The following is a 57671-nucleotide window of genomic DNA, read 5'->3' on the forward strand; positions in this document are numbered from 1 at the left end:
GGTAAATGCTGACGAGCTAAAAGATGGCGTACAGACCGAAGTGACTGTACCGGGAGGTAGTGCAGCAGGTGACACACTGACACTCACTATTACCAAACCAGATGGATCAACCGACACTGTTGAACACACACTGACTGCAGATGAAGTGACGGCAGGTAAAGCCGATGTGACAATCCCCGCAGATAAAGTGACAGCAGATGGTAACTATTCTGTTACCGCAGAAATTACTGATCCGGCGGGTAATACCAGTGGTCAGGGTAAACCTACGGACTTTATGGTTGATACGCAAATCCCAGGCGATACAGACGGTGATGGTGTGGTGGATACAACACCGGTAGTGACTATTCCAGAAGCTACGGACGGGGTAAATGCTGACGAGCTAAAAGATGGCGTACAGACCGAAGTGACTGTACCGGGAGGTAGTGCGGCAGGTGACACACTGACACTCACTATTACTAAACCAGACGGCTCAACCGACACCGTTGAACACACACTGACTGCAGATGAAGTGACGGCAGGTAAAGCCGATGTGACTATCCCTGCAGATAAAGCAACTCCGGATGGTAATTATTCTGTTAAAGCAGAAATTACAGATCCCGCAGGTAACACGAGTGGTGAAGGTAAAGCAACGGACTTCACTGTAGATACCGTTGCCCCATCTACCCCTGTATTAAATGCTGAGGATAATGGCTCTGTTTCTGTTGAACTGCCAGGGGATGCCAACAAAGGCGATACGGTAGAAATTACCTTTGAAGATGAAAAAGGGGATAAACAGACTGTAACAATGGAGAAAGGGGATAATGGTTGGACATCTAGTGATCCTAATTTGATCCCAGACAGTCAGGGCAATAACACCGCTATTCCATCTGATAATGTAAAAGATAACAGTGAAGTAACCGCAATAGCTAAAGATCCAAGCGGTAATGAAAGTGCTCCAGCAACAGCAACGTCCAAAACAGATGTGCTACCGACAGTGAGTATTAGTGTTGATACAACATCAGTAAATGACAATGGAGATAAGATTAGTGCTGATGCTTCTGTTTCGGGTGAAATAACAGAAGTTCCTGCAACAATAGAGGACAAGGATGATACTACCGGATTAGTATATACCGTTGCTCTAGATTATGTTGCAGCACAGGATGTGACCGTAACCATAACCTTAACAAATGATGCAGGTCATGCAAGTGCGCCGGATTATTCAACGCTTGCAGGCTCTCAGCATGATGGGAAAATCGCCCTACATGGGGACACTGGTAAAGTAACCTATGATGGAGCTTCAACTGTAACGGTTGTTATTCCTGCTGGATCTAAGAGTGTTTCATTTATAGTTGATCCAACAATGGAAGCTAACCAAAATGCATTTAATGCTGAAGGTATGGAGAAAGTTGTTGCAACCATTACGGGAACATCTAATAACGCTACCGCTGTAACTGATACAGTAAATAATGCAGGTGCTTCTGCTACGGGGGTTATTTATGATGGCAACCCTATTTCATTACGTAATCTGGACGGCGATTTTACACTGAAGTATTCATTATCCTCATCGGTGGCTGAAAATGGGGACTTTGGATATACCATCGGAGTTGATAGCGGTAAAAAAGATCCTAAGCTAACGACAGATTACAATGATACGATTTATGTTGGTTATTATCAGGATGGTAGCGAAACTTCATCATACAGCAATCTTGCTAACTCGCAGGATAATGGACCTGATGGCACAAAAACAGATGGTAATCAAAGTATTACAACTGTTGATTTAGGTGCTGGTGATGACCTGATGGTGATCCGCGGTAATATGTTAACCAATACACGAGTCTATGCTGGTGAAGGTAATGATACCTTTACTATGGACGGCATGAATACAGCGTTACGTTCTATGTATGCTGGTAGTTATCTCTTTATGGAATCTGGTAATGATACCGTTACGATTAAACGTACAGGGGTAACCAATGCTGGTCAAATCTATCTTGGCTCAGGTAGTGATACCTTTACTCAAGGTGATGCCAATGATCAAAATAATACCGAATTGTCCGGTTTATTAGATCTGGGTAGTGGTACTCAAGATAAGTCAAATATGCCAAATGAGTATCTTTCTGTTTATCAGGATGGCAGTAATTTAAGCTTAGGTAATGACAATAACATTGATGCGGTCACAGATGTTAATACTGTCACTATTTATGGTTCTGTCTCCGGTGAAATTTTAGGTGGATATGGTAGTGATAATATCACTATCACTAAAAATCTGACTGGTAATGTTTCTGTTGGTGATAATACAGACACTCTAACTGCTGGGTGGATTTATGGTGGTGCCACTGTTTCTATGGGGGATGGCAATGATACGGTTACTGTCACTGAAGGTGCGTATAACACAACTATTTCACTAGGGGCAGGAGATGATGTGTTTGATGCTACTGCTGGTGTTATGGGGGATTCTGTTAGCGCGACATTAGTGAATGGTGAAGATGGCAATGACACCATAAAATTAGGCACAATTGGTAAAAATCTGACAGTTGATGCGGGTGCTGGCGATGATACTGTGATTTTGACAAAAGATTATGATCCTTCACCTATAGGTAATCAGGGATATATTAATGGGGGAGAGGGAACTGATACTTTAGTCTTATCAGGTACGATTACGGTAAATATGGCCACTAAGACTGATGAAGGTATTGCTAATTTCGAAAAAGTCGATATGACGGTTAACAGTGAGTTGAAAGTGGACAATAGCTCTCAGACTATTAAGTTAACCGCATCTGATGTGTTGGGAATGAATGCAAATTCAACGATTTATATTTCCGGTGATGCTAATGATAAGGTGGATTTAGGTGCCGATGGTGCTGGAGGTTTAGGTACATTTACAGCTACTGCCACTACAACAAAAGCAACCGCATTAGATGGTACTGAACATACTTACACTCTTTATAGCAGTGCAAGTGGTGCTAATGTCTATATTGATAATAATATTATCGATAATGGAGGTGTTATTTAATTATCTGTTGTAATTAAATCTAAGGCTGCTCTTTCGGGCAGCCTTATTATCTAATCATAAAACTTTTATATTTAGATTATATTTTCTTATTAGAGGTAATATCTGTGTTTTCTATAAATAAACTCAAAATAATAACGTTTGTTATTTTAGGAGGTGTATTATTTAATTCACATGCAAACTCTTTAAAGTATATATTAAATAATTCATTAAATAATGCACCGGAGTTATTAGAAGCTAAAGCTGATATAGATATAGCCGTTGCAAAAGTTAATCAGACTAGAGCTCAACATTTTCCCGTAATAAGCGTAACTGGAAATAAATTATTAGGACAATATCATAGAGATAAAAGCGACTATGACAATAATAGTTTTATTCCAGGGTTACGAGGTGAATTAAATATCTATTCTTTCGGTGGAATAGAAAATGATGTTGAACGTAATGAAAAAGAACAACTCTATTATCAATTTAAATATAGCGAAACGAAAGAAAATGTCGCTTACACCATATCAGATCTCTATTTAAAAGCATTGTTAGCTAAAGAATCTATTGCGGTAAAGAAAAAAAGTTTAGATAGACATAATAAGATTATATCTGAATTAAATGTGATAGCCCGTAATGATGAAGGGCGTGTTTCTGAATATGTTCAGGCAGAAGCAAGAAAAATATTAGTAGAACAAGATATTAACTATTATGAAAAAGAATTAATGACAACGTTAAGTACGTTATCAAAATATACGGGTTTCCCCGTTGGTGAAAGCGATCTTGTCAATCCTTTTGATGGAATGACGGTCAGTGATATGTATAGCGAATTCACTGCGGAAAATAATAATCAAAATCCAGCTTATCTCGTGAGTCAGGCTGATATCGATGCTAAAAAAATGGGCGTTAAAGTAGAAAATAAAAAACAATTACCAAGAATTAATTTAACTGGAAATATAACTAAAGATGATCGTCAGATAGGCATTGATGTGACATGGGACATTATTAATTTTTCATCATTATATTCTATTGATGAAAAAGTAAGTCAATTAAACGCGGCACAACAGAGAATGGAGAGAGTGATTAGAGATATTGAAGAAGCAAGACGTTTATCAGTAATTAATATCCAAAAAAGTACTCAAAAATTGAAGATATTAGATGCACAAATTTTATCATCGACAAAAGTAGTCGATTTTTATCAATTGCAATTTAATGTTGCACGCCGTTCTTTGTTAGATGTTTTGAATGCAGAAAAAGAGTTATCTGATGTTGAATTATCTTATGCCACGACATTGAGTGATCTTAGGTACGGGATGCTTGATTATTTGTATGCACAAGGAAAACTTTCGCACTGGGCACTTAATTCACACACTCACTAATAAATTAAGGTAAATATTGTAGTTATGAAATTGATCATAGAAGGTCTTTCTCTTACAACCCAGTTATTAGGCACACATTTATCTGTGGCTACACTGACTGCACATACAATCCGTACTACAAAGATGGGAATTGATTTTTCATCACTGGTTGAATATCTGAAAAGTGAAGGATTTGAAAATACATTATCACAACGATTATTAGATGATATTCCCTCTCTAGCTATGCCAGTATTATTATTATTAAAAAATGAAGAGAGTGCTGTTTTAACCGAAGTTTCATTTGATGAAACTGGACAACGTAAATATAAAATTCAGCAAGTAGATGGTTTATCTATATGGTTAACACAATCTGAATTAAGTGAAAAATATTTAGGTTATTGCTGGTTCATTAAGCCACGTATTACAGAAGATGTTCGTTCAGAATTGCCTGAATATACGATGCCTAAAGCATGGTTTTTTAAAGTTATATGGCGCTTTAAAAAATATTACTATCAAATCATTCTCGCTACTTTTGTTATTAATTTTTTGGCACTTGTTAGTTCATTATATGTCATGAATGTTTATGACAGAGTAATACCTAATAAGTCATATCAAACACTCTGGGTTTTAAGTATCGGGGTAATTATTGCAATATTATTTGAATTTACAGCTAAAATGCTCCGAGGCCGGTTAACTGATATTGCTGGTAAGAAAGCTGATTTAATTATCAGTTCTGCTTTATTTAGAAAGGTCACAAATCTTAAGTTACAAGAAAAACCTATATCATCTGGCTCCTATGTTAATAATTTACGAGATTTTGAATCTGTCCGTGATTTTATGACGAGCGCGAGTTTATTAACATTAGTTGATATGCCTTTTTTAATTTTATTTGTATCTGTAATTGCGCTTGTTGGAGGCTATTTAGCTTTTGTGCCACTTACTATAATTCCATTGGTTATTATTGTCGGACTTTTAGCTCAGATCCCTTTATCCAAATATATTAATGAATCGATGAAGGAATCATCTCAAAGGCAAGGATTAGCTGTAGAAGCGATTGAAGGCATAGAAACATTAAAAACGAATAATGCCATGAATTGGGCGCAAAAGCGTTGGGATTATTACACAGCAAAAACAGCATCTTCATCAATGAAAGTTAAAAACATCAGTAATTTTGTTATTTATTTTGCAGTAATGATGCAACAGTTAAATACGATATTTTTAGTTATTATTGGTACTTATTTGATTCATAGCGATGATCCTGCAAGTAAAATTACAATGGGGGCGTTAATCGCAACGGTTATTTTATCTGGTAGAGCGTTATCACCATTAGGACAGATTGCGGGTTTAGCTGTGCGCTTTCAACAGGCTTGGGTCGCATTAAAAGGTGTTAATGGCATTGTTGAGCGACCATCAGAACGTGAATCAGCTAGGAAATATATTACGTTAAAACAAATAAATGGAAATATAAAATTCCAAAATGTTTCATTTGCTTATAACCAAGATAGTAGCAGTGTAGTGAAAAATTTATCATTTGAAATAAAGTCAGGTGAAAAAGTTGGAATACTTGGGCGTATTGGCAGTGGTAAATCAACGACTTTAAAATTAGCAGCTGGATTATATCCTGCAGAGCAAGGGAGTATCACACTAGATGATGTCGATATTCGCCAAATAGATCCTCATTATTTGCGTAATCAGGTTTTGTTATTAGAACAAGAGCCAAGGTTATTTTTAGGTAGTTTAAGAGAAAATCTTGATTTAGCCCGTATGGATGGCTTCTCTAGTGATCAAGATTTGATTGTGGCACTGAAGCGGTTTGGTTTGGATAAAGTTATTAAAAAGCATCCTAGGGGATTAGATATGTCCTTGGGAGAAAATGGGTTAGGTCTTTCTGGTGGACAAAAACAAATTGTTGCTTTGGCTAGAATGACGTTGAGAAATCCCAAAATTGTTTTACTTGATGAACCAACAACGGGGCTTGATCAATATTCAGAAATTCAGGCATTAAATGCCATTTCAGCATGGTGTCGCTCAAAGACATTATTGGTTGTTACTCATCGACCTCAGGTACTGAGTATTGTCAATCGAATAATTGTTGTTGATAACGGCAAAGTTGTGATGGATGGTCCCAGAGATGCGGTTTTACAGCAGTTAGCTAAAAATGAAACAGAAAAACAAATAACTGCTCACTCAAAAAACCAAAATAGATAAGTAAGATTGGGAATGTGAAATGAATGAACTAAATAAAAAACACCTGATGCCTTCAAGTCATACTAAAGAGGTTCTTTCTAATAAGGACTTAGCACTTCTAAATGACTTGCATGCAGCACTTCAGAATGAAAAACATCATAAAAGTTTTATGATGATCACAATATTGCTGATCTTTATGGTTATTTTCGTTATTTGGGCATGGAATAGTAATCTTGAAGAGGTAACTCGTGGTCAAGGCAGTATTATTCCTAGCAGTCGCGAGCAGATAATCCAAACATTGGATGCTGGCATATTAAAAAGTATGCAAGTTAAAGAAGGGGATATAGTTGAAAAAGGTCAAGTATTATTAACGCTAGATGATACTCGAACATCGGCTATCTTAAGAGAAAGTGAAGCAAAAGTTGCTAATCTAGAAGCAATACGAGCACGACTTAAAGCGGAGGCTTATTCTACTGAGCTTAGCTTTCCAGAAGGTTTATCAACAGAATTAGTAACTCGTGAAACAACAGTATACAAGATACGTAAAGACGCATTGAAATCAGGAATAGACAATTTACAACAAAGTAAAGCATTGTTAGACCGAGAAATTTCTATCACTAAGCCAATAGTTGCACAAGGTGCAATGTCTGCTGTGGAATTATTAAGAATGGAGAGGCAATCAGCCGATATTCAATTACAAATAGATGAAAAGAAAAATAAATATTTAACTGAAGCTGGGGCTGAATTAGTTAAAACAGAAGCGGAATTAGCTCAAGCAAGGGAAAATATGGCTGGGCGAGCTGATCCTGTTGAACGTGCTTTAATACGTGCACCATTAAGAGGTATTGTGAAAAATATCCGTATTAATACAGTTGGTGGAGTAATTTCAGCAGGGCAGGATATAATGGAAATTGTTCCTTTAGAAGATCAGTTATTAGTTGAAGCTTATATTAGTCCTCGAGATGTGGCCTATGTACGTGCTGGTATGCCTGCATTAGTAAAATTGACTGCTTATGATTATGCGATTTATGGTGGGTTAGAAGGCGTCGTGACTTTGGTAAGCCCAGATACATTGCATGATCAAAAAAGACCTAGTGATTTAAAACTTAATCAAGATGAAGCTTTTTATCGCGTATTGGTCACAACTCAAAGTAGTCATCTTACGGATAAAAATGGAAAAGAGCTTCCTGTTATTCCGGGTATGATCGCCAGTGTTGATATTAAAACAGGTGAGAAAACGGTTTTCCAATATTTGATCAAACCTATAACAAGAATGAAGCAGGCATTACAAGAGCGGTAATAATTTTGAGGTCATAACTATCATAGAAGCAGTTATGACCTGTTATCAAGCTATTACCTATATACTATTTATTAAATAAGAAGATTTTTACATGGATGTTTAAAGTTGAGTTTTAGTATATATTTTCTCTCACGAAACAGTTTTTAATTCAATATATTATTTAGATGATGATATATTTATCATTTGAATATATTAATCTAATTTTCTGTTATAAATAATAGTTAACTATTAGTTAATTATAAACTCAGTATATTAAGTATAGAGATATTAAATTATTCTATTTTTAGTAATTTCTAGTTCATGTTGAGGAATACCAAACACCTGCGCCATAAAAATAGAGATAAATATATCTAGTGGCTGATTAGAGCAGGTTAGTTTTGCTTGCATTATTGCTCCTTGCCAACCCATCCAGAAAAAAATAGCCATTTGTCTACAATCAATGTTTTTAGATATAAACTTATATTTTTGTGCTTCTAGAAGATAATTTTCTACCTTTTTCTGCCATCCAGAAATCACATTATTCAGTATTTTATAATAGCTAATGGGTAAATTAACAATGTCTTGTATGAGATTACCTACTAAGCATCCTCGTTGCCAATGATACTTTTCCATTTCTGATTTTATCATGTGACAAAATGCTAATAGTCTTTTGGGGAAAGGTAATGCAGTATAAGACAAATAGTTATCTAGTTGCTTAGAAATAAAGTTGTCATAATGTTGGATGACGACTAAACCAAATTTTTCTTTACTACCAAAGTAATAATAAAATGATCCTTTCGGGATACCAACTTTTTCTAATATCTTACAAATGTCTGAACTGATATAGCCTTTTTCAGAAAACATTTCTATACCACTTTGAATAACTATATTTTTTACATCTGTATTAGGACTATGATTTTTGGGGGGACGTCCTCGTTTCGGTTTGGTGATTTCTGATATCATCATTTTGCTATCTCCACGACAGGGGAGCATACAGGTAGCTTATTAAGTACCTGTCAATGCTGATTATTTTGTTGTGAGAAAAGTTCCTCCCGCTGGAATTTTATGCGGGAGGAATATAACGAATAGCGTGTGTTATTTTGTCATTAGGTCTTGGTTTTGTTTCATTTCAAATCGTGGGGAGACAAAACCATATAGTGTCCATCCCAAGAATGTGGCTAATGCCCCCCACATTACAGCGTCTTCACCAGATGAATACAGAGCATAGAAACTATAAATCGCCCCAATGAATGCGATGATATTACTGGTTCTCGCTTTATGAGGTTCCACTTTGGCGACTTTTTGTAAAATAATCATTGCCGCCATAGAAAGGATGTAAGGAATAATATTAGTCACAACTGCTAGATTGACGAGTACATTAAACTGTTTATTTAATGATGGGCTGATGGTCATCAGTGACAGTGCAGATTGAATAACAACAATAACTAACATTCCTTTTACCGGGGCATCTGCTTTGCTAACTGCAGAAAATATTTTTGGAAAATAACCAGAATCTGATGACGCCTTAAATACTTGTGCGATGGTGAACTGCCAGCCAAGTAAAGATCCACAACAAGACATAATCATTAGCGCCATAATGATTTTCCCAACACCTGGGGTAAACATTTGGGAGAAGGCTAAGCCAAATGGCGCGGTAGAGTTTGCCAGATCCATATTTGGCACAATACCTGCGATAACATTTGTTGATACGATATAAATAACGGCTGCACCTAATGTGCCACCTAATACAGCAATAGGAACATTCTTTTCAGGATTTTCAACTGCTTCACTATTGGCACAAGCTGATTCCATACCTAAAAATGCCCATAAGGTCATGGCAATAGAAGAGCCTACGGCTTCAAAGAATGGAAAATTATGTGGATTCCAAGAGTTAATGTATTGTGCAGGATTGAACCACCACCAGCCAATAATTGAAATACCCACAACAGGGATGATCACCCCCCAGACAGTGATGCTGCTTATTTGTCCGGTGATCCGCGCACCACCAAAATTTGCTATTGTGCAGATCCACAATACAACAATCGTTGCAATACAAATACCTAACGGAGTCATTGTCGCATCCATCAGTTCGGCACCATAACCCACAGCAGAAATTGCGATAGCGACATTGGCAATTAACAGGGAAATACCATAGGTATAATTGGCCATAAAATTCCCCGATTTGCCAAAGGCATACTCGGCATACCCTCCCATTCCTCCGCTACGACGGCTAAACATACCGCATTTAGCAAATGCATAGGCCAGAGCCATAGAGCCGACTGCAGTGACAATCCAAGATAAAATAGAAATGGTTCCTACTTCGGCTAGCTTGGTCGGTAGCATAATAATACCGGAACCCATCATATTCACCGCAGTTAATATAGTGAGTTGCAATACACTCATTTTATTTTTTGAAGTACTCATCGTTTTACTCTCCGGTTGACGGAGCATGCTTATTCACACTCCGTCACGCATAAATTAATTAACTCAGTGCTTAATTACATAGCCATATGCCCGCAGACGACCGTCCTCATCATTGCGGATATATACACCTTGTAATTCCGGTGAGAATCCCGGGAATAGATTAATTCCTTCTTCTAGCGCTAGAAAATATTGCTGTACAGAGCCACCCCAAATTTCCCCTGGCACTACACACAGTACTCCTGGTGGATAAGGTAGAGCACCTTCGGCGGCGATACGGCCTTCAATTTTTTCCACGGCAACTAACTCCACCTCGCCACGCACAAAAGCGATATTGGCTTCTTGAGGTAACATACTGACTTGTGGGAAATGTGATTTACGGAACATCTCTTTTTGCAGTTGTTTTACATTAAATTTCACATACATATCATGCATTTCTTGGCACAATTGACGGATGGTGTATCCTTGATAACGTGTTTGGTTGGCATGATATACTGATGGAAGTACCTCTTTCAGTGGGGCATCTTGTTCCAGTAATTGTTCAAAGCGAGCAATTTGTGCGACCAGATGCTGCATTTTCGCCATGCTTTCTGCAGGCGTTAGCAGGAATAATATGGAGTTAAGATCGCATTTTTCAGGAATAATGTTATTTTCACGTAGATAGTTCGCCAAAATGGTGGCAGGAACACCAAATGATTCATATTTTCCTGTTTTGGCATTAATACCTGGGGTGGTTAGTAGTAATTTACATGGATCAACAAAGTATTGATTTTCTTCATATCCCTCAAATGAGTGCCAGCGCTCTCCCGGAACAAAATTAAAGAATCGGAGATCATTGGCAATTTCATCAGTATCAAAATCTTCCCATGCACGGCCATCGATAGTTTCTGGAATAAACGGGCGAATATGTTTACAGGATTGCAGGAGTAATTTACGGGTTTCAATCCCTGTTTTTACGCAATTCATCCATAAACGTTTACCTGACTCACCTTCATGCATTTTGGCATTCACATCCAAAGCTGCAAATAATGGGTAGAATGGACTAGTTGAGGCATGCATCATAAAGGCGTTATTGAGACGTTTATGATTTACATAGCGTTTTTGACCTTTAATATGGCGATCTTTTTTGTGGATCTGTGAGGTTTGAGAGAATCCCGCTTGTTGTTTATGTACAGATTGTGTAACTAAGATACCCGGATCGTTTTCATTCAGTTCAAGTAGAAGTGGAGAACAATCTTTCATCATTGGAATAAACTGTTCATAGCCCACCCACGCGGAGTCAAATAAAATGTAGTCACATAAATGTCCGATTTTATCGACTACCTGACGTGCGTTATATATTGTTCCGTCATAGGTACCTAATTGGATAACGGCTAGGCGGAAAGGGCGCTTTTCATTTGCACGTGTAGGGGCGACTTCTTTGATGAGTTCACGAAGATATTTTTCTTCAAAACAGTGAGCATCAATCCCACCGATAAACCCAAATGGGTTACGTGCAGCTTCAAGATAAACAGGCGTTGCTCCTGCTTGAATTAATGCTCCGTGATGGTTTGATTTGTGATTATTACGATCAAATAATACTAGGTCATCTGGTGCCAATAAGGCATTAAGAACGACTTTATTGGAGGAAGATGTACCATTAAGAACGAAATAAGTTTTATCGGCATTAAAGACTTTTGCTGCATGTTGTTGTGCGGCACATGGGGCACCTTCGTGGATCAGCAGATCACCCATAGAAACATCGGCATTACATAAATCAGAGCGGAATAAGTTTTCACCAAAATACTCGACAAATTGGTTACCTAGAGGATGACGGCGGAAAAATTCACCTCCTTGATGCCCAGGACAATCAAAAGCTGAATTTCCTTGTTCAACGTATTTTTTTAAGCTGCCGAAAAAAGGAGGTAATAGACTCTCTTCATATTTTAACGCTGCAGTTTCTAGTTGTTTATTATATAACTCACTATTTTTTTTATTTAAATCAATTACACCAGTTAATCGATTAATAATATTAGCAGGGATAACTTCATCTTTATTAATAATGGCAAAAATAGGCTGTTCAAAGCTATTTTGTTCAATTAAATTAAGCTTTCCATTCTGAATGTCATCAAGTGAAATAATAATCACGGCAACATCAGAAAAATCAGTATGTAGAATATCGACACATTCACGGTGGGTTGAAATATAGTCAGACATATCGTAGCTGACCGCTATTTTATAACTTTTCATTTTTAATACCTTTTTTTGGTAAAAAATTCCCGCTGAAATATTAAGTAAAAATATTTCAGTTTTTTTATTTTTATAAATGCGAGTTTTTTCCCTCGATAGAGTGTCGAGTTATAAAAATCACGTTTATATTTATGTCATCACGTATAAAAATAATGTATAGAATGATGGTTTTTATAATTTTAGTAATATGTTTTTAGCAAAATTACCAATAATAAGAACTAATTAACTGCACATTACTATGCATAAAAACCAGGAATATGAATGATCAATAAGAATCCATTATAGTCACATAAAATGTGATTTATAATGGTAAAGAGGTTGACTATCCATACGCTGGTAATATGCAAACCACGTGATGGATGCCAATAGAGAGATTATCTTTGAGCGTTGAAAAGATTAAAATCAAAACATGAACGATGTGAAAACATCATTATATGTGTAATACGTCTTATATGTGGCCAAAATCGATTATTATTTTCCATTTTCGCATCCGTTAATTATTAAGACCTATATAACAACTATAAATTAATATAATTAAACACCCGAATTATACTGTGATATAGATCAAAATATATCATTTTAAGAATAGTTTTGTCTTTAATTAATATGTTGCTTGTTAATTATTTGTTGTTTTGTTTTTAATAAGAGAACTTATAATTAATATAGTCGCTAAGTCTATATTATAAATAGCAATATAATAAATATAAAATATTTTCATTATGAATGTATAGGGTTGGTTGTTTGTATAAATATAATAAATATTTTTTATTTTGATTATAAATATAGTGTATGTTCCCTTTATCAAATTATCAGGTGCGTCGTAAAACCCATCTTTCAGGGGCGCGATATAAGGTGTGGTTTTCCGGCTAACTCAGTTTCTTTTGTCATAGACCAAAGTACAATGATATCCATATAACAACTTTAAGCCTTCAAATTCCAATTAATATCAAATGTTCAGTAGGAGGGTAATATGCGGTGCTTCGCAGGAGCTTGTCACTTTATTTTCAATTGTGCGTTAGCGCTTTAGAATGAGGTTCTGATATTGAGACTCGAGAAGACAAGAAGTACAGTTAGTACTGCTTGTAGTCATAGTGGAAAAGAAGTGACCTTTGTTACTCCAAAAGGAAAAAACATCAGATCATCGCAGAATGAAGTTTTTAATACTTTATTGAATATAGAAAGAGAGAGTTTAGGCCCTCTTCTGTATATTTATGGCGTAACTAGTCTATTTTTTATTACAAAATTAGTTTCTGATTACTTACTCTTTTAATAGGGCTAGCTATTTTGTAATAGTAGAGAGTATTAAGAAGTATTTATAAAGGGCGTGATAAGTAGCAGTAACGAAATTTGAAAGGAAGAATGCTTTGTTAATTTTTCACATAAGATTAAAAAGTAAAAGGAGAACCTAAGTTCTCCTTTTGATATTTCTCTACGACAACAATATGTGTTGAAGGATTAGCCGCTGCCTAATCGACTGATACTTGCTCTTTACAAGCTGACCTCAGTCAGGTGCTTACGCGGGTCTCATCTGGATTTTAAGAGCGGGGAGACTCAAGCACACTCTATCGTGTTTTTATACCTGTTTATTTTGATATTATCAAGCCTTTTTGTTTTGTTTTTTTATTGAACTGAATAGGCAGATAGCATGTATAATGGCATTTGGATACTGTTGTGCAATGATATCCCTAGCTGTAGTTAATGTTGTTCCTGTAGCCATAAGATCATCGACAAGTAATATTCTGATTTTTTCAGTATTGGATGATGCTTGTGTGTTTAAAACAAATGGTGGAAATATATTCCTAAATTCAGTAGGGATACTTTTTAGTGAAAACCCTCCTTTAAGTCCAACTTCTTTTGCTTGTAATTTAATTTTGAAACTAAGACTTTTAGCCTCTTCAATATTAATATCTGCTTTATCGAGAAGTTGAAAAGCATTATCGACTGTTATTTTTCTTAAAATATCAGTTAAATATGTGGCATTAAATTTTTTTGCTAAACGTTTTGCGATAATAGGGCTAATATTATGGGCTGAAGGCATTGATATTATTAGTTGATACCCTTTAGGTTCTAATTCCATAAGTTTATTGCAAATAATTTTGAAGCTATCATTGAGTTTTTTTATGCTAGAAATATTTGTATATAAATCATCCTTTTTTTTCAAAGCATAAATTAAAGGACAATTATCCCCCAGTTGACGTTGTTTTCTATTACGTCTTCTTTTACCTGAAAGGAATTGTCTTTTAAAAATAGCATAAATTTTTAAGCCATCTGTATAATCAATAGTTGGATTCCCTTCAGACCGAGTTATTAGCCAGTCGGGGCAATTATGATCAACAATAACACATTGCTCTTGAATTATTAATCCCATAAATACATATGCTAGTCCGAGAAGAGAAGGAAAGTATAACAGAGAGAAAATAGCAGAGCTATATTAAAATAAGGCAATGTATTATTTAGAATATATTATTACATTAATAATTTAATTTATTAAGTTAAATAAAAATAGATTTATATATTTTTAAATATAATAATTGTTAATCGAAGTCCAGACTTTCATAACACACTATGAATTACTAATATATTGACAATATAATCTAGAGGTTATAATGACTTATGTGGGAAATACTAACGAGAGATTTGTTTGATTCTTGGTTTGAAGAACAAGATGAAGAGATACAAATTGAAGTATTGGCGGTGTTAATGATTTTTGCGTGAGGATGGCCCTAATCTTGGTCGCCCTCAAGTTGATACACTAAAAGGTTCAAAATATCCGAATATGAAGGAACTGAGAATTCAGGTTGGTGGTCATCCGATTAGAGCGTGTTTTGCATTTGATCTCATTCGCCGTGGTATTGTGCTATGTGCTGGTGATAAAAAAGGAAAGATGAAACTCGTTTCTATAAGAAATTAATCAAAATAGCCGATGCTGAATATACTGCACCTCTATTAGAGCAGGAGAAATAACATGTCCACTTTAGGTAAACTAATTAAAAAACAATTAGCCGAAGCACTGGCAAAAATTGAAACCCGAGCAGAAGAAATTCGCCGTGAAATCACACTCGCTAAAATTCGTGAGGAATTAAACCTTTCGCAAACAGAGTTGGCTCAATCGCTTGGTATTTCTCAACCCTCTATAGCTAAGCTTGAGAATGTTGATAACGATCCAAAGCTATCAACGTTAAAGCGCTATATAAAAGCTTTAGGTGGCGAACTTTCTATAGATGTGACGTTACCGAATAGTAAGCGCATAGGGCTGCATCTTTAATGACATATTTAATTGATATAAGGTATGAAAGTGTTGATAACTTGCGAGATATACTTGAAGCGGAATTGATGTGATAAGAATAACAGGAGGAGTATCTAGATTTGACAGTGATTAGGAAAGAAAGTAAAAGTGACAAATAAAAAAAAACAGCCTTGGTATGAGCAAGACTGTTTAGTTTAAGAGTTTTAACATAAAGTGACTGTGCCAAATTATATTATTTTTCAACTCTTGTTTGCCCTCTCAGTGATTTAACTCACTGACGAACAAAAGAAATATGGTGCCCGGACTCGGAATCGAACCAAGGACACGGGGATTTTCAATCCCCTGCTCTACCGACTGAGCTATCCGGGCAACGGGGCGTATTAAACCCGATCTCACCGTCTTCGTCAACGTTATTTATCACAAAACTGTTCAATCGCTGTTTTTTTAATCTCATTGATTAATAAAAGACTCTTTTTTTCACAAAATGAGTAAAAAGAGTACTGAAGTGATTTTTGTTGTCGCAGAGCAATAAAGAAAAAATGTAGCGAAGTGAACAAAAGTAGGGCACTGATAACAAAAAAAGCTTACCCAAATTGATTGGGTAAGCTTTATTTTTAAACATAATAATGGTTAACGATAGTTACGTTGTGCGGTGCTTACCTTTTCAAGATAACGCCGTGATTGGTCGGCCGGATGTTTATTGCGCAATGTCGTATAAACTTCCGTTGGCGCTAAGTTATTAATCATCGCGGCTGCTTTTTTCTTATCACTGTGGAAGATGCGTAAGACACTACCCGCACCACCATTATAAGCCTGTATCACCGCATAGCGACGAGAAACGGGATCTTTAATGTCACCTAAGTAGCTATTTTGTAATATCGAGATATACGCTGTACCAACATCGATATTATTTGCCGGATCAAATAAGTAACTGCGACTTGGCTGCCCTGATTTACCTTGCATACGAAATACATCTCGTCCGGCTGTTGCTGGCATAATTTGCATTAAACCTAGTGCATCTGAGCTACTTACCGCATAGGGGTTGAAGCTGGATTCAATTTGCATAATGGCAAGGATCAGTGAAGGTTCAACACCATACTTGGCCGCGGCTTGTTGTACATAAGGTAAATATTTATGTGCACGTTTATCTAAGTGGTTAGGTACTAAGTTAATAGTGACATACCAAATAGTGTTCAGCCCTGATTGACGTTTTTGTAATTTATTGGCAATTAGATAATCTGCAAATTTATTTGCTCGCCACTCCCAGCGTATAGGCTGCCCTGTATTATCAAGTACTTGTCCTAATAAAAAAGGCTCTGTACTGTGGGGAATATTATTTACATCAGAGTAGAGGTCGATAGAGCCGGGATCTTCTCCCATAAGCAATGTCGTGATAATCGCTTTATGTAATTGGAATTGAGGCGCGTCACCCCCTAGGGTTTCAATAGTGATAGTACCCGCTTCAAAATTAATATGGCTACGAGTTCTATAAGCGTCCGTATATTTTACGTAGTCTTTAGGGCCTGCGATTAATACTTCCTGCATTCCCCAAATCATCTCGATATTATTGGCAAATTGTCCCATTAATATATCGAATGCATTGGTGTCTTTGCTGTAATCAGGCTCAAAAGTTTTAGTGGGTTTACTACTACATGAGATGAGTAGAGGGGCGATAATCAGCAAGAGAAGGATTTTTTTCATGGTCTATTGCATCGCTCTGGTGAATAAAACTCCAGAGCCGTAATGGCTCTGGAAAATGGATATTATTTTTCAGGTGGTGTGTAGCCGTCAATATGAACATCGTGGCCTTCAAATAAAAATCTTACCATCTCTTGTTCTAATAATTTGCGATCGTCAGGATTCATTGTGTTGAGTTTTTTCTCATTGATAAGCATGGTTTGCTTTGCCATCCATTGACCCCAAGCTTCTTTAGAAATCTCATTGAAAATGCGTTTTCCAAGCTCTCCTGGATATAACTGAAAATCAAGTCCATCCGCTTCTTTATTTAGGAAAGTACAAAAAATAGTTCTACTCATAATAAATCCTCAAATATCGCCGGTATTAGCTTAGGCTAATTGTCTTAGTAAATTCTCTACAGGTGCCGCAAGCCCTACGCTTGCCGGGGTTTGTAAGTTATACCAAAGTCCTTGTTGCGCCTCCATCAGAGAGGTAAACGTGGAGAGTTTTACGCAAATTGGTACTATATCTAAATGAAAATGGCTAAAAGTATGTCTAAATGAAATTAATTGCTCAGTTTTGTTATTTTCAAGAGCATGTTCAGCTAGCCACTGTTCTAAAAGCATTTTTGTTTCAAACTGAGGAAAGGCGAACAGTCCTCCCCATATTCCTGCTGGTGGTCTTTTATCTAACCAGACCAGATTATCATATTGTAAAATAAGAAAATAAGTTGTTTTTTCCGGAATAGCCTTTTTAGGTTTTTTCCCCGGATAATCCGCCCAACTATGGTGAGCATAAGCAATACAACCTGTATTTAAAGGGCAAAGTTCGCATTTTGGTTTTGTTCGCGTACAAACCATTGCCCCTAAATCCATCATTGCTTGATTAAAATATTCAACCCCTTTGGTTGGGGTGACTTGTTCACTGATTTCCCATAATTTATTTTCAACTTCTTTTTTACCCGGCCAACCTTCTACAGCATAACAACGCGCTAAAACACGTTTTACATTGCCATCAAGAATAGGGTAAGGCTTTTTTAGTGATAGCGATAAAATAGCCCCTGCTGTAGAGCGTCCCACACCCGGTAAAGCACAAACGTCCTCAAAGGTATCAGGAAACTGTCCTTGATGCTTATCTACAATGTGTTGTGCCGCCTTATGTAAGTTTCTGGCGCGGGCGTAATAACCTAAACCCGTCCATAAATGTAGCACCTCATCAAGTGGCGCTTTCGCTAATGCGCTAACATTCGGAAAACGCGCAATAAAACGCTCAAAATAAGGGATCACCGTGGCAACTTGAGTTTGTTGTAACATCACCTCAGATAACCAAACGTGATAAGGCGTTTTTTCTTGTTGCCAAGGTAATGTTTTGCGCCCGTATTTGTGATACCAGTCGAGTACGACTTGCGAGAACTGCTGTGCTTCCATCATATTTTATTTTTAACTCAGATCTGTATAAGGGTAAGATTGCACCACAGAGAGCATAAACTGTAAACACCCTTAATATTTATCTTATAGAGTGATGCTTATATAGGTGACTCTTGCTAAAATTGGCTATCTTTGGATAATGTCGCTTAAATGTATACTATAACGACATTATAACGTTATTAAGTTAATAATTGGCCTAACGACTGACAGTATTAGACATGATCAAGAATGTAATTTCTCCGGAATTCAATGAAGAAGGGCGTGCTTTACGACGCGTTCGTAGTTTTGTTCGCCGACAAGGCCGTTTAACTCCTCGTCAGGAACAAGCATTAGAAAAGCAATGGCCTATCTTTGGCATTGAATATCAACCGGAACCTATCGACTTCAGTCAGGTTTTTGGACGTAACGCCCCTGTTGTTTTAGAAATTGGTTTTGGAATGGGCGCTTCGTTGGTGACTATGGCAAAAAATTCGCCAGAAAATAATTACTTTGGTATTGAGGTACATGCCCCCGGTGTAGGTGCTTGCCTTGCCAGTGCACAAGAAGAGAATATCTCAAATCTGCGAGTTATGTGTCATGATGCGATAGAAGTACTCAATCACATGATCCCAGATAATAGTTTACAGATGGTTCAGTTGTTTTTTCCTGATCCATGGCACAAAGCGCGTCATAATAAACGTCGTATTGTGCAAGTACCATTTGCAGAGTTAATTTTAACTAAATTAGCGCCAAACGGTGTTTTCCATATGGCAACAGATTGGGAACCCTATGCAGAACATATGCTTGAAGTTATGACAAGTGTTGATGGATATCAGAACTTATCAGAAACTCAGGATTATGTACCACGACCAGAAACACGCCCCGTGACTAAGTTTGAACAACGCGGTCATCGTTTAGGGCATGGAGTATGGGATCTTATGTTTAAGAGGGTAAAATAATGGCTAAACAACGTAGTCGCCGTTTACGCAAAAAAATGCGTATCGATGAATTTCAGGAATTAGGTTTTTCAGTTAAATGGACGTTCCCAGAAAATACCCCTATTGAGGAGGTCGACAGCTTTGTTGATGACTTTATCCTTAATGTGATAGAGCCAAATGGGCTGGCATTTGATGCGAGTGGTTATCTGAGTTGGGAAGGCCTGATCTGTCTACAAAAAATTGGCAAATGTACCGAAGAGCATCGTCAATTAGTAGAAAACTACTTAAAAGAAAAAAATATGCAAGATGTACAGACCTCTGAACTATTTGACGTTTGGTGGGACTAATAAAAAGTTATACATTTTTAGCAAATAATCACAAGGGCATCCAACAGGATGCCCTTGTCTGTCTAGGGAATCAGCTGTGACTACAACGTTATCTAACGCATTATTGTCAGATATATTGCAACAAATTCGTCCTTTAATTGGGCAAGGAAAAGTAGCAGATTATATTCCTGCTCTCGCTCAAGTACCTGCTAATCAACTGGCTATGGCCGTGTATACAGTTGATGGTGAGCTTTATCAAGCGGGTATGGCCGATAAACGTTTCTCTATTCAGTCTATATCAAAAGTACTTAGCTTAACCCTTGCGTTAACACGTTATGATGAAAGCGAGATTTGGCAACGAGTAGGCAAAGAGCCTTCAGGATTACCTTTTAATTCGTTAATTCAGTTAGAAATGGAAAAAGGGCTACCACGTAATCCTTTTATCAATGCTGGAGCGATAGTGATTACGGATATGTTGCAATCGCGATTAAGTGCGCCAAAACAGAGAATGTTAGAAGTTATTCGTGCACTGACGAATACAGCTGATATTTGCTATAACACCGTTGTGGCAAAATCAGAGATGGAACATTTAAGTCGCAATGCTGCCATTGCCTATCTGATGAAATCGTTTGATAATTTTGATAATGATGTTATCACCGTATTAGAAACCTATTTTCACTATTGCTCGATTGAAATGAGTTGTGTAGAGCTTGTTCGTTGTTTTAGCTACTTAGCGAATCAAGGAATATGTGTTGGAAGTAAAAATCAGATTATTACGCCAAGACAAGCCCGACAAATAAATGCGTTAATGTTAACTTGTGGTATGTATGATGGTGCGGGAGAGTTTGCTTTCCGTATCGGTATTCCCGGTAAGTCTGGGGTGGGAGGCGGTATTATTGCTGTGGTTCCTGATGCCTTTACCGTAGCAGTATGGTCACCAGAATTGGATAAATCTGGTAACTCATTGGCGGGGTGTGCTGCCCTTGAATTATTAGCAAACAAAGTAGGGCGCTCAATATTTTAAGTGGCTGTAGACGCCAATAATGCGAATGTTAGGTAAAAAAGTAGTTCAATACGCTTCTAGGAGAGCGATTATGGGATTTAAAAAGTTGGTCGTTGCATTGGTTTTTGTCGCAAGTTCAGCCACTGCTGCACCCAGTTTTGACTGTGCTGTCACGCCAAAAGATGATTTACGTATTACACCTGAATTTGTTGAAGTGACCGGCTCTAATGGTTTACTTGTTATTTATCCCGATGGCACGTTACTGCGCGATGAAAAGAGCGTCACACTAACCCCTGAGCAACAAGCTATTGCGAAAAAATATCAAGCGACAGTTAGGCAAGATATTCCTTGGTTAAGAAAAGAGACGGGAATTAAATTACAAGAGTCAAGAAAAGTACTGGATAAAGTTGTTATTGAAGCCTTTGGGCAAGATAGCCGTATTTTAAAGCGCTTAAGTGACTTAGAAAAAAATCTTAATCAACAAATGGATACTGTTATTTCGCTCAAGCCTGATAATGTCACATTCCATGCTCAAGCGATTAAACAGGTCGAAACCAAAGGGCGAGAAATAATTGAGAGTAGCCTTGGGGGGATGTTGCAAGATAGCATTAATGAATTAGGACAAAAACAATTACTAGCTGCTGCGAGTGGTGATAGGAAAAAAGCCTTAAGTGGATTATTAGGTAATCTTGATGGTTTTCAGCAAATCATCGAAAAAGAGTGGAAGCAACAAGAAGCTTCATTTAATCAATTTGGGCAGCAGGCGTGTAATAAAATCACCCAAATGGAAAACCAACGTGTCGAATTGATAAATTCACTAAACAAATAGCCTTATCCTTACAGTAAATAAGAGTTATAGATTGTTGATTCACAATAGTTGAAAATAACAATGAAAATCATTCTTATTCAATTGACATGTAAAGTAAGCTGTTTAGAATGCCCTGCTTAAGTATTCCACTTAAACAGGGCTAAATTCATGAAAAAGATCCTTGCGTTAGTTACTGCCTCTCTTCTGTCAGTTAGTAGTTTTTCTGCATTAAGTAATACCTCAGTTACATACCAGCCTAATCAAATTGTTGAACAGCAAAATGATAAAGTTGTTATCAAGCACCTATTAGGTGAAACCGCAGTATCTAAAAATCCGTCTAAGGTTGTACTATTTGATTTTGGTCTATATGACTCTTTAGTTGCATTAGGTTTAGCGGATAAAGTGGTTGGTTTACCATTAGGAAATGCACCTGAATATATTAAAGGGCGTATTGCGAATGATGTAGCTAATGTTGGGGGAATGAAAGCCCCTGATTTTGAGAAACTCGCTGAGCTTAAACCTGATTTAATTATTATTACCGGTCGTCAAGGTGCTTCTTATGAGAAACTCACAAACATTGCCCCCACTATTAATTTAGGCGCAAATAGTGCGAATTATCTTGATTCAGTGGAAGCGAATATTCAATTAATAGGTGAATTATTTGATAAGCAACAAGCTACTCAAGCACAATTAGCAACATTGAATACCGTAATTGAACAGGCTCAGAAAAAAGCGGCAGGATCAGATAAAAAAGTGTTGGTCTTACTGCACAATGCAGGCAATTTAATGCCCAATAACCAAAGCGTGATTTACGATGTGGTTAAAGCGAAGAAAGCAGAATTACCACCTGTTGCTGAAGAAGAGAAAGGCAAACGTCGCGTGGTTACTTCTGAAATGATCGCCAAAGTAAATCCGGATGTTATTTTTATTATCGATCGCAGTGAAGCCATTGGTGCCGGTAAATTAGAGAAAGCCACTTTTGAAAATGATGAAGTGAAAACAACTTCTGCTTATAAAAATGGTGGTATTGTTTATCTGCAATCTGATCTTTGGTATCTCTCTGGTGGTGGATTAGAAAGTCTTACTCAGCAAATTGAAGCGGTGCAAAGTGCACTTTAAAATCAGTGATAGTGGTTATAAGCGCCGATAAATAAATTATGCCCATAGTGTAAATGAACAGTATGGGCATTTGCTTATTAACGAAATAAGTGAATTTTCGTATTAAAGAAAGAGTTCAAGTAATGAATTAAGAAACAGTTTACCGTGGGGCGTTATCTGCCAATGGGTTTCTGTTTCACTGATATAACCTAATGCGAGTGCTTCATCGATTTGCCTACGGATAGTCTCTTGTGCAAGCCCCGTGTAGTCGCTAAAATCTTGCCGAGGAAAAGCTTCTAATAACCGAAAACGGTTCATAAAAAATTCAAATGGACGGTCATCATTATCAACCCAATTTTGCTGGTGAAGATAACGTCCTGCCATAAAACCTTTAGGATGTTTGGTTTTTACCGTTCTCATAATTCGGCCATCGGCAAAACTTATTTTTCCATGAGCACCACAGCCAATACCTAAATAATCCCCAAAACGCCAATAGTTTAGGTTATGTTGACATTGAAAACCTGGCTTACAATAAGCCGATGTTTCATATTGTTGATATCCTGCTGCGGTAAGTAATTTGTCACCTTCAGAAAAAATATCCCATAACATATCATCATCAGGTAATTTAGGCGGACGGGAGCCAAATTGTGTATTGGGTTCAATAGTTAATTGATACCAAGAAAGATGTGGGGGAGATAAAGCGATTGCTTGTTGTAGATCTGAAAGTGCTTGAGATAATGATTGGTCAGGTAAGCCATGCATTAAATCAAGATTAAAGCTACGTAAGCCTAACTCTTTTGCTAGTCTCGCGGCATTTTTAGCTTCATCGGCATCATGAATGCGCCCTAAGCGGATCAGTTTATCATTACCAAAACTTTGTACACCAATGGATATACGGTTAATTCCCGCACGTTGAAAACCGGCAAATCGTTCAGCTTCAACCGTACCAGGATTGGCTTCCATCGTAATTTCAGCATCAGGAGCAACGGCTATGCGCTCTTTTACGCCATACAGTAAATCAGCCATTGATTCAGCACTTAATAGGCTTGGCGTGCCACCACCAATAAAGATAGTTTGCACTTCACGAGAGCCAACATGAGTAAGATCAGCATCTAAATCATTGAGCAGATGTTGCACATATTCCTGATGTGGAACTTCGCCTTTTAAGGTGTGAGAATTAAAATCACAATAAGGGCATTTTTGTACACACCAAGGAATATGAATATACAAACTTAATGGTGGTAACTTAAGCATTCTTAAGTGCATCCAACATTAGTTTTAGTGCTTTACCACGGTGAGAGTATTGATTTTTTTGCTCTCTGGTTAACTGTGCCGCAGTGCAATTTAGCTCAGGGATAAAGAAAATAGGATCATAACCAAATCCACCATCACCTTGCATTTCTTGAGTTAACACACCTTGCCAAATACCATGGAAAATTAGCGGAGTGGGATCGTTTTCATGGCGTAGATAAACTAACACACAGTTAAACTGAGCTTGACGTTTCTCTGCGGGAACATCTTTCATTGCTTCGAGTAATTTATCTACATTTTGCTGATCGGTTGCCTCAATACCAGCATAACGAGCAGAGTAAATGCCCGGAGCACCACCTAATGCATCAACCGAGATCCCTGAATCATCAGCTATGGCCGGTAAACCTGTTACTTTGGCAGCATGACGCGCCTTAATTAGTGCGTTTTCTACAAAAGTAAGACCTGTTTCTTCAACTGAGCCAACACCTAGCTCAGTTTGTGCGACAATATCTAAACCAAAATCAGCGAGTAATGAGGCTAACTCTGTTACTTTACCGGGGTTTCCAGTAGCAAGAACCACTTTTTGCATATTATCTTCCTTAGTAAAGTGTCATGTTGATTAGCCACTGTAAAACATCTACACGTAAATAATTAAGGGCATAAAGGATCAGGATAACAATCATGGCTGAGAAATCTAATCCTCCCATTGCCGGAATAACACGGCGAATAGGGGCCATTAAAGGCTCAGTTAATTGGAAGAGCAGATGATCGATAGGATTACGTCCTTGACTGACCCAACTGAGAATTGCACGGATGATAATCATCCAAAAAATAATCTTACCTGCTGCGGTGAGTAATTCAATAAATGCGAAGGGTAGGACTAAAGAAAACGGAATAGCACCACCTGCTCCGGATAAGTAAGAAGGGAGGATAATTTCTAATAACACTAAAACATATGCCAAGATGACCGAAGCTGTATCAATAGAGCCAATAGAGGGGATAATTCTTCTTAATGGACGCACAACAGGTTGGGTAATTTTAACCACAAATTGTGAAAACGGATTATAAAAATCAGCTCTTACACATTGCATCCATACACGAAGTAGTAGCACGGAAATATAGAGTTGAATAAGAGTCAGAATGACGAAATTTAAAAAGTTCATTAGTTGGCCCTGATGAAATTAAAACTGTTTTTCCATTTCTTGCGCTCGTTTAATCGCCGCTTGCATCGCTAAAGCAACATTCTCAGGTAATTTACCTGCATAGAATTGTGCCAATGCTGCAGCTGTTGTGCCACCTTTTGACGTTACTTGTTCACGTAATGTTGAAAAAGGTAAGCTATTTTGTTTTTCAGCTAATGCAGTAGAGCCACTGGCTGCTTGTTGTACAATAGCTCTTGCTACGTCGGCTGAAAAACCTAAGCGCTCGGCTTCTTGTTGCATAGATTCCATAAACAAGAAGAAATAAGCAGGCGCACTACCCGCAACGGCGATAATATCATTGATAGCTGATTCTTGCTCTACCCAAACCGTCGTACCGACACTTTTCATTAACGCATCAGCAAATTGTTTATCTTCAGGGGTAATAGTGTTTTGAGCAAACATACCGCTTAACCCTTTGCCAACCAGTGCTGGGGTATTTGGCATGATGCGGATCAGTCGTAGCGAAGTGGCTAAATAATCATTATAACGAGAAGCTGGAATACCCGCGGCAATGGTTAGCACTAATTTTTGACTAAAATCGATATGTTGTAATGGCTTACAAACTTCAGCCATCATTTGTGGTTTGACGGCTAATACGATGACATCGGCATTTTCAACAGCACTGATGTTGTCGCAAGTACTCTGTATGGCAAACTCTTTTTCTAAAGGCTCACGTCGAACCTCAGAAGGTGAACTTACCGTAATGTTTTTTGCGGGATAACCACCATTAACCAGTCCTGCAATAATAGCGTGTGCCATATTTCCGGCACCAATAAAAGCGATATTGCGATGTTCCATACTAATTTAACCTCTTTTTTATTTATTGGCGTAATCACGAGCGCCAAAAATGGCCGTTCCAATACGTACCAGTGTTGAGCCACAGGCAATTGCTGCTTCCATATCACCAGTCATTCCCATCGACAATGTATCAATATCGGGGTACTGATTTTGTAACTGTTTAAATGCCTGATGCATTTTCTCTAGTACCTCGACTTGCTTGTTATAGTCATTTTCTGGGGCAGGAATAGCCATTAGTCCGCGCAGTTTGATCCCTGGCAGAATGGATATTTGTGCAGCAAGGCCATCAAGCTCGGTAAGAGAGATCCCTGATTTACTGTTTTCATCACTAATATTTATTTGGATCAAAACATTTAGTGGCGGTAACGTAGTTGGACGTTGATCACTTAATCTTTGCGCTATTTTTAATCTATCTATGGTATGGCACCAGGCAAAATGTTCAGCAACAAGACGTGTTTTATTGGACTGCAATGGGCCAATAAAGTGCCAAACTAAATTTTTGTTTTCAGCAAAATAGCTGATTTTATCTACACCTTCCTGCACATAGTTTTCACCAAATTCAGTTTGTCCACATGCAATTGCTTTTTCGATATCGCTCACAGGCTTAGTTTTACTAACTGCAAGTAGAGTTATTTCGTCTGGAGAACGTCCGCATTTTTGCGCTGCGGTGTCAATGTGAGACCTGACATTGACGAGATTCTGTTTAATAGTATTCATGGCAACTCAGGAGATAATAAGATGAATATGGAAAAATTAATTATATATAGTGTAAAGCATAATGCTTCCGATCTGCACCTTTGTTGTGGCGATGTGCCACGATTACGGATCAATGGCGTACTTTATCAACAAAATCAATGTAAACCTATTACTTCTGATACGCTATTCAAATGGATAACACCTTATCTGACCACAGCGCAATTGCAATTTTTTGGTAAGGAGGGGCAAGTTGATACGGCGATAACTCTTGCTGAGGGGCAGCGCTTACGAGTGAATTTATTTCGCCAACAATTAGGGATATCCGCAGTACTAAGAGTGATAAATTCACAACTCCCGACATTAACATCACTACGCGTACCAAAATCAATCACTGCATTATTAGATAATGTTTCTAATGGACTCATTTTAGTGACGGGAGCAACAGGGAGTGGTAAATCATCCACATTAGCGGCGATGATTGATTATCTCAATCAGCATAAGCGTCAGCATATTCTTACTTTGGAAGCGCCAATAGAGTTTATTTACACCAATAAGCAAAGCATTATCCAACAACGTGAAATAGGGCGCGATGTACAAAATATAGCGAGTGCAATAGAAGCTGCATTACGCCAAGATCCCGATGTAATTATGCTAGGGGAATTAAGAGATCTAGAAAGTATTAAAATGGCATTAATTGCGGCTGAAACGGGGCATTTAGTACTAGCAACATTACATACACAAGGCGTTGTTCAAACGTTAGAGCGTGTCACTAATGTATTTTCATCCAATGAACGACAATGGATCTCGGCACAATTAGCTGGGAGCTTAAAAGCAATTATTTCTCAGCAATTGGTTCCTGCAACACAAGGCGGGCGTGTTGCTTTGTTTGAAGTGATGTATATGACGCAGGGGATTGCACATCTGATCAGAGAAGGGAAATATCATCAAGTGACGACATTAATGCAAACTGGGTTTGAATATGGTATGCAAACCTTCACTTTAAGTCGCCAACAACGTCAATATGAAGGTTTGCTCAATGAGCACATCAATGAAGAAAATTAATACTGCCGTTCAAACCAGCTTTCTAAAATAATAACGGCAGAGGTTGCATCAACACTGCCTTTATCTAAAGAACGATACCCCCCTTGTTCAAAAAGGTGAGCACGGGCTTCTACTGTGCTAAGGCGCTCATCATGTAAGGCGATTTGTACGCCAAAGCGTCCATGTAAGCGATTAGCAAATTTTTTGGCTTGGGTAGTCACTAGCTGTTCTGTACCGTCCATATTAAGAGGCAAACCCACCACCACTAAATCCGGCTGCCATTCTTTAATGATTTTTTCGATTTGACTCCAATCTGGAATACCATCTTTAGCTTTAAAGGAGGCTAATGGCCTTGCTGTCCCTGTAACTTCTTGACCTATTGCGGCTCCAATACTTTTGGTGCCAAAATCAAACCCCATTACCGTTCTATTTGACATTATGCATGACCAGCCGTTGGTGAAATTGTGTGGATATCGATACCAATTAGTTCGGCGGCTTTATGCCAACGCTCTGCAATTGGGGTATCAAAAATGATTTGTGGGGTTGCTTCAACGGTAAGCCAACTATTTTCTAAAATTTCTCTCTCGAGCTGGCCTTTTTCCCAACTGGAATATCCTAATGAGACTAAGGTTTTTTCAGGCTGTCTTGCTGTACCTAATGTTTCTAACACATCTTTTGACGTGGTGATCATGGTGCTATCGCTGATTTTAATACTTGAGCTAAAACCAGAAACAGGGGTGTGTAAGATAAAACCATGCTCTTCCGCTACAGGGCCACCAGACATAACCGGTTTTTGTAAGCTAATCGCACTATCTCTATCTGCTGAGAATATCTCCAACTGCTCTAAGACACTTTCAATAGAGATATCTTCAATCGGCTTATTAATAACTAAACCCATTGCACCGTTTTCATTATGTTCGCAAACATAGACGACCGAGCGTTGAAAGAGCGGATCGCTTAATGATGGCATAGCAATAAGAAAATGGTTGAGTAAATTCATAATAGTAATACTGTTCTCTGATTGTTTTTATTAAAAAACCTAGCCCTATTGATAATGTTTAATATAAGGGCTAGGTAAAGACTTTTAAACCTTAAAACACATCGTTTAAAAATTAGTTTTTCTTGTTAAGGCGAGCTTCAATAGCATCCATTAACATACCTGTAATAGAAACCTCAGGATAAGCTGCTTCAATCTCACGTGCACAAGTTGGGCTTGTAACATTAATTTCCGTTAAACGATCACCAATAACATCTAATCCAACAAAAATAAGGCCTTTTTGTTTTAAGATAGGTGCTACTTGGCGTGCAATTGCCCAATCGCTTTCTGTTAATGGGCGCGCTTCTCCACGGCCACCTGCAGCTAAGTTACCACGGGTTTCCCCTTTGGCAGGGATACGAGCTAAGCAATAAGGAACCGGCTCTCCATCAACCACCAGAATACGTTTATCACCATCAACAATTTCTGGTAAGAAATTCTGTGCCATACAGAAACGGTGACCGTGCTCTGTTAAGGTTTCGATAATAACACCGACGTTTGGATCATCTTTTTTCAGGCGGAAAATAGAGGCGCCACCCATACCGTCAAGTGGTTTAAAAATCACATCACCATGTTTTTCATGGAAAGCGCGAAGGTGTTTGGCTTCTCGAGTGACTAATGTGTTTGGCGTTAATGATGGGAACCATGCTGTAAACAGTTTTTCATTACAATCACGTAAGCTTTGTGGTTTATTAACAATTAAAGTCCCCATATCTTCAGCACGTTCAAGAATATAGGTAGCATAGATAAATTCGGTATCGAATGGGGGATCTTTACGCATTAAAATGGTATCAAGGGAGCCTAACGCAATATCCTGCTCTTGACCAAATTCAAACCACTTTTCAGGGTTTTCTTCTACACTTAACAGACGTGTGTGAGCACGGGCTTCACCTTGATTAAGATAAAGATCGTTCATTTCCATATAATGGATTTCCCAACCACGGCGCTGTGCTTCGAGTAACATGGCAAAGCTGGTATCTTTTTTAATTTTGATGGATGAAATAGGATCCATCACAATACCTAATTTAATCATTATTTCTCCTTTATCCCAGATCGCCGAACCGAACCTGCAAAGCGGTGATTGCGGTGAGTGCTGTTGTTTCAGTTCTTAATACACGAGGACCTAATAAAATATCAGTAAAATGGTATTTTGCTGTCATGGCAATTTCTTCAGGGGATAATCCCCCCTCAGGGCCAATTAATAGTCGTACTTTTTTAACTGGAAGTGGCAAGGTATTAATACTTTGGCTTGCTCTAGGGTGTAAATTAAGTTTTAAGCTATCATCCGTTTGGGCACACCACGCCTCTAATGACATCACCGGCATAAGCTGTGGAATTTTATTTCTGCCACATTGTTCACAGGCTGAGATAATAATTTTTTGCCATTGCTGATGCTTTTTTTCTAAACGACTAGGATCTAGTTTAACACCACAACGTTCAGAGATCAGCGGAGTAATAGTGTTAACACCTAATTCAACGGACTTTTGGATAGTAAACTCCATTTTTTCACCACGTGAAAGTACTTGGCCTAAATGAAGATCAAGTGGGGATTCTCTATCATCCATTTGTCCTTCATTAATCTGCACAATCACTGATTTTTTGCTACTTTCGATAATATCAGCATCAAATACTTGATTGGAGCCATCAAAAAGTGCCAGTTTTTGGCCTTTTGACATTCTTAATACTCGTCCAACGTGATTTGCAGCTTCTTCTGCTAATGAAGTTTGTGTACCTGCACTGAGTGGCTCTGGATGATAAATGCGAGGAATACGCATAACGTGAAACCCTTACGTAAAATGTTAACCATGATAAACAAGATATTGTGATATGCATCATACGCATGCCATTAGCTCATGCAAGTTATCAGGTGGCTTTTTCTATCATTATAGCTGGATTTTATTTGCGAGATTTGTCGTAAAACTTCATGTTTGCAATATGATAAAACAACCATTGCTTGGAAGTAATAGCATTCTATTTTAGAGTCCTAGATTAGGAACTCGCAAATATCAAGGATAGATATTTATGTTATTACCGCAAAACATCATGATTACAATGGCCTTTTTTACCTTTTTAAAAGGGGGTAGCGATTATTTCTCTACCTCTGTTTTAGCACGCCTCTCACCTATTCGTTATCAGCAATTGTGGCAAGTTTATTTAATTATCTGTTTTTATTGGTCTTTTACTATTTCTAATTATTCGTTATTAATATTATTTCTATTGTTTAGTTTTTACCTCTTAACTCTCTCGTTTTTCGATGCAGATTATCTTCAGCTACCTGATAACTTAACTTTTTGGTTACTTTTCTTTGGAATTACGCTTAATTTAACGCCTTATGGCGTGATTTCTTCAACTTGCTCTTTTTATGGCTGTTTAGTCGCAAGCTTGTTTTTTTATAGTATTTATTGGCTCGGTTATTGGATATATCAAGAGACTATTTTGGGGTTGGGTGATGTAAAGCTTTTTAGTGCCATAGGCGCTTGGTGTGGAACAGAACTACTACCTTATATCCTCTTTTTCGCTGCACTATTAGGGATTGTTATTTATATGCTTATTTGGGCTTTTACTAATGTGAAGATAAAGCAGATTGCCTTTGGCTCTTGCCTTGCATTTTCAGCGATAGTTGTTTTAAGAGTAAAGACAATAATAATGTATTGAATAGGCTAATATTTCTTGCTGAATATTAAATAAGAGTGAGGTGTAGAATTTGTCTACACCTTCAAGTCTCTATCATTATTTACTCTATTTTCAGTAAGGTATTACAGCGTTTGTTTTAGAAAAGAAGTCCAACTTTTTGTATCGCCAAAATAATTCTCTACTGGGATCAACTGGTAGGTTTGGTTATCTTCAATACATAGCGTTGGGAAACCACGACCATTTACTTGATGCATTAATTGTTGAGTTTGCTGTATATGTTGAGTTATTTCATACTCATTTACTTGCGTAAATAACGTCGAAAAGAGGGTGATATCAAACCCGAGCTTTTGTACGATAAAAAATAGCACATCTTTATCACTAATATTTAATCCATCAAGATAATAGGCATCTTGTAACGCTTTTAATAACATGACATCTCTATCGCCCATTTTTCTTGCTACCAATATCGCTGCAATTGGCATCAGTGAGTTTAATGTCATCTCTGTATTGGCGAGGTTATTGCGGTATTGCTGACTAAAAACTTGCCCCGATAACTGGCTAATACGTTCATCGATAGGGGTAACATGCTCTTTCCATGCATCGCCCCCTGTCACTTTTCTTGTCGGGGTAAATAATCCCCCACCATGTAGTGTTAGTACATGTGGGTATTCGTGACTCACTACTTCAATAAGTGGGGCAATGCCGTAGCACCACCCACAAAGTGGATCGTAAATATAGTGCAGCTTTTTAGTGCTATTTTCTTGGTTCATATGGCTTACTGAGGCCATTTCATCTCTCCTTTAAGGACTTTTGCGCTAAGCTCTAAACTCGATTTATCTGCTAAGTTAGGATAACTTTTTTCCATCGCCGCAATAAATTGTTCTGAGTTTTGAGTTTCAGCGAGTTTAGTTTCTGCCTCTTTAAGGTAATTCATTGTGAAATCAACAGAACGCATATCATAATTGCTTTTTGGAACATAATGTCCTGGAATAACCGTTTTAGGTGATAACGTTTTAATCTGTTGTAACGCTTCTAGCCAATATTGGCGTTGTGCTTTAGATTGAGTATCTGCTAGCCACACATGAATATTTTCAGACAGTATTACCCCACCCATAATAGCATTCAGTTTTGGCACATAAACATAGGTTCTTTCTGGAGATTGGCTATCTAATCCTTTGATATAGAGTTTTTCACCTTCAAGAGAAAAACTATCACCAGTAACGACTTCAGGAATGATAACTTTTTTAGGGGCATTGTCTTTGAGGACAGGCCCCCAGTAGGCAAGTTTTCCTGCTTGGGTTTCATTAATGATTTTGACGGTGGGAGCTGAGGCAATCACTTTAGCATTTGGAAATGCTTCAGTAATGACATCTAACCCAAAATAAAAATCGGGATCAGAATGGCTGATATAGATATAAGTTAAGTTTTTCCCTGATGCTTTAATTTTATCGACTAAGGCTTGAGCATCATTTTTTTGGAATTGAGCATCGATTAAGACAGCATCTTTATCACCATAAATGATTTCAGATGAAACAGGGAATACACTGGCATCACCGGGATTGTAGATATCTAATGTTAACTCTGTTGCCATAACAGAAGTGGCGAAAAACGCAGTAGTTGCAAGTGTTAAAGGAAGTAATTTTTTCATCTTTATTTTCTCCATCATGTTGATGCGTTCTATAATAGGTTGCATGAAATGGGAGAAAAACCCTGTTTTGGTGAATACATTGTTGCATAAATCGAGCAAATAATATGGACAAAATTAAAGCATCAGAAGTTTTTGTGACCATCGTTAAGCAAGGTAGCATGATTAAAGCTGCTGATTATCTAGGTATGTCTAGAGCAATGGTGACGCGCTACCTTAATGAAATGGAGGAGTGGGCTGGGGTGCGTTTGTTGCATAGAACAACCCGTAAGCAGAGCCTGACTTCCGTGGGAGAATTAGTTTATCAACAAAGTTTACAACTGCTAGAGATGGCCGAGCGTATTCCCGCGAATATTCCCAAAGAGAGTCACCAAATCAGTGGGCTGGTGCGTATTACAACGGCACAATCACTCGCTAATTGTGCATTATCTGTGGCTATAACTGAATTTATACAACTTTATCCTCTTATTGCAGTCGATTTGCAGATATCTAATCAGACAGTCAATCTTATTGAAGAGCGTATTGATATTGCATTGCGTATTACCAACCATTTAGAGCCTAATCTGATAGCCCGCCCTTTAGCAAAATGTCTTTCTGTGGTTTGTGCTCATAAAGATTATTTAGCTAAACATGGTATCCCTAACACGCCGGATGATTTGACTTATCATCAATGTCTCACATATCGCTTTTTTGGCAGTAGCTTGTGGGAGTTTAGTTTAGGTGATGAGCGTTATTCTGTTCCTGTAGGTGGTAATTTAAGTGCCAATGAGTCTGTTGTGTTATTGCAAGCCACTTTGCAAGGTGCCGGAGTCTCCTTACAACCTTACTGCTCAGCAAAACCCTATCTTGAACGGGGTGAGTTAGAAATTTTGTTAGCGGATTATCAGCCACAGCCTATGGGAATTTATGCCGTGTTAGCGAGCCGACAAAATATGCCCGCAGCCGTGCGTGTTTTACTGGATTTTCTGGTTGACTGGTTTGCTTCTTCGCCTCATTGGTTGTCATTATCGGGTGAACGCGTGAGTTAATTGTTTTGGGTAATTAGCTAAAGTGGTTTTCATCACATCAATAAAATAGCGCACAAGTTGTGATGAGGGGCGATGAGATGGTGTGATCAAACTCACCGTAAATGGAATGGTAAAACTCAGTGGCCGTATACAGAGATCACTATATTGATAATCAAGGGCGGTAATAGGGTTAACGATAGAAACACCAATGCCTTTACTCACCATGGCACAAATTGAGGCCGCACTTTGTGTTTCCATGATCAATTGTCGAGTGATCCCCTGTTTAATAAACATAGCATCAATAAGTTGTCGATAACTATCATTAGCAGATAAGCTGATAAAACGAGTTTGATGAAAGTCTTGTGGCTGCAGTAATGCTTTTTTACTTAACACATGAGACTTTGGCAAAATAGCGACTTCATTTAACGTTAGCAGTGTTTCTTGTTGGGTTCCGGCAGGTGTTTGTGTGTGCTCTGTTAGCCCTAAGTCATAATGTTGTGCAGATAACCACTCCTCTAATAAAGGAGACTCCTGTGGCACTATCGTTAAATTAACCTCGGGATATTGGCTGAGAAATTGTTGGCAAATTGAGGGTAATAGTGATTGAGCAAATGCCGGTAAACAGGTGATATTTAATTCCGCTTGATGAAAATGGCGAATACTATTGGCTGCGGTAATAATGCGATCAAGTCCATAATAAGAGCGCTGTACCTCTTCAAAAAATCTTAATCCCTCCGTGGTAGGTTGTAGGCGACCTTTAATTCTATCAAATAGCTTAAATGACAATAGCTGTTCAAGACGTGATAGTTCGCGACTGACTGTGGGTTGAGACGTTTTCAGTAAATCTGCCGCTTCGGTTAGGTTTTGTGTGGTCATCACTGCATGAAAAATTTCAATATGTCGCCAACTAAATGGAGTTTTCATAAATTTTATCCTATATCACAAGTGAATAGACTATAGCTAATTTGATATTTTTATTCCCGCTTTAATTGCTTAATAATATTTTTATTCACCCTACATTGCTGAGTAAAAAATGATGACAACATCCAACAATGCGATCCTATCTCAATTAGCACAAACTTATGGCACGCCATTATGGATCTATCAAGGTGAGACTATTTCTGAACATATTGAGCAATTAAAAGCCTTTGATGTGGTTCGTTTTGCACAAAAAGCCTGCTCTAACATTCATATTTTACGGTTAATGAAACAGCAGGGCGTTAAAGTTGATTCTGTCTCACTAGGTGAAATTGAGCGGGCGTTGGTTGCCGGTTTCCAAGGTGGTCGCGAGCGTAGTGAAATTATCTTTACCGCAGATTTACTCGATGAAAAAACGATTGAACGTGTGGTTGAATTAGATATTCCGGTTAATGCAGGTTCTATTGATATGCTTCGCCAACTTGGAGAACGTCATCAAGGGCACGCGGTGTGGATAAGAATAAATCCTGGGTTTGGTCATGGACATAGCCAAAAGACCAATACGGGTGGGGAAAATAGCAAACATGGTATTTGGTATGAAGATGTGCCAGAAGCATTAGCGGTAATTAATCAATACAATTTGAGTTTGGTTGGTTTCCATATGCATATTGGCTCAGGGGTTGATTATCAGCATTTAGCGAGTGTCTGTGATGCAATGGTTGAGCAAGTACTCACCTCTAATGTTGATATTAAAGCCATCTCGGCCGGTGGGGGATTGTCAACACCTTATCAGCAAGGAGATAAAAGAGTCGATTTAAACCACTATTTCTCTTTATGGGATAGTGCGCGTCAACGTATAGCGCAACACCTTGGGCATGATATTGAACTGGAAATTGAACCAGGACGCTTTTTAGTGGCTGAGTCTGGCGTGTTAGTGTCACAAGTAAGGGCGGTTAAGTCGATGGGAAATCGTCATTATGTGCTGGTGGATGCAGGGTTTAGTGATTTAATGCGCCCAGCTATGTATGGTAGTTACCATCAAATCACATTATTAGATAAATACGGCCAATTAAAATCTAGCGAGTTTCAACAAGAAACCATAGTTGCGGGGCCTCTTTGTGAATCTGGTGATGTGTTTACCCAGCAAGAAGGAGGAATGGTTGCTCCTCGTTTATTACCTCCGGCAGAAGTTGGTGATTACTTAGTTATTCATGATACGGGGGCTTATGGTGCATCAATGTCATCTAACTATAATAGTCGTCCCCTTATTCCTGAAGTGTTAATTTCACAGGGCATACCTCAATTAATTAGACGTCGTCAAACCATTGAAGAGCTATTAGCGCTAGAAATTAACCTGTAACTTTTACTATTCCTCCCAGTGTGATCATCTCCCAATAAAAAACACCTCATTATTAAATTAAAATAATGAGGTGTTGTATCCGTGTTTCAGTCGTTAAATGGCAGACTATTTATTGACGATCATAACGGCATAATTAGGCTGCTTTATCTGTTTTTATTGTGTCAGTTGACGACTTTTTTGCCGGCACCGCCAAGGCATCAAAGTCAAATTCATCCACATTAATACTACGTAAACGGCTTTGCTCCGCTTTGCGTAAGATATCTGCTTCTTCGGGAGTCACTCGTTTATCAGCTAAAGCCTTATCCGCTAATTTATCTAATTGAGTGAAGCTAAATTTCTTTTCATAGAGTCGACAGATACGTTCAAACAGTGGCTCTGCAGCTAAAATATCGAGCAGAGCTTCTTCCATTAAACCATGAGGATTGTGCTCACTGGGTGTGAGGAATTGCCCTTTACCAATACGATCACGGGTTTCAGAAGGTTGTTGGATAATTTGAGCCACTTTACTATCTAACTTATCTGAAGGCAGTTTCTGCACTTTACCTAGAGGGAAAATAATGGCGCGCAGGGCTCCTGCAATAAAACGATTTGGGAAATTGCGTAATAGCTCATCAATGGCATTTTCTGCTTGGTATAAACACTCTTTAATACTCCAGTGTACCAGTGGTAAATCAGCGGTATTACGACCTTCATCCTCATAACGTTTTAGCACCGCAGAGGCGAGGAAAATATGACTTAAAATATCGCCAAGCCTTGCAGAAATACGTTCACGACGTTTTAAACTACCACCTAAAACCCCCATGGCAACATCAGAAAGTAACGCCATGTTGGCACTGAGCCGGTTAATTTGTTGGTAATAACGACGAGTTTCATCTTTTGTTGGCGCGGTACTTAAGCGACCATTAGTGATACCTAACCAAAGGCTACGTAATGTATTACTGGCAACATGGCCTAAGTGACCAAATAAGGCATGATCAAAGTCGTGTAAGTTGTTATCTCTAGCCGCTGCAATTTCATCTAAAACATAAGGGTGGCAACGAATAGCCCCTTGTCCATAAATGATCATGCTACGAGTGAGAATATTAGCGCCTTCCACCGTAATGGCGATGGGGGAGCCTTGATAAGAGCGAGCCACAAAGTTGGAAGGGCCAAGACAAATCCCTTTCCCACCAACAATATCCATTGCATCAATAATCCCGCGTTGCGCTCTATGGGTACAATGATATTTTACGATTGCAGAAAGTACGGCAGGCTTTTCTCCTAACATAATACCTGTGGTAATTAAGGTTGAAGCTGCGTCCAAGAGATAAGCATTACCAGCAAGGCGCGCTAATGGCTCTTCAATTCCTTCCATCTTCCCGATAGGAAGCTTAAATTGACGACGAATTCGAGAGTAAGCACCTGTTGCCATTGCTGCACTTTTTAAGCCTCCAGTGGAGTTAGATGGCAGTGTGATACCACGACCGACTGAAAGACATTCCACCAGCATTCTCCAACCTTGGCCTGCCATTTTTGGACCACCGATAATAAAATCGATAGGAACGAAAACATCTTTACCACGAGTGGGACCATTCATAAAAGGAACATTGAGTGGGAAATGGCGATGACCAATTTCTACCCCTTTTACGTCGGTTGGAATTAAAGCACAAGTAATACCGGGGTTTTCATCATCACTCAGTAGATGGTCTGGATCGCGAAGTTTAAAAGCGAGTCCTAATACTGTGGCTATAGGTGCTAAAGTAATATAGCGTTTATTCCATGTGAGACGAATACCAAGGACTTGCTCACCTTGCCACTCCCCCATACAAACCACACCACTATCGGGGATAGCGCCAGCATCAGAGCCTGCTTCAGGGCTGGTTAATGCAAAGCATGGAATTTCATCACCTTTGGCTAAACCAGGTAAGTAACGTTTTTTCTGCTCATCAGTACCATAATGTTGCAATAACTCACCTGGACCTAATGAATTAGGTACACCTACAGTGATGGCGAGAATACCAGAAACACCCGCGAGCTTTTGCAGTACACGAGATTGTGCATAGGCAGAAAACTCTAATCCGCCATACTCTTTTTTGATAATCATCGCAAAGAAGCGATGGTCTTTTAAATATTGCCAAATCTCAGGAGGTAAATCAGCTAGCTCATGTGTGATTTGGAAATCATTGGTCATGCGACAAACTTCTTCAACTGGACCATCCAGAAAAGCTTGTTCTTCAGCGGTAAGCTGTGGTTTAGGATAATTGTGAAGTTGTTTCCAATCTGGTGCTCCACGGAATAATTCACCTTCCCACCATGTTGTTCCCGCATCAATGGCCTCTTGCTCTGTCTTAGACATAGATGGCATCACTTTTTGGAAAGCCTTTAGTGCAGGGGCTGAGATATATGCTTTGCGAATAGAAGGAAGAGTGAATGGTAATAATATCAATGCAACGGGCAGTAATAGCCAGTAGCTCCAGATATTGGCTAAACCCATCACGAAAGTATAAGCAATAAGTAAGATACTGCTTACTACAAGGCTGTATTTTCGGTAACTAAGTATACCGATGAGAACTAAGAAAAGCACAATACTGAGTAGGGTCATAATAAAACTCCTGTATTTGCAAGACATCAGAGGTCAGACCTGTTGTGTGTTATTTAGATCTAATGCAGTCACCAAGTTTTAGCAATATTTTTACATTCTAATTACAATGTAGCTCACAAATTATTCGTAAATGAGAGAAGTTAGCATTTGTAGGTAAAGAGGTGCTTCTTTCGTATCATTGGATCCGTTACACTGAGAAATAGATATTTTTTGATCCCTTTTCTGGAGTAAAAATCCTATGTACCAAGATCTTATTCGTGGCGAATTAACTGAAGCGGCAGATACACTCTCTCGTTTTTTACAAGATGATGCGAATATTGAAGCCATTCAAAAAGCAGCTGTATTATTAGCAGACTCATTTAAAGCAGGCGGCAAAGTTTTATCCTGTGGTAATGGGGGGTCACACTGTGATGCCATGCATTTTGCAGAAGAATTAACGGGGCGCTATCGTGAAAATAGACCCGGTTATCCTGCTATCGCAATTTCTGATGTGAGCCATATTTCTTGTGTGAGTAACGACTTTGGTTATGAATATGTTTTTTCACGTTATGTGGAAGCGGTAGGTAAAGAGGGTGACGTATTACTGGGGATCTCAACTTCCGGTAATTCAGGCAATATTATTAAAGCCATTAGTGCCGCTCGTGAAAAAGGTATGAAAGTTATTACTCTAACAGGTAAAGATGGCGGAAAAATGGCGGGGAGCGCAGATATTGAAATTCGTGTCCCTCATTTTGGTTATGCCGACCGTATTCAAGAAATCCATATCAAAGTTATTCATATTCTGATCCAGCTGATTGAAAAAGAAATGGAAAAATAACGATATAGTAATATTGCCTTATATGAATAATTAAAGCGTGAGTAAGTAGGAGCGGGCGATGTGTGAATTGTTGGGCATGAGTGCAAATGTACCCACTGATATCAATTTTAGTTTAAGTGGCCTCATTCCTCGTGGTGGTAAAACTGGCCCTCATAAAGACGGCTGGGGTATCACCTTTTATGAAGGATTAGGATGTCGTACATTTAAAGATCCACAAGCTAGTGCCGTTTCACCCGTCGCTCGTTTTGTACAAGAATACCCCATTAAATCACATGCTGTCATTGCGCATATTCGCCAAGCTAATCGAGGTAATGTCAGTTTAGAAAATACGCATCCTTTTACCCGTGAACTGTGGGGTAAAAATTGGACTTATGCTCATAATGGACAACTTAAAGGTTATCAATCACTGGATACAGGGCGTTTTAGAGCGGTAGGACAGACTGATAGTGAAAAAGCCTTTTGCTGGATATTAAATCAGCTTGAAAAGCGTTACCAGAGAACACCATCTAATTGGCCGGCGGTCTTTCGTTTCATTGGTATTTTAGCTGATCAATTGCGACAAAAAGGTGTGTTTAATATGTTGTTATCCGATGGCCGGTTTGTTATGGCATATTGTTCAACTAATTTACACTGGATAACCCGTAAAGCTCCTTTTGGTAAGGCCAAATTGCTGGATCAAGATATTGAAATTGATTTTCAGCAACACACTAAAGCGGATGATATTGTGTCGGTAATATCGACATTACCCTTAACAGGTAATGAATCTTGGCAAAAAATCCCTGTTGGTGAGTTTGTTTTATTTGATCGTGGGTTGCGAATTTTGTAACCATTTACTATCGATACTTTTAGCTAAATTTAATGTGGAAATAGCCTCACGATTATTCACCAAATAGCGACCGTTTTTTACACTAATTGCTGGGATCTTTTTGTATTCTTCCACATATTGGTAAGCTGGTGCTAACTGTTGCCAAAAATCCATATTGGCAGAGTATTGGAATTTTTTCATATTTTCGTCCGTCATTTTAAAAGGGAAAATATGAATATTAATGCTCTGTTGGCCATTTTTCAGCGCAAGTTCGGCATATTGGTAGATTTCATCCATCACAGTATCGGTCATTGCATAGCAACCCACTGATTTACAAGCACCGTGGATCATCAAGAAATCACCGGTATAACCTTGCTCTTGATCGTATTGATTAGGAAATCCTAGGTTAATTGCTCGATAAAACCGACTATTTGGGTTAAGCTGAGTTTGATTAACTTGATAAAAGCCTTCGGGACTTTTTAAATCACCTTGATATTTCTTCGGACCTAATCCTCCCGAATAGCTACAAATGGGATAAGTACGTATTTTCTCTAATTGTCCATCCTGTTTTTCTATATACAGTTCTAGTAAGTTTTCTTCTTTAAATATTTGAATATAGATGGGCTCTCCTGTACTTTTTTTAACAGGTTTGATAAGAAATTTTGAACTATTTTCGGCATTAACAAATAATGAGGTTAATATTATTGTTAAAAATATGATTAATTGTTTTGCGTGACTGGTCATGGTTTTATCAAAAAAAAGGCTTAAAATTTGTTGATAAACTAGATTGTAGATTGCAATGAAGCAATCAATTTGTAAATTTAAATCTACTATGGTTTCTTTTCTATTACAAAATATTCTGTATAAAACTTAATCGTTGGTCGAGAAATGTGATATTTTAATTCGGTTTATGCGAATTGTTAACGTTTCAGTCAAAATAATATTCCCATTTGCTTGAGCTAAATCACTCGAATAGTCAGACAGGCTGAAACTGAGATGATAAAATTCAGATCGGCAGAATAAGAGAAAATAGTAACAATTATCGGAGATAAATAACTTAGGGTATCAAACTACCTTAAGGTGTTTTTATTACAGAGTCGCTACATTTTCGGGGTGAATTTGTAGCTTAGGGTTTAACTGATAAACTTGTGCAAATCTTATGATTAAAATTAAAAAAGGACTCGACCTCCCAATTGCAGGAGCGCCTGCCCAAGTGATAGAAGACGGACCCGCGATTCGACACGTAGCTTTGCTAGGTGAAGAATATGTCGGAATGCGTCCTTCTATGATGGTTTCGGAAGGTGAGCATGTTAAAAAAGGGCAGGTTCTTTTTGAAGATAAAAAGAACCCCGGTGTAATATTCACAAGCCCTGCGTGTGGTAAAGTTGTTGCCATTAACCGCGGTGAGCGCCGTGTACTTCAATCCGTTGTTATTGAAGTTGACGGCGATGAAGAAGTCACTTTCGACAGTTATGATAGCTCATCACTTTCAGAATTGACCCGTGAACAGGTAGAAACAAACCTAGTAAATTCAGGTTTATGGACAGCGTTAAGAACACGTCCATACAGTCGTTCCCCTAAATTAGGAACCACGCCGGTGGCAATTTTTGTCACTGCGATGGATACTAATCCATTAGCGGCAGATCCTACTGTGATCATTGAACAAAACGAGCAGGCTTTTAACGATGGTCTGATTGTTTTAAGTAAATTAACAGAGGGTAAGGTGCATGTTTGTCATGGTGAAAAAGCACCGGCAAAACTCAATGATGGACAAATTAGCTATAACCAATTTGTTGGCCCTCATCCTGCGGGATTAGTGGGTACTCATATCCATTTCTTAGAGCCAGTCAGCGCGAAAAAAATGGTATGGCATCTTAACTACCAAGATGTTATTGCGATAGGGTATCTCTTTACTACAGGCTCTTTATATACCGAGCGTGTTGTTGCATTAGCGGGACCTCAAGTTAAAGCCCCTCGATTATTACGTACCTGTTTAGGTGCTGATCTTTATGAATTAACGAAAGATCAATTAGTCGATGGTGATAATCGTATTATTTCTGGCTCTATTTTATGGGGTTGGAAATCGGACGAAGCGCATCACTATTTAGGCCGTTTTCATAACCAAGTCTCTGTATTACGCGAAGGTCGTGAAAAAGAGTTATTTGGTTGGGGTTATCCAGGTACTAATAAATTCTCCATTACACGTACCACAATTGGTCACTTCTTAAAGAACAAACGTTTTGCATTTACAACCACAATGAATGGTGGTGAACGTTCAATGGTGCCAATTGGTAACTATGAGCGTGTTATGCCATTAGACATTATGGCAACACATTTGTTACGTGATTTGATTGTCGGTGATACTGACAGTGCTCAAGCATTAGGTTGTTTGGAATTGGACGAAGAAGATTTGGGATTATGTACTTATGTTTGTCCAAGCAAATATGAGTATGGCCCAGCACTGCGCCAAGTATTGACCAAAATTGAGCAGGAAGGGTAACTCATGGGGTTGAAAAATTTATTTGAAAAAGTAGAGCACCATTTTGAGCCCGGTGGTAAATACGCCAAGTGGTATGTACTCTATGAAGCGGTCACAACGGTTTTTTATACGCCGGGTACGGTGACACGTAATGGTTCGCATGTACGCGATACCATCGATCTAAAACGTATGATGATCCTTGTTTGGTTATCTGTTTTCCCAGCGATGTTCTGGGGAATGTATAACGTTGGTCAACAAGCGATCCCTGCTCTTAATCAGTTGTATAGTGGTGCTGAGTTACAGCAAGTGATTGCTTCTGATTGGCACTATGCACTTGCACAGTATTTAGGTGCATCATTGACACCAGATGCTGGGTGGGGAAGTAAAATGCTCCTTGGGGCAACTTACTTTTTACCTATCTATCTTGTTGTATTTGCGGTAGGTGGTTTCTGGGAAGTGTTATTTTCCCTTATTCGCGGACATGAAATTAACGAAGGTTTCTTTGTTACTTCTATTCTGTTTGCGTTAATTGTGCCACCCACATTACCATTATGGCAGGCTGCTTTAGGTATCACCTTTGGTGTCGTAATTGCAAAAGAGATTTTTGGTGGAACAGGACGTAACTTCTTAAACCCCGCATTAGCAGGGCGTGCTTTCCTCTTTTTTGCTTATCCGGCACAAATTTCAGGTGATCTTGTTTGGACTGCCGCTGATGGTTTCTCTGGTGCAACCCCTCTCTCTCAATGGTCTGTTTCTGGTCAAAGTGCATTGTTAAATAATGTCACTCAGCAGCCTATTTCTTGGATGGATGCATTCCTTGGAAATATCCCTGGTTCTATTGGTGAAGTCTCAACACTGATGATCCTAATTGGCGGCGCAATCATTTTATTTGCTCGTATCGCATCATGGCGCATTGTTGCCGGTGTGATGGTGGGTATGATTGCAATGTCATATCTGTTTAACTTGATTGGTTCTGACTCTAATCCATTATTCTCAATGCCTTGGCACTGGCACCTCGTATTAGGTGGCTTTGCATTTGGTATGATGTTTATGGCAACCGATCCGGTATCAGCTTCATTCACTGATAAAGGCAAATGGGCTTACGGTATTTTAATTGGCGTAATGGCTGTGCTAATCCGTGTCGTCAATCCGGCTTACCCAGAAGGAATGATGCTAGCAATCTTATTCGCCAACTTATTTGCACCGCTGTTTGACTATGTGGTTGTTCAGGCGAATATTAAGCGGAGAAAAGCTCGTGGCTAAAGAAAAAAACAAAGATAGCGTCGGAAGAACGTTCCTCGTTGTATTTATTCTATGTCTTGTTTGTTCCGTGGTAGTGGCTGGCTCTGCTGTTGGACTTAAATCTAAGCAAGAAGAGCAAAAGCTACTGGATAAACAACGTAATATTCTAGATGTTGCTGGTTTATTGGTGCCTAAAATGAGCGCCAGTGAAGTACTCAAAGTTTACGATACACGCATTAAAGCTAAGATTGTAAACTTCAAAACTGGCGAATTGACAGACAGTAAAGGCGACTTTGATTTAAATAGTGAACTACGTAGCGATGAAACTTCTATCGCACTATCACCTGAAGAAGATATTGCAAAAATTCGTCGTCGCGCCAATACCGCAGAAGTTTACTTTGTTCTTGATGATCAAGGTAAAACCCAAGAAGTGGTACTGCCCGTCTATGGTTCAGGCCTATGGTCGGTCATGTATGCCTTTGTTGCGGTAGATATTGATGGTGTAACAGCGAAGGGGATTACCTATTATTCTCATGGTGAAACGCCGGGGCTAGGTGGAGAAGTTGATAATCCGCAATGGAAGGCTCAGTGGAAAGGTAAACGCTTACTGAATGAAGAAGGTGTGCCTGCTATTAAAATCGTACGTGGCGGGGCATCAGATAGTCCTTATGGTATTGATGGCCTTTCAGGTGCAACCTTAACCTCTAACGGCGTTCAACATATGTTCGATTTTTGGTTAGGTGATAAAGGTTTCGGCCCATTCCTGAAAAAAGTTCGTGAAGGAGAGATCAATGGCTGATACAAAAGAGATCAAACGCGTTTTACTCGGGCCGTTGTTAGATAATAACCCGATTGCCTTACAGGTATTAGGGGTCTGTTCTGCATTAGCAGTAACAACCAAGCTTGAGACGGCATTAGTAATGACCATTGCGGTAACATTAGTGACGGCATTCTCAAACTTCTTTATTTCACTGATCCGCAACTATATCCCCAGCAGTGTACGTATTATTGTGCAAATGGCGATCATTGCTTCATTAGTAATCGTGGTAGACCAAGTTTTACAAGCGTACGCTTATGAAATATCTAAACAGCTTTCTGTTTTCGTTGGTCTTATCATTACTAACTGTATCGTGATGGGACGCGCTGAAGCCTATGCGATGAAGTCACCACCTATCGAAAGCTTTATGGATGGTATCGGTAATGGCCTAGGATATGGGGTTATCTTGATCCTTGTTGGATTTTTACGTGAGCTATTTGGTTCAGGTAAATTATTTGGCATTACGGTGATGGAATCTATCCAAAACGGCGGTTGGTATCAACCTAATGGCTTATTCCTATTAGCGCCAAGTGCTTTCTTTATTATTGGCTTGCTAATTTGGGGATTACGTACATTAAAACCTGCACAGGTTGAAGAGGACTAATTGCCATGGAACATTATATAAGCTTATTTGTTCGTGCTGTTTTTATTGAAAATATGGCACTGGCGTTCTTCTTAGGGATGTGTACTTTCCTTGCGGTATCTAAAAATGTAAAAACAGCATTTGGATTAGGTATTGCGGTAACCGTTGTTCTGGGTCTTTCTGTACCTTTGAATAACTTGGTTTACAACTATGTACTACGCGCAAATGCATTAATGGAAGGTGTTGATTTAAGTTTCTTAAACTTTATCACTTTCATTGGTGTGATTGCGGCTCTGGTACAGATCCTCGAGATGATTTTAGATCGCTACTTCCCTTCGCTATATAACGCATTGGGGATCTTCTTGCCACTGATCACTGTTAACTGCGCTATTTTTGGTGGTGTGTCCTTTATGGCACAACGTGACTATAACTTTAGTGAATCTATTGTATATGGTTTCGGCTCTGGAATTGGCTGGATGTTAGCTATCGTATTACTGGCTTCTATTCGCGAAAAAATGAAATACGCGGATGTACCGTCAGGTATGAAGGGATTAGGAGTTACTTTTGTCACCACAGGGTTGATGGCATTAGGTTTCATGTCCTTCTCTGGTGTTCAGCTATAAAGGGTGAGAAGAACTCATGGATATAATTATTCTAGGTGTTGCGATGTTTACCCTGATTGTATTGGTGCTAACTGCATTGATTTTGTTTGCAAAATCAAAGTTAGTCAATACAGGGGATATTGAAGTTGAGGTGAATGGAGATCCTGAAAAAAGTTTCCATGCGCCAGCCGGTGATAAATTACTCAACGTATTATCAAACGAAGGTATTTTTATCTCATCTGCATGTGGTGGTGGTGGCTCTTGTGGTCAATGCCGCGTAAAAGTACTTGAAGGTGGTGGAGATATTCTTCCTACTGAGCTTTCTCATATTAATAAGCGTGAAGCTAAAGAAGGTTGCCGTTTAGCTTGTCAGGTTAATGTTAAAAATAATCTGAAATTAGAGCTACCCGAAGAGATCTTCGGGATTAAAAAATGGGAATGTGAAGTTATCTCAAATGATAACAAAGCCACGTTTATTAAAGAGTTGGTATTAAAAATTCCTGAAGGTGAAGTGGTACCTTTCCGTGCTGGGGGCTTTATTCAGATTGAATGTCCTCCTCACACAGTGCGCTATGAAGATTTTGATGTTCCTGAAGAGTATCGTGAAGATTGGGATAAATTTAATTTATTCCGCTATGTTTCTGAAGTTAAAGAGACCACAGTGCGTGCATACTCCATGGCGAACTACCCTGAAGAGCATGGCATTATCATGTTAAACGTGCGTATTGCGACACCGCCACCACGTAATCCTGATGTGCCACCGGGAATTATGTCATCTTATATTTGGTCATTAAAACCGGGTGATAAAGTGACAATTTCAGGGCCATTTGGTGAATTCTTCGCGAAAGAAACTGATGCGGAAATGATCTTCATTGGTGGTGGTGCTGGTATGGCACCGATGCGTTCACATATTTTTGATCAGTTAAAACGCTTACATTCTAAACGTAAAATTAGCTTCTGGTATGGTGCTCGTTCTGTGCGTGAAATGTTCTATACAGAAGATTTTGATATGCTGGCTAAAGAGAATGAAAACTTTACTTGGCATGTTGCGCTGTCAGATGCATTACCGGAAGATAATTGGACGGGTTACACCGGCTTTATTCACAATGTGCTCTATGAAAACTACCTTAAAGATCATCCAGCACCAGAAGATTGTGAATTCTATATGTGTGGACCACCAGTGATGAATGCTGCGGTGATCAAAATGCTTAAAGATTTAGGCGTAGAAGATGAAAATATTATGCTGGATGACTTTGGTGGTTGATTTTTCACATAAAGTAGATAAAGCATAACAGTATGAAATGACAAGCGCCCACTAATGTGGGCGCTCATGATCAGAAGAGAGATATATGTTAAAAAGAAAGATGATGCATGGGATCTTGATGCTATGTGCACTGGTTTTCTTATCAGCCTGTGGTGAAAAACAGCAGGTGTTAGAAGGCGAAACGATGGGAACTTACTATTCAATTAAATATGTTCCTAGTAGTGATTCACCTTCACAAAGCGTCTTACAAACAGAAATCGATCGTATTCTTGAAGAAGTGAACGATCAAATGTCAACGTATCGTCCTCAATCTGAATTAAGTCGTTTCAATCAAAGTCGTGAAATTAATACGCCATTCCCAGTTTCACCCGCTACTGCTAAAGTCGTTAGTGAAGCGATTCGTATTAATAAAATTACGGATGGGGCTTTAGATGTTACTGTTGGGCCTTTAGTCAATTTATGGGGATTTGGCCCTGAAGGACGTTTTACTCATCAACCTTCAGCCGATGAACTAGCTAAACGTAAAAAATGGACGGGAATTGATTACCTTGCAGTGGAAGGTAATACATTAATTAAAAAAATACCTGAGCTTTATGTTGATCTCTCTTCTATTGCTAAAGGTTACGGTGTTGATGCTGTTGCCGAATATTTGATTTCTCAAAATATTACCAATTATATGGTTGATATTGGTGGTGAGGTGAGAACACAAGGTGTTAATGGTAATGATAAACCTTGGCGCATTGCGATTGAAAAACCTGCTAATGATGGCACCACACAGAGCGTACAATTAATTATTGAACCGGGTGATAATTCGATTGCGACATCGGGGGATTATCGTAACTATTTTGAAGAAGATGGCGTCCGTTTTTCTCATACGATTGATCCTACAACAGGTCGCCCAATCAAACATAACCTTGCTTCTATTACCGTAATTGTACCTACTTGTATGAGTGCTGATGGTTTATCAACAGGGTTAAATGTTCTGGGGCCTGAAAAGGGCTTAGAGGTAGCAAATAAATTAAATATTCCTGTTTTTATGATAGTTAAAACTGAAAATGGGTTTGAAGAGCGTTATAGTAAGGCATTCGCCCCATTCTTGAAAAAGTAGAATTTAAGGAGAGAAGGTTATGTTAAAAATATTTCTTTTTGCCTTCATCTTGTTCTTACTGGCATTCTTTGGAATGGCTTTAGGATATATTGTTAAACGTAAAAGTATTCAGGGCAGTTGTGGTGGTTTAGGCTCTATTGGTATTGAGAAAGAGTGTGATTGTCCTGAACCTTGTGATGCTCGTAAAAAAAGAATGGCGAAAGAAGCTGCTCGCCAAGAGCTATTGCAGAAAAACCGCATCTTATAATTTGGTTATCGATGCCTTTTTTTGCTAACGATGGATTTATCAAGTAATAGCTAAAATAAAAGAGTGACGTATATTTTATACGCCACTCTTTTTTGTTTAGAAAAATCGCTTTCAGATAAGGATATTAAGCTTTTTAATAGCGTGATTAAGTCGCTGCTACTTCCAAGGATAAGGGTTACTGCCTTCCCACTCTAATACTTCTTTTTTTGCCTCATCATAAGAATAACCATAATGCTCTTGGAGTTTCCCTATCAGTTGCTCTCTGGTTCCTTCAATAATATCCAGTTCATCATGGGTGAGTTTTCCCCATTTTTCTTTCACTTTTCCTTTAAATAAATTCCAGTCACCAGAAGCTTTATTATTTAACATCTTATTCCACCTAACTTATTTCTGTTTATTGACACTATTAAGTGTAGAAGAGAAATGTATTAAGGTAAAAAAGCGCCAATGTCGCAACGATGTTTACTCTTTTCTGAATGCTTTTATTTTAGCTGGAGAATCAACCATAACTGCATCAGCACCTAATTCTACTGCTTGCAAATAATCTTTCTCAGTATTGATACCGAATAAAACGATATGCGCATTACCCCCCGCACGAAAACAAGACATCGCATCTTTGTCCCAACTTAATACAGCCGCTGAACGAGCTTCACCTAAGGTATATTTTTCAACCACCTCAACTTTTCTGTGCAGTTCAAGGCCATACCAACGTGTGATATCAAGATTTTCTGGCAGTAAACAGATATGTCCCATAGTAATATTGGCTAAGATATCGCGGGTAACATCACGACTTTCAAAGCGTTGTACGTTATCAGGTAACGCATCTAAAAAAGCACTATTGGTAGAATAAACACGCGTTCTCTCTAACGCATTATGTTTGCTTAATACCGAAGCTAATGCTTTGCCTTGTATAACGGGATCGGCATCAGGTGATTTTAAGTCAATATAGAATTGTGTTTTAGGAAATTGAGTCAGAATATACTCCAATGTCGGGATAGTAACTCCTTTATTGCGATATGGAAATTGTTGTGCTTCCCCATATTTATATCCTGCATCCCATTGCGCCAATTCTTTGGCAGTAAAGGTTGAAATTGCCCCTTGCCCATTAGTGAGGCTTTTTAGATCACTTGGACGATAAAGAACAGGGACATTATCTTTAGACAGTTGAACGGTTATCCAAATTGCATCAGCTTGATTGCTTAGTGCTGTTTTGATAGCAATTTCGGTATTTTCAGGTGCATCCGCTGTGCCACCTCTGTGTGCAATAATTTTAGGAGAAGCCATAACAAATACTGAGTAAAAGAGGAATGAAATTGCAATAAATATTTTGATCATATAACTCTATTTCCTTGTTTTATATTTGATTTTCAAATAATTACGATAAAAATAAAAAGAGCAGAATAAGTTAAAAGTAATCTATCATTACTGTGTGACATTTCTATAAACAAACGTACTTAATTAAAATAATAATCACTAATATCACTTAAAATAGGTATAGATCAGGGAATAAAAATTGTAGTTAATGGTTATTTACTGTATATTTAAACAGTAAATAGCGTGAGGTGATTGTATGCGGAAAATTATTCATGTCGATATGGATTGTTTCTATGCTGCGATTGAAATGAGAGATAACCCTACATTAAAAGAGATCCCTATTGCAGTCGGTGGTAATGCTTCTCGTCGAGGTGTTATCTGCACTGCTAATTATCCTGCTCGCCGTTTTGGTGTCCGTAGTGCCATGTCAACGGCTACGGCATTAAAATTATGCCCTCATTTAAAAGTATTGCCCGGTCGCATGGCATTATATAAAGAGACTTCAGCTAAAATTCGTCAAATATTTGCCCGTTATACAGATTTAATAGAGCCGCTTTCATTAGATGAAGCTTATCTTGATGTCTCTGATAGCAAACACTGTCACGGCTCTGCCACATTGATAGCGCAACAGATCCGCCAGCAAATTTTTGCTGAACTTAACCTCACGGCTTCCGCCGGTATTGCGCCGATTAAGTTTCTCGCCAAAATAGCATCTGATTTAAATAAACCGAATGGACAATATGTGATCACCCCTGAACAGATGGATGACTTTATTTTAAAATTACCATTAAATAAAATTCCGGGAGTAGGAAAAGTCACCTTTGCTCGATTACAAGAGATGGGATTAGAAACCTGTGCTGATGTTCGTGGTACGGATGTTATTTCCTTAGTGAGAAATCTAGGTAAATTTGGGCAAAGCTTATGGGAGCGTAGCCATGGTATTGATGAGCGATTAATCAATCCTGAACGTTTAAGAAAATCTGTTGGTGTTGAGCGCACACTGGCTGAAGATATTGATTCATGGGATGAGTGTTTAGCATTGCTTGATGGATTATATGATGAATTAGAAAAACGATTAAGCCGAGTGAAACCTGATCTTAGAATTGCGAGACAAGGGGTTAAATTAAAATTTGATGATTTCCAGTTAACCACCCAAGAGCATTCTCATCCTATTTTAGAAAAAACGGATTTAATTGATATTGCTTATCAGGCATGGCATGAACGTCGAAATGGCAGGGGAGTAAGATTAGTCGGTTTTCATGTCACGTTGCAAGATCCACAAATGGAACGACAACTTCTTTTAGCATTATAAGTATTAAAAAACCATAGCGAGCATCTAGGCGCACTATGGTTAATGTATTTAAATATACTTTTTAATTAATAGATGATCACCAGCGGTAATTTATCGTTGCTGTCATGGTTCTGCCAATGCCATAAAAACAGGCAGTTTCACCCGCACAAGAGGCAACATAGTGTTTGTTGGCAATATTATTCATATTTAGTTGAACTTCAGCCCCTTTTAAAGAAGAGGATAACTCGCCTAAAGAATAACCTACCATGGCATCATACAAAGTGACTGCAGGTACACTAATCGTATTTTTAGTGTCACCTTGAGATACACCGATATATCTCACACCAAAGCCCGCTTTAGCACCATTAAATAGCCCTGATGTTTCATCATACTGCCCCCAAAATGATGCCATATGTTTAGGAACCCGTGGTAATTCTTTTCCTTGTGTACCTGCGGTGATGGTTTTTCTCACTTCAGTATCGGTATAAGCATAGCTACTAATAAATGATATATTTTCAGTTAATTGGCTATTAATTTGCGCTTCAATACCACGGCTTCTAATTTCACCTACTGGCTCAAAATAGGCTTTTTCGGCGTTATAGTTAGTCACATTACGTTGTTGTAATTGGTAAATGGAGAGTGTTGCTAATGTCTGTTCATTTGGGGTGAGGTATTTTATTCCTGCTTCTAATTGACGTCCTTCACTTGGCTCAAATGGTGCACTACCCGGAGCTCTTCGTGTCTGTAAATTAGGTTCAAAAGAGGTGCTATAACTAATATAAGGTGAAATACCATTATCAAAGGCATAGAGTAGACCCACTCGACCGGTTAGCTTCTGGTCGTCTTGTTGGTCTTTGCTGTTTTTGATGTGATCATAGGTACGAACTTGCGCCCAATCTTGGCGTAATCCCCCTAATAAGATCCAGTTTTTCCATTGGATCTGATCTTGCAAATAGATCCCTAACTGGTCGTGTTTTTGTAATTGATTTGTCACCGCTTTTTGTAAACTGATATCAATAGGATAATGATAATTAGGATTTCGCCAATCCAGATCATATTCTGGGCCCATCGCTTGCAATAAATTGTCTTTATTTTTACTCCATTGATAATCAATACCTATAATTACTGTATGCGCTAATTTTTCAGTATCAAAATCAGCTTGTAGTCGAGTATCAATACCAAATGTATCTGTTTCTCGTTTTTCCTGTTGAGCTCGGCGTTCCAGAATATAAGGGTTATCTTTTCTTAATGAACCAAAAACAAGATATTTATATTTTTGTTTGATATGGCTATAACGGGCATTTTGGATCAATTTTAATCTATCATTAAATTCATGTTCAAATTCATAACCAACGCCATATTGTTGACGCCATGATTGGTGATAATCAGCATTATTTACATTGAAATCAAATGGAATGGTGCCTTCGGGTGTTTTTTTGACCGTACCATAAGCTGGCAAAAAATTACGGTATCCCGCTTCGGGCTCTTGTTGAATAAAACTTAATAACGTTAAACGTGTCTGCTCATTTGGCAAAAAAGTGATGGCAGGGGCAAGGGCAAGTCGTTCTTCTTTATAGTCTTTAATTTGAGTATGTTGTGTTTTTGCTAATCCATTAAGGCGATAGAGAATACGATTATCATCACTTAATGAGCCTGCAAAATCAAAAGCTGTCTCTGCTAATTTATCATTTCCTACACGTGCTTGAATATGATTAATGGTTGTTGAAGTGGGTCTTTTGCTGGTCATTGCCACAAGACCACCTGGATTTAATTGGCCATATAGAACAGAAGACGGGCCACGGATCAGCTCAACTCTCTCTAATAGCCAAGGGTCAATGGCTCCTGTAGAAGATGAGGCTCCCATACCATAACTAAGTCCATCAAGAAAACGGGGGGCATAGCTATATCCACGAATAAATATTTCATCATTTCGGTTTGAACTGCCGCGATATTCAGTGAAAACGCCAGGTGTATACCGCAATGCTTGAGAGACAGAACTGACATCTTGCGCATCCATCTGGTCACGTGTAATGACACTGATTGATTGTGGTGTCTTATCTATATCACTAAGTATTTTATTTGTTGATAGTGTTTTTGTTGCCACTAAACCTGAAATTGGTCCTTGCGGATCTTGTGAGGGGGATGCGGTAACAATGATTTTATCAGGTGAATTTTGTGTCATTGCGGCATGAATTTGTAACGATAACAGACTGAAGGGGAGAGCAAGTAATAGGTTGGTAGCAATAAATTTTTTAGACACTGTTGATCCCTTTAAATTTTTAATTTTTCTTTACCTAAAATGCGGTAATGGTGAAAATACCATTATGTAAATATTAATACTAATGATAATTATTATTATTCTATAAATTATTTTTATTAGTATTAATTTTTTATTACAAAATAGTATAAGAATTGGCTTTTATAAGGTGGGTTGGGAATAAGTTATAGGGAGATAAAATAACAAAAAACCCGCTTATTAAGCGGGTTTGATAACTGTTTTTAAGTAAAATTATTTAGCTGGGATCGCTTTTAAAATGGCAGTCAGTAATTGCCAGTATTGGCCTACACTCTTAATGTGTACTCGCTCGTCCGGTGAATGTGCACCGCGAATGGTTGGCCCAATAGAGACCATATCCATATCTGGATAAGGTTTTTTAAATAGACCGCACTCAAGACCTGCATGGATCACCATAATATTTGGCACTTTATCAAATAGTTGTTGATAAGTGTCACGTACTAAGTGCATAACCGGTGAATCCGCATTAGGTTTCCAGCCAGGATAACCACCTTTGGTTTCGATATCTGCTTGAGCAAGTTTGGCTAATGCTGTCAGCATGCTAACAACATAAGTTTTACCGCTATCAATCAGAGAGCGAATTAAACATAGGATTTCTACTTTATCGTCAACAATACTCACTACACCGACGTTTAATGAGGTTTCAACCACACCTTCCACATCATCACTCATGCGGATAACACCATTTGGCATGGCATTAAGTAAATTGATAGTGCGAGATTGACAATCAGCAGTAAATACTGGTTTTTCGGTGCTAGTATCTGTTAATTCGATAGCTAGATTTTTTTCAGCAATGGCTAATTCACTTTTTAATAGCGCTTCAAATTCTGTGGTAATGCTATTTAATTGAGTCGCTTTATCCGCAGGAATAGCAAAAATAATATGCGCTTCACGAGGGATAGCATTACGCAGTGTACCACCATGGAAATCAATTAATTTTAGTGCTAATTCATCCGCATGTTCAGCAAGGAAACGCGCTAATAATTTGTTTGCATTACCTAAACCTAAATGAATATCACCACCAGAGTGGCCGCCATTTAGGCCTTTTAGTACCAGTTTTTTGACGAGATGGTTTGCAGGAATAGTTTCATAAGTGAGGTCTACCGTGGTTTTAACATCAATACCACCGGCACAACCCATATAGATTTCGCCTTCTTCTTCTGAGTCTGTATTAATCAGAATATCCGCTTGTAACCAGCCAGGCTGTAGTCCAAAAGCACCATCCATTCCAGTTTCTTCTGTCATGGTTAACAATACTTCTAAGGGGCCATGTTTAACAGTATCGTCAGCTAATACAGCGAGTGCAGAAGCCATACCAACACCATTATCTGCACCTAATGTGGTGCCTTTCGCTTTTACCCATTCACCATCAATATAAGGTTGGATAGGATCTTTGGTAAAGTCGTGTTCGGTATCGTTATTTTTTTGTGGCACCATATCTAAGTGCGCTTGTAAAACGACTGTTTTACGATCTTCCATACCTTTGGTGGCAGGTTTACGGATTAAAATATTTCCTACCGCATCGCGCTCAACAGATAAACCTTTTTCTGTCGCCCAAGCCATAATGTGGGACGCTAAGGCTTCTTCATGATATGAAGGGTGTGGAATTGAACAAATTTTTGCAAAAATATCCCATAATGGTTGTGGGGATAGAGTAGATAGTTCAGACACGATGGATCTCCTCTAACAGCATCTGTGTTATGAATAGCCTACCGCTTTCTTAAGGGTTAGCTTTATTATTCTGAGCGTTATTCGCCAAATATAATTGAGAATATCACTTTCTTTTGATGAATGCGTCATTCTCTTACGTATCTATCTAATAATTTGGATTTCTGTGTTGGTGTTCGCTTTTTTATTGCGTATTTTTTAGACAAAAAAATACATATCAGGAAAAATGAGGATTATCTCGACCATTTTTATGTTTTCTCTGGTTTTTGAACGCTCAAATCACTATAATCTCGCGCAACCTTTTTTTCCGCAAAAAAGCTTCTCTCGAATTTCAAGTAGCTAGGATCACAATATTATGAGCGAAAAATATGTTGTAACGTGGGATATGTTGCAAATACATGCCCGTCAATTGGCACAACGTTTGTTACCAGTCGAACAATGGACAGGCATTATTGCCGTCAGTCGTGGTGGATTAGTTCCTGCCGCATTACTTGCTCGTGAATTGGGTATCCGCCATGTGGATACTGTCTGTATTTCTAGCTATGATCATGACCATCAACGTGACCTCAAAATCTTAAAAAAAGCAGAAGGTGATGGTGAAGGTTTTATCGTTGTTGACGATTTAGTTGATACAGGTGGCACCGCAAAAGTTATCCGTGAAATGTATCCGAAAGCACATTTTGTCACTATCTTTGCTAAGCCAGAAGGGCGTCCGTTAGTTGATGATTTTGTGGTTGATATTCCACAAAATACCTGGATTGAACAACCTTGGGATATGGGCGTTATGTTTGTTCCCCCTGTTTGTGATAAAAAATAATTTATCTTAATCAATTAATTCAAATATATTGATAAAATCCTCGTTTATTGAATTGACCCCAGTTCCTATGCGAGGATTTTTTATATCGGCTTTATTTTTGATGACCTGACGCTTTTCCTATCTCTTCGTGCTGATGTTGATCTGCTATTCCACTGTAGAAGTGAAATCCATGTTATGATGTGAGCAGAATTTTGAGCCTCATTATACGATACACACTGATTTGAAGAGTGATATGGCAAATAATACAAATCTTTCTGAAACGTTATTTAAACCTCGTGCTAAACATGCGGAAACCTCAACGTTAATACAGTACACACACCCTAAATCTAATATTGATTCGTACTCTGTACTTAATGGGATGAGCCAGCAAAATTGGTATCGCACAATTCAACGTCTACAGTGGATCTGGCGAGGTATTTCCCCCATAGAGATCGAAGAAGTATTAAGTCGCATTGCTATTTTTGATGCGCCACGCAGTGATGATAAATTTATTGATACAGTCGTTGGCTATCGACGTGGCAACTGGTCATTTGAATGGTCTCATCAAGCAATGATTTGGCAACAAAAAGCGTTACGAGAGATCTCAGAGGAAGCAGCCGCTGATTGTTGGTTACGGGCGGCAAACCTTTATAGTATTGCTGCTTATCCATTTATTAATGGCGATTTTCTTGCTGATCAAGCGGTAGTATTGGCGATGAAAGCTTTTGAAAATGCCATGAAATTCTCTTCATTTGAAGTAAAAAAACTGACATTTAAATTAACAGGTAAAGGAACTACCAGTGGATTTTTACATCTACCTAAAGAGTGTAAAGGGCCTTATCCAACAGTCATTTTTTGTGGTGGGTTAGATAGTCTACAAAGTGATTATGTTAACTTTTTTAGGCGCTACTTATCACCAAAAGGTATCGCGATGTTAACCGTAGATATGCCATCTATCGGTTATTCTGTTAAGCAGAAACTCAGCGAAAATACCTGTCAATTGCATGGTGATATTTTACAGCAGTTGGGAGATATTCCATGGATTGATCACACTCGAGTGGGCGTAATGGGATTTCGGTTTGGTGCCAATATTGCGGTGCGTTTAGCCTATCTTTATCCAAAATTGATTAAAGGTGTTGTGGCATTAGGGCCATTAATTCATGCCTTTTTTACTCAAGCGGAATTACAGAAGAAAATCCCCATTATGTATCTCGATGTACTGGCGAGC

At 38.5% G+C, this 57671-nt stretch carries 53 protein-coding genes, 1 tRNA gene and 1 pseudogene (1 of these 55 running past the window's edge); 28 read left to right on the forward strand and 27 right to left on the reverse strand.

Translation table 11 applies throughout. From position 1 onward, the window contains the following. From AACV00_RS12745 to AACV00_RS12760, 4 genes are all read left to right on the forward strand, one after another. A partial coding sequence (locus AACV00_RS12745) for a beta strand repeat-containing protein (protein ID WP_237584920.1) occupies nt 1-2989 on the forward strand: 2989 nt, incomplete at its 5' end. Between the two features lie 104 nt (nt 2990-3093). Then, complete coding sequence (locus AACV00_RS12750; protein WP_001985440.1) at nt 3094-4347, forward strand: TolC family protein; 1254 nt, start codon at nt 3094-3096, stop codon at nt 4345-4347. A 24-nt stretch (nt 4348-4371) separates the two neighbouring features. Next, the gene (locus AACV00_RS12755) at nt 4372-6534 is read left to right on the forward strand and encodes a type I secretion system permease/ATPase (RefSeq protein ID WP_001985442.1); all 2163 of its coding nucleotides are present in this window, start codon (nt 4372-4374) and stop codon (nt 6532-6534) included. Nucleotides 6535-6553: 19 nt separating this feature from the next. Then, entirely contained in the window at nt 6554-7813 is a 1260-nt protein-coding gene (locus AACV00_RS12760) for an HlyD family type I secretion periplasmic adaptor subunit (protein WP_001985443.1), read from the forward strand. Nucleotides 7814-8080: 267 nt separating this feature from the next. Here the strand turns inward: AACV00_RS12760 and AACV00_RS12765 are convergent, their stop codons facing one another. The 5 genes from AACV00_RS12765 to AACV00_RS12785 form a co-directional block, all read right to left on the reverse strand. Next, entirely contained in the window at nt 8081-8758 is a 678-nt protein-coding gene (locus AACV00_RS12765) for a TetR/AcrR family transcriptional regulator (protein ID WP_104731526.1), read from the reverse strand. Between the two features lie 129 nt (nt 8759-8887). Next, entirely contained in the window at nt 8888-10216 is a 1329-nt protein-coding gene (potE, locus tag AACV00_RS12770) for a putrescine-ornithine antiporter (protein WP_094959648.1), read from the reverse strand. Nucleotides 10217-10279: 63 nt separating this feature from the next. Then, a complete protein-coding gene (gene speF, locus AACV00_RS12775; protein WP_110706728.1) occupies nt 10280-12442 on the reverse strand; it encodes an ornithine decarboxylase SpeF in 2163 nt (720 codons plus the stop codon). A 374-nt stretch (nt 12443-12816) separates the two neighbouring features. Continuing rightward, nucleotides 12817-12924 (reverse strand): leader peptide SpeFL, encoded by a 108-nt coding sequence (speFL, locus tag AACV00_RS12780; protein ID WP_107034653.1) that lies wholly within the window; start codon nt 12922-12924, stop codon nt 12817-12819. A gap of 1115 nt (nt 12925-14039) precedes the next feature. Beyond that, nucleotides 14040-14810, reverse strand: coding sequence for a phosphoribosyltransferase (locus AACV00_RS12785; protein WP_104459493.1), 771 nt, complete (start codon nt 14808-14810; stop codon nt 14040-14042). Nucleotides 14811-15055: 245 nt separating this feature from the next. Between AACV00_RS12785 and AACV00_RS12790 the strand changes: the two are divergent. Both AACV00_RS12790 and AACV00_RS12795 read left to right on the forward strand, forming a co-directional pair. Then, nucleotides 15056-15406 (forward strand): annotated as a pseudogene (locus AACV00_RS12790) (type II toxin-antitoxin system RelE/ParE family toxin). 1 nt (nt 15407) lies between these two features. Continuing rightward, nucleotides 15408-15707 carry a helix-turn-helix domain-containing protein gene (locus AACV00_RS12795; protein WP_104459494.1) on the forward strand — a complete coding sequence of 100 codons (300 nt, stop codon included), beginning with the start codon at nt 15408-15410 and terminating at the stop codon, nt 15705-15707. A 275-nt stretch (nt 15708-15982) separates the two neighbouring features. Here AACV00_RS12795 and AACV00_RS12800 read toward each other — a convergent pair. The 4 genes from AACV00_RS12800 to mutY all read right to left on the reverse strand — a co-directional run bounded on the left by AACV00_RS12800 (nt 15983) and on the right by mutY (nt 18796). After that, a tRNA-Phe gene (locus AACV00_RS12800) sits at nt 15983-16058 on the reverse strand. Nucleotides 16059-16319: 261 nt separating this feature from the next. After that, nucleotides 16320-17390 carry a membrane-bound lytic murein transglycosylase MltC gene (gene mltC, locus AACV00_RS12805; protein ID WP_161680245.1) on the reverse strand — a complete coding sequence of 357 codons (1071 nt, stop codon included), beginning with the start codon at nt 17388-17390 and terminating at the stop codon, nt 16320-16322. A 62-nt stretch (nt 17391-17452) separates the two neighbouring features. Next, nucleotides 17453-17725: an oxidative damage protection protein gene (locus AACV00_RS12810; protein ID WP_004244837.1), complete on the reverse strand. Its 273-nt coding sequence runs from the start codon at nt 17723-17725 to the stop codon at nt 17453-17455. Nucleotides 17726-17755: 30 nt separating this feature from the next. Then, on the reverse strand, nt 17756-18796 hold the full coding sequence (gene mutY / locus AACV00_RS12815; protein WP_036919900.1) for an A/G-specific adenine glycosylase: 1041 nt from the start codon (nt 18794-18796) through the stop codon (nt 17756-17758). Nucleotides 18797-19011: 215 nt separating this feature from the next. On the opposite strand from mutY, the gene trmB reads away from it, so the two are divergent. The 5 genes from trmB (at nt 19012) to AACV00_RS12840 (ending at nt 22966) form a co-directional block, all read left to right on the forward strand. Beyond that, entirely contained in the window at nt 19012-19731 is a 720-nt protein-coding gene (gene trmB, locus AACV00_RS12820; protein ID WP_004244835.1) for a tRNA (guanosine(46)-N7)-methyltransferase TrmB, read from the forward strand. Continuing rightward, on the forward strand, nt 19731-20057 hold the full coding sequence (locus tag AACV00_RS12825) for a YggL family protein (protein WP_004244834.1): 327 nt from the start codon (nt 19731-19733) through the stop codon (nt 20055-20057). The genes trmB and AACV00_RS12825 overlap by 1 nt, the downstream gene beginning before the upstream one ends. Nucleotides 20058-20133: 76 nt before the next feature. Continuing rightward, on the forward strand, nt 20134-21060 hold the full coding sequence (gene glsB / locus AACV00_RS12830) for a glutaminase B (protein ID WP_012367555.1): 927 nt from the start codon (nt 20134-20136) through the stop codon (nt 21058-21060). A gap of 70 nt (nt 21061-21130) precedes the next feature. Further along, a complete protein-coding gene (locus AACV00_RS12835; protein WP_017827576.1) occupies nt 21131-21868 on the forward strand; it encodes a YggN family protein in 738 nt (245 codons plus the stop codon). 147 nt (nt 21869-22015) lie between these two features. Further along, complete coding sequence (locus AACV00_RS12840) at nt 22016-22966, forward strand: siderophore ABC transporter substrate-binding protein (RefSeq protein WP_113977038.1); 951 nt, start codon at nt 22016-22018, stop codon at nt 22964-22966. A 102-nt stretch (nt 22967-23068) separates the two neighbouring features. On the opposite strand, the gene hemW is transcribed toward AACV00_RS12840, so the two are convergent. The 5 genes from hemW to AACV00_RS12865 are packed head-to-tail and all read right to left on the reverse strand — an operon-like array spanning nt 23069 to nt 26913. Then, on the reverse strand, nt 23069-24199 hold the full coding sequence (hemW, locus tag AACV00_RS12845) for a radical SAM family heme chaperone HemW (RefSeq protein WP_004244830.1): 1131 nt from the start codon (nt 24197-24199) through the stop codon (nt 23069-23071). Next, nucleotides 24192-24785, reverse strand: a complete 594-nt coding sequence (locus AACV00_RS12850; protein ID WP_004244829.1) for an XTP/dITP diphosphatase — start codon at nt 24783-24785, stop codon at nt 24192-24194. The genes hemW and AACV00_RS12850 overlap by 8 nt, the downstream gene beginning before the upstream one ends. Before the next feature lie 10 nt (nt 24786-24795). Continuing rightward, a complete protein-coding gene (locus AACV00_RS12855) occupies nt 24796-25359 on the reverse strand; it encodes a YggT family protein (protein ID WP_004247379.1) in 564 nt (187 codons plus the stop codon). Nucleotides 25360-25377: 18 nt separating this feature from the next. Continuing rightward, nucleotides 25378-26196, reverse strand: coding sequence for a pyrroline-5-carboxylate reductase (gene proC, locus AACV00_RS12860; RefSeq protein ID WP_004252280.1), 819 nt, complete (start codon nt 26194-26196; stop codon nt 25378-25380). Between the two features lie 18 nt (nt 26197-26214). Further along, nucleotides 26215-26913, reverse strand: coding sequence for a YggS family pyridoxal phosphate-dependent enzyme (locus AACV00_RS12865; RefSeq protein WP_004244825.1), 699 nt, complete (start codon nt 26911-26913; stop codon nt 26215-26217). A gap of 21 nt (nt 26914-26934) precedes the next feature. Here AACV00_RS12865 and AACV00_RS12870 point away from each other — a divergent pair, with 21 nt between their 5' ends. Next, nucleotides 26935-27954, forward strand: coding sequence for a type IV pilus twitching motility protein PilT (locus AACV00_RS12870; protein WP_004252277.1), 1020 nt, complete (start codon nt 26935-26937; stop codon nt 27952-27954). On the opposite strand, the gene ruvX is transcribed toward AACV00_RS12870, so the two are convergent. The 4 genes from ruvX to rsmE form a co-directional block, all read right to left on the reverse strand. Continuing rightward, nucleotides 27951-28370, reverse strand: coding sequence for a Holliday junction resolvase RuvX (ruvX, locus tag AACV00_RS12875; protein ID WP_004247382.1), 420 nt, complete (start codon nt 28368-28370; stop codon nt 27951-27953). The two genes, AACV00_RS12870 and ruvX, sit on opposite strands and share 4 nt — an antisense overlap. Continuing rightward, nucleotides 28370-28933 carry a YqgE/AlgH family protein gene (locus tag AACV00_RS12880; RefSeq protein WP_004244821.1) on the reverse strand — a complete coding sequence of 188 codons (564 nt, stop codon included), beginning with the start codon at nt 28931-28933 and terminating at the stop codon, nt 28370-28372. The genes ruvX and AACV00_RS12880 overlap by 1 nt, the downstream gene beginning before the upstream one ends. 112 nt (nt 28934-29045) lie before the next feature. Continuing rightward, nucleotides 29046-30002 (reverse strand): glutathione synthase, encoded by a 957-nt coding sequence (gshB, locus tag AACV00_RS12885; protein WP_004244820.1) that lies wholly within the window; start codon nt 30000-30002, stop codon nt 29046-29048. Nucleotides 30003-30012: 10 nt separating this feature from the next. Beyond that, complete coding sequence (gene rsmE / locus AACV00_RS12890; RefSeq protein WP_004244819.1) at nt 30013-30744, reverse strand: 16S rRNA (uracil(1498)-N(3))-methyltransferase; 732 nt, start codon at nt 30742-30744, stop codon at nt 30013-30015. 247 nt (nt 30745-30991) lie between these two features. Here rsmE and AACV00_RS12895 point away from each other — a divergent pair, with 247 nt between their 5' ends. Further along, entirely contained in the window at nt 30992-31624 is a 633-nt protein-coding gene (locus tag AACV00_RS12895; RefSeq protein WP_017827571.1) for a prepilin peptidase, read from the forward strand. Between the two features lie 101 nt (nt 31625-31725). Here AACV00_RS12895 and AACV00_RS12900 read toward each other — a convergent pair whose 3' ends face one another. Together AACV00_RS12900 and AACV00_RS12905 are read right to left on the reverse strand one after the other, a co-directional pair. Beyond that, nucleotides 31726-32391, reverse strand: a complete 666-nt coding sequence (locus tag AACV00_RS12900) for a DsbA family protein (RefSeq protein WP_017628339.1) — start codon at nt 32389-32391, stop codon at nt 31726-31728. Further along, nucleotides 32379-33251 carry an MBL fold metallo-hydrolase gene (locus AACV00_RS12905; protein ID WP_036908321.1) on the reverse strand — a complete coding sequence of 291 codons (873 nt, stop codon included), beginning with the start codon at nt 33249-33251 and terminating at the stop codon, nt 32379-32381. The genes AACV00_RS12900 and AACV00_RS12905 overlap by 13 nt, the downstream gene beginning before the upstream one ends. A gap of 104 nt (nt 33252-33355) precedes the next feature. Between AACV00_RS12905 and AACV00_RS12910 the strand changes: the two genes are divergently transcribed. Further along, a complete protein-coding gene (locus tag AACV00_RS12910; protein ID WP_004244813.1) occupies nt 33356-34276 on the forward strand; it encodes a LysR family transcriptional regulator in 921 nt (306 codons plus the stop codon). Here AACV00_RS12910 and AACV00_RS12915 read toward each other — a convergent pair. Continuing rightward, a complete protein-coding gene (locus tag AACV00_RS12915) occupies nt 34253-35179 on the reverse strand; it encodes a LysR family transcriptional regulator (RefSeq protein WP_004244812.1) in 927 nt (308 codons plus the stop codon). The two genes, AACV00_RS12910 and AACV00_RS12915, sit on opposite strands and share 24 nt — an antisense overlap. 109 nt (nt 35180-35288) lie before the next feature. Between AACV00_RS12915 and lysA the strand changes: the two genes are divergently transcribed. Then, a complete protein-coding gene (gene lysA, locus AACV00_RS12920) occupies nt 35289-36533 on the forward strand; it encodes a diaminopimelate decarboxylase (protein ID WP_012367564.1) in 1245 nt (414 codons plus the stop codon). A gap of 133 nt (nt 36534-36666) precedes the next feature. Here the strand turns inward: lysA and fadE are convergent, their stop codons facing one another. After that, on the reverse strand, nt 36667-39114 hold the full coding sequence (gene fadE, locus AACV00_RS12925; protein ID WP_004247387.1) for an acyl-CoA dehydrogenase FadE: 2448 nt from the start codon (nt 39112-39114) through the stop codon (nt 36667-36669). Nucleotides 39115-39352: 238 nt separating this feature from the next. Here fadE and lpcA point away from each other — a divergent pair, with 238 nt between their 5' ends. Continuing rightward, nucleotides 39353-39931 (forward strand): D-sedoheptulose 7-phosphate isomerase, encoded by a 579-nt coding sequence (lpcA, locus tag AACV00_RS12930; protein ID WP_004244807.1) that lies wholly within the window; start codon nt 39353-39355, stop codon nt 39929-39931. 58 nt (nt 39932-39989) lie between these two features. After that, a complete protein-coding gene (locus tag AACV00_RS12935; RefSeq protein WP_004247388.1) occupies nt 39990-40757 on the forward strand; it encodes a class II glutamine amidotransferase in 768 nt (255 codons plus the stop codon). Here the strand turns inward: AACV00_RS12935 and AACV00_RS12940 are convergent. Then, entirely contained in the window at nt 40728-41480 is a 753-nt protein-coding gene (locus AACV00_RS12940; protein WP_004247389.1) for a L,D-transpeptidase family protein, read from the reverse strand. The genes AACV00_RS12935 and AACV00_RS12940 overlap by 30 nt on opposite strands. 415 nt (nt 41481-41895) lie before the next feature. Between AACV00_RS12940 and AACV00_RS12945 the strand changes: the two genes are divergently transcribed. From AACV00_RS12945 to nqrM, 8 genes are all read left to right on the forward strand, one after another. Next, nucleotides 41896-43236, forward strand: coding sequence for a Na(+)-translocating NADH-quinone reductase subunit A (locus AACV00_RS12945; protein WP_004247390.1), 1341 nt, complete (start codon nt 41896-41898; stop codon nt 43234-43236). A 3-nt stretch (nt 43237-43239) separates the two neighbouring features. Beyond that, a complete protein-coding gene (locus AACV00_RS12950; protein WP_004244803.1) occupies nt 43240-44478 on the forward strand; it encodes an NADH:ubiquinone reductase (Na(+)-transporting) subunit B in 1239 nt (412 codons plus the stop codon). Then, nucleotides 44471-45256 carry a Na(+)-translocating NADH-quinone reductase subunit C gene (locus AACV00_RS12955; RefSeq protein WP_004244802.1) on the forward strand — a complete coding sequence of 262 codons (786 nt, stop codon included), beginning with the start codon at nt 44471-44473 and terminating at the stop codon, nt 45254-45256. The genes AACV00_RS12950 and AACV00_RS12955 overlap by 8 nt, the downstream gene beginning before the upstream one ends. Continuing rightward, a complete protein-coding gene (locus tag AACV00_RS12960) occupies nt 45249-45878 on the forward strand; it encodes an NADH:ubiquinone reductase (Na(+)-transporting) subunit D (RefSeq protein ID WP_004244801.1) in 630 nt (209 codons plus the stop codon). Before AACV00_RS12955 ends, AACV00_RS12960 begins: the two co-directional genes overlap by 8 nt. A gap of 5 nt (nt 45879-45883) precedes the next feature. Next, a complete protein-coding gene (gene nqrE, locus AACV00_RS12965; protein WP_004244800.1) occupies nt 45884-46480 on the forward strand; it encodes an NADH:ubiquinone reductase (Na(+)-transporting) subunit E in 597 nt (198 codons plus the stop codon). A gap of 16 nt (nt 46481-46496) precedes the next feature. Continuing rightward, the gene (nqrF, locus tag AACV00_RS12970) at nt 46497-47723 is read left to right on the forward strand and encodes an NADH:ubiquinone reductase (Na(+)-transporting) subunit F (protein ID WP_004244799.1); all 1227 of its coding nucleotides are present in this window, start codon (nt 46497-46499) and stop codon (nt 47721-47723) included. Between the two features lie 85 nt (nt 47724-47808). Further along, nucleotides 47809-48831, forward strand: a complete 1023-nt coding sequence (locus tag AACV00_RS12975; protein ID WP_004244798.1) for an FAD:protein FMN transferase — start codon at nt 47809-47811, stop codon at nt 48829-48831. A 19-nt stretch (nt 48832-48850) separates the two neighbouring features. Further along, nucleotides 48851-49078, forward strand: a complete 228-nt coding sequence (nqrM, locus tag AACV00_RS12980) for a (Na+)-NQR maturation NqrM (protein ID WP_004244797.1) — start codon at nt 48851-48853, stop codon at nt 49076-49078. A 156-nt stretch (nt 49079-49234) separates the two neighbouring features. Here nqrM and AACV00_RS12985 read toward each other — a convergent pair whose 3' ends face one another. Further along, nucleotides 49235-49447, reverse strand: a complete 213-nt coding sequence (locus tag AACV00_RS12985) for a CsbD family protein (protein ID WP_004244796.1) — start codon at nt 49445-49447, stop codon at nt 49235-49237. 93 nt (nt 49448-49540) lie between these two features. After that, nucleotides 49541-50413 carry a glycerophosphodiester phosphodiesterase family protein gene (locus tag AACV00_RS12990; protein ID WP_004244795.1) on the reverse strand — a complete coding sequence of 291 codons (873 nt, stop codon included), beginning with the start codon at nt 50411-50413 and terminating at the stop codon, nt 49541-49543. Between the two features lie 235 nt (nt 50414-50648). On the opposite strand from AACV00_RS12990, the gene dinB reads away from it, so the two are divergent. Further along, entirely contained in the window at nt 50649-51704 is a 1056-nt protein-coding gene (dinB, locus tag AACV00_RS12995; RefSeq protein ID WP_004244794.1) for a DNA polymerase IV, read from the forward strand. A 76-nt stretch (nt 51705-51780) separates the two neighbouring features. On the opposite strand, the gene AACV00_RS13000 is transcribed toward dinB, so the two are convergent. Then, on the reverse strand, nt 51781-53943 hold the full coding sequence (locus AACV00_RS13000; RefSeq protein WP_161680243.1) for a TonB-dependent siderophore receptor: 2163 nt from the start codon (nt 53941-53943) through the stop codon (nt 51781-51783). A 249-nt stretch (nt 53944-54192) separates the two neighbouring features. Then, a complete protein-coding gene (locus tag AACV00_RS13005) occupies nt 54193-55650 on the reverse strand; it encodes an aminoacyl-histidine dipeptidase (protein ID WP_049199678.1) in 1458 nt (485 codons plus the stop codon). A gap of 352 nt (nt 55651-56002) precedes the next feature. On the opposite strand from AACV00_RS13005, the gene gpt reads away from it, so the two are divergent. Both gpt and frsA read left to right on the forward strand, forming a co-directional pair. Beyond that, entirely contained in the window at nt 56003-56464 is a 462-nt protein-coding gene (gpt, locus tag AACV00_RS13010; protein ID WP_004244790.1) for a xanthine phosphoribosyltransferase, read from the forward strand. Nucleotides 56465-56696: 232 nt separating this feature from the next. Further along, nucleotides 56697-57671, forward strand: the 5' portion of a protein-coding gene (frsA, locus tag AACV00_RS13015; protein ID WP_036905845.1) for an esterase FrsA. The gene runs 276 nt beyond the window's last position; 975 of the gene's 1251 nt are visible here — the first part of the coding sequence; the start codon lies at nt 56697-56699; its stop codon lies beyond the right edge, outside the window.

The sequence above is a fragment of the Proteus sp. G3927 genome (assembly GCF_963894685.1).
In the GTDB taxonomy this organism is placed as follows: Bacteria; Pseudomonadota; Gammaproteobacteria; order Enterobacterales; family Enterobacteriaceae; genus Proteus; species Proteus mirabilis.

Bases quoted from the DNA above. Each gene is read 5' to 3' on its own strand.
- speFL (WP_107034653.1), bottom strand. From the start codon at position 12,924: ATGGAAAATAATAATCGATTTTGGCCACATATAAGACGTATTACACAT.
- AACV00_RS12990 (WP_004244795.1), bottom strand. From the start codon at position 50,413: ATGATCAAAATATTTATTGCAATTTCATTCCTCTTTTACTCAGTATTT.
- dinB (WP_004244794.1), top strand. From the start codon at position 50,649: ATGCGGAAAATTATTCATGTCGATATGGATTGTTTCTATGCTGCGATT.
- lpcA (WP_004244807.1), top strand. From the start codon at position 39,353: ATGTACCAAGATCTTATTCGTGGCGAATTAACTGAAGCGGCAGATACA.
- AACV00_RS12810 (WP_004244837.1), bottom strand. From the start codon at position 17,725: ATGAGTAGAACTATTTTTTGTACTTTCCTAAATAAAGAAGCGGATGGA.
- AACV00_RS12865 (WP_004244825.1), bottom strand. From the start codon at position 26,913: ATGAATACTATTAAACAGAATCTCGTCAATGTCAGGTCTCACATTGAC.
- AACV00_RS12910 (WP_004244813.1), top strand. From the start codon at position 33,356: ATGGACAAAATTAAAGCATCAGAAGTTTTTGTGACCATCGTTAAGCAA.
- AACV00_RS12850 (WP_004244829.1), bottom strand. From the start codon at position 24,785: ATGCAAAAAGTGGTTCTTGCTACTGGAAACCCCGGTAAAGTAACAGAG.
- mltC (WP_161680245.1), bottom strand. From the start codon at position 17,390: ATGAAAAAAATCCTTCTCTTGCTGATTATCGCCCCTCTACTCATCTCA.
- AACV00_RS12880 (WP_004244821.1), bottom strand. From the start codon at position 28,933: ATGAATTTACTCAACCATTTTCTTATTGCTATGCCATCATTAAGCGAT.
- gshB (WP_004244820.1), bottom strand. From the start codon at position 30,002: ATGATTAAATTAGGTATTGTGATGGATCCTATTTCATCCATCAAAATT.
- ruvX (WP_004247382.1), bottom strand. From the start codon at position 28,370: ATGTCAAATAGAACGGTAATGGGGTTTGATTTTGGCACCAAAAGTATT.
- AACV00_RS12825 (WP_004244834.1), top strand. From the start codon at position 19,731: ATGGCTAAACAACGTAGTCGCCGTTTACGCAAAAAAATGCGTATCGAT.
- AACV00_RS12840 (WP_113977038.1), top strand. From the start codon at position 22,016: ATGAAAAAGATCCTTGCGTTAGTTACTGCCTCTCTTCTGTCAGTTAGT.
- AACV00_RS12760 (WP_001985443.1), top strand. From the start codon at position 6,554: ATGAATGAACTAAATAAAAAACACCTGATGCCTTCAAGTCATACTAAA.
- AACV00_RS12785 (WP_104459493.1), bottom strand. From the start codon at position 14,810: ATGGGATTAATAATTCAAGAGCAATGTGTTATTGTTGATCATAATTGC.
- AACV00_RS12950 (WP_004244803.1), top strand. From the start codon at position 43,240: ATGGGGTTGAAAAATTTATTTGAAAAAGTAGAGCACCATTTTGAGCCC.
- AACV00_RS12765 (WP_104731526.1), bottom strand. From the start codon at position 8,758: ATGATGATATCAGAAATCACCAAACCGAAACGAGGACGTCCCCCCAAA.
- AACV00_RS12795 (WP_104459494.1), top strand. From the start codon at position 15,408: ATGTCCACTTTAGGTAAACTAATTAAAAAACAATTAGCCGAAGCACTG.
- AACV00_RS12945 (WP_004247390.1), top strand. From the start codon at position 41,896: ATGATTAAAATTAAAAAAGGACTCGACCTCCCAATTGCAGGAGCGCCT.
- AACV00_RS12960 (WP_004244801.1), top strand. From the start codon at position 45,249: ATGGCTGATACAAAAGAGATCAAACGCGTTTTACTCGGGCCGTTGTTA.
- AACV00_RS12855 (WP_004247379.1), bottom strand. From the start codon at position 25,359: ATGAACTTTTTAAATTTCGTCATTCTGACTCTTATTCAACTCTATATT.
- proC (WP_004252280.1), bottom strand. From the start codon at position 26,196: ATGGAACATCGCAATATCGCTTTTATTGGTGCCGGAAATATGGCACAC.
- trmB (WP_004244835.1), top strand. From the start codon at position 19,012: ATGATCAAGAATGTAATTTCTCCGGAATTCAATGAAGAAGGGCGTGCT.
- nqrF (WP_004244799.1), top strand. From the start codon at position 46,497: ATGGATATAATTATTCTAGGTGTTGCGATGTTTACCCTGATTGTATTG.
- gpt (WP_004244790.1), top strand. From the start codon at position 56,003: ATGAGCGAAAAATATGTTGTAACGTGGGATATGTTGCAAATACATGCC.
- AACV00_RS12870 (WP_004252277.1), top strand. From the start codon at position 26,935: ATGAATATGGAAAAATTAATTATATATAGTGTAAAGCATAATGCTTCC.
- AACV00_RS12935 (WP_004247388.1), top strand. From the start codon at position 39,990: ATGTGTGAATTGTTGGGCATGAGTGCAAATGTACCCACTGATATCAAT.
- AACV00_RS12755 (WP_001985442.1), top strand. From the start codon at position 4,372: ATGAAATTGATCATAGAAGGTCTTTCTCTTACAACCCAGTTATTAGGC.
- nqrE (WP_004244800.1), top strand. From the start codon at position 45,884: ATGGAACATTATATAAGCTTATTTGTTCGTGCTGTTTTTATTGAAAAT.
- AACV00_RS12915 (WP_004244812.1), bottom strand. From the start codon at position 35,179: ATGAAAACTCCATTTAGTTGGCGACATATTGAAATTTTTCATGCAGTG.
- AACV00_RS12985 (WP_004244796.1), bottom strand. From the start codon at position 49,447: ATGTTAAATAATAAAGCTTCTGGTGACTGGAATTTATTTAAAGGAAAA.
- AACV00_RS12975 (WP_004244798.1), top strand. From the start codon at position 47,809: ATGTTAAAAAGAAAGATGATGCATGGGATCTTGATGCTATGTGCACTG.
- AACV00_RS12905 (WP_036908321.1), bottom strand. From the start codon at position 33,251: ATGAAAAAATTACTTCCTTTAACACTTGCAACTACTGCGTTTTTCGCC.
- mutY (WP_036919900.1), bottom strand. From the start codon at position 18,796: ATGATGGAAGCACAGCAGTTCTCGCAAGTCGTACTCGACTGGTATCAC.
- AACV00_RS12940 (WP_004247389.1), bottom strand. From the start codon at position 41,480: ATGACCAGTCACGCAAAACAATTAATCATATTTTTAACAATAATATTA.
- hemW (WP_004244830.1), bottom strand. From the start codon at position 24,199: ATGCTTAAGTTACCACCATTAAGTTTGTATATTCATATTCCTTGGTGT.
- AACV00_RS12900 (WP_017628339.1), bottom strand. From the start codon at position 32,391: ATGGCCTCAGTAAGCCATATGAACCAAGAAAATAGCACTAAAAAGCTG.
- potE (WP_094959648.1), bottom strand. From the start codon at position 10,216: ATGAGTACTTCAAAAAATAAAATGAGTGTATTGCAACTCACTATATTA.
- AACV00_RS12895 (WP_017827571.1), top strand. From the start codon at position 30,992: ATGTTATTACCGCAAAACATCATGATTACAATGGCCTTTTTTACCTTT.
- nqrM (WP_004244797.1), top strand. From the start codon at position 48,851: ATGTTAAAAATATTTCTTTTTGCCTTCATCTTGTTCTTACTGGCATTC.
- fadE (WP_004247387.1), bottom strand. From the start codon at position 39,114: ATGACCCTACTCAGTATTGTGCTTTTCTTAGTTCTCATCGGTATACTT.
- rsmE (WP_004244819.1), bottom strand. From the start codon at position 30,744: ATGCGTATTCCTCGCATTTATCATCCAGAGCCACTCAGTGCAGGTACA.
- lysA (WP_012367564.1), top strand. From the start codon at position 35,289: ATGATGACAACATCCAACAATGCGATCCTATCTCAATTAGCACAAACT.
- AACV00_RS12835 (WP_017827576.1), top strand. From the start codon at position 21,131: ATGGGATTTAAAAAGTTGGTCGTTGCATTGGTTTTTGTCGCAAGTTCA.
- speF (WP_110706728.1), bottom strand. From the start codon at position 12,442: ATGAAAAGTTATAAAATAGCGGTCAGCTACGATATGTCTGACTATATT.